At 68.1% G+C, this 55603-nt stretch carries 53 protein-coding genes; 27 read left to right on the top strand and 26 right to left on the bottom strand.

Going from position 1 to position 55603, the window contains the following annotated elements; all coding sequences use genetic code 11:
• The first annotated feature begins 39 nt into the window (after nucleotides 1–39).
• From ACFOLC_RS13615 to ACFOLC_RS13605, 3 genes are read left to right on the top strand one after another with little or no spacing between them, the layout of a single operon-like run.
• Complete coding sequence (locus ACFOLC_RS13615) at nucleotides 40–612, top strand: RNA polymerase sigma factor (RefSeq protein WP_386759903.1); 573 nt, start codon at nucleotides 40–42, stop codon at nucleotides 610–612.
• The gene (locus ACFOLC_RS13610) at nucleotides 609–1010 is read left to right on the top strand and encodes a hypothetical protein (RefSeq protein ID WP_386759809.1); all 402 of its coding nucleotides are present in this window, start codon (nucleotides 609–611) and stop codon (nucleotides 1008–1010) included. Before ACFOLC_RS13615 ends, ACFOLC_RS13610 begins: the two co-directional genes overlap by 4 nt.
• Before the next feature lie 2 nt (nucleotides 1011–1012).
• On the top strand, nucleotides 1013–1495 hold the full coding sequence (locus ACFOLC_RS13605; RefSeq protein ID WP_386759808.1) for a DUF3106 domain-containing protein: 483 nt from the start codon (nucleotides 1013–1015) through the stop codon (nucleotides 1493–1495).
• A gap of 145 nt (nucleotides 1496–1640) precedes the next feature.
• Here the strand turns inward: ACFOLC_RS13605 and ACFOLC_RS13600 are convergent, their stop codons facing one another.
• From ACFOLC_RS13600 to ACFOLC_RS13585, 4 genes are all read right to left on the bottom strand, one after another.
• Nucleotides 1641–2249 carry a hypothetical protein gene (locus ACFOLC_RS13600; RefSeq protein ID WP_386759807.1) on the bottom strand — a complete coding sequence of 203 codons (609 nt, stop codon included), beginning with the start codon at nucleotides 2247–2249 and terminating at the stop codon, nucleotides 1641–1643.
• Nucleotides 2250–2337: 88 nt separating this feature from the next.
• A complete protein-coding gene (locus tag ACFOLC_RS13595; protein ID WP_386759806.1) occupies nucleotides 2338–2517 on the bottom strand; it encodes a hypothetical protein in 180 nt (59 codons plus the stop codon).
• A 20-nt stretch (nucleotides 2518–2537) separates the two neighbouring features.
• Complete coding sequence (locus ACFOLC_RS13590) at nucleotides 2538–3656, bottom strand: NAD(P) transhydrogenase subunit alpha (protein WP_386759805.1); 1119 nt, start codon at nucleotides 3654–3656, stop codon at nucleotides 2538–2540.
• A 75-nt stretch (nucleotides 3657–3731) separates the two neighbouring features.
• Nucleotides 3732–6020, bottom strand: coding sequence for a DUF1631 family protein (locus tag ACFOLC_RS13585; protein WP_386759804.1), 2289 nt, complete (start codon nucleotides 6018–6020; stop codon nucleotides 3732–3734).
• 113 nt (nucleotides 6021–6133) lie between these two features.
• On the opposite strand from ACFOLC_RS13585, the gene ACFOLC_RS13580 reads away from it, so the two are divergent.
• The 3 genes from ACFOLC_RS13580 to ACFOLC_RS13570 all read left to right on the top strand — a co-directional run bounded on the left by ACFOLC_RS13580 (nucleotide 6134) and on the right by ACFOLC_RS13570 (nucleotide 8291).
• On the top strand, nucleotides 6134–6739 hold the full coding sequence (locus tag ACFOLC_RS13580; RefSeq protein WP_386759803.1) for a nitroreductase family protein: 606 nt from the start codon (nucleotides 6134–6136) through the stop codon (nucleotides 6737–6739).
• Entirely contained in the window at nucleotides 6724–7656 is a 933-nt protein-coding gene (locus tag ACFOLC_RS13575) for a 5'-3' exonuclease (protein ID WP_386759802.1), read from the top strand. Before ACFOLC_RS13580 ends, ACFOLC_RS13575 begins: the two co-directional genes overlap by 16 nt.
• Before the next feature lie 77 nt (nucleotides 7657–7733).
• The gene (locus tag ACFOLC_RS13570; RefSeq protein ID WP_386759801.1) at nucleotides 7734–8291 is read left to right on the top strand and encodes an NUDIX hydrolase; all 558 of its coding nucleotides are present in this window, start codon (nucleotides 7734–7736) and stop codon (nucleotides 8289–8291) included.
• A gap of 55 nt (nucleotides 8292–8346) precedes the next feature.
• Here the strand turns inward: ACFOLC_RS13570 and pip are convergent, their stop codons facing one another.
• Complete coding sequence (gene pip / locus ACFOLC_RS13565; protein WP_386759800.1) at nucleotides 8347–9288, bottom strand: prolyl aminopeptidase; 942 nt, start codon at nucleotides 9286–9288, stop codon at nucleotides 8347–8349.
• A gap of 59 nt (nucleotides 9289–9347) precedes the next feature.
• Nucleotides 9348–10208, bottom strand: coding sequence for a peptide chain release factor N(5)-glutamine methyltransferase (gene prmC / locus ACFOLC_RS13560; RefSeq protein WP_386759799.1), 861 nt, complete (start codon nucleotides 10206–10208; stop codon nucleotides 9348–9350).
• Between the two features lie 206 nt (nucleotides 10209–10414).
• On the opposite strand from prmC, the gene ahpC reads away from it, so the two are divergent.
• From ahpC to ACFOLC_RS13545, 3 genes are all read left to right on the top strand, one after another.
• On the top strand, nucleotides 10415–10978 hold the full coding sequence (ahpC, locus tag ACFOLC_RS13555; protein ID WP_386759798.1) for an alkyl hydroperoxide reductase subunit C: 564 nt from the start codon (nucleotides 10415–10417) through the stop codon (nucleotides 10976–10978).
• A 263-nt stretch (nucleotides 10979–11241) separates the two neighbouring features.
• On the top strand, nucleotides 11242–12831 hold the full coding sequence (gene ahpF / locus ACFOLC_RS13550) for an alkyl hydroperoxide reductase subunit F (RefSeq protein WP_386759797.1): 1590 nt from the start codon (nucleotides 11242–11244) through the stop codon (nucleotides 12829–12831).
• A gap of 117 nt (nucleotides 12832–12948) precedes the next feature.
• On the top strand, nucleotides 12949–13893 hold the full coding sequence (locus tag ACFOLC_RS13545) for a LysR substrate-binding domain-containing protein (protein ID WP_386759796.1): 945 nt from the start codon (nucleotides 12949–12951) through the stop codon (nucleotides 13891–13893).
• A gap of 4 nt (nucleotides 13894–13897) precedes the next feature.
• Here ACFOLC_RS13545 and msrA read toward each other — a convergent pair whose 3' ends face one another.
• From msrA to ACFOLC_RS13530, 3 genes are all read right to left on the bottom strand, one after another.
• Nucleotides 13898–14548 (bottom strand): peptide-methionine (S)-S-oxide reductase MsrA, encoded by a 651-nt coding sequence (gene msrA / locus ACFOLC_RS13540; protein WP_386759795.1) that lies wholly within the window; start codon nucleotides 14546–14548, stop codon nucleotides 13898–13900.
• Nucleotides 14549–14646: 98 nt separating this feature from the next.
• Nucleotides 14647–15168: an adenine phosphoribosyltransferase gene (locus ACFOLC_RS13535; RefSeq protein ID WP_386759794.1), complete on the bottom strand. Its 522-nt coding sequence runs from the start codon at nucleotides 15166–15168 to the stop codon at nucleotides 14647–14649.
• Between the two features lie 38 nt (nucleotides 15169–15206).
• Nucleotides 15207–15470 carry a putative signal transducing protein gene (locus tag ACFOLC_RS13530; RefSeq protein ID WP_386759793.1) on the bottom strand — a complete coding sequence of 88 codons (264 nt, stop codon included), beginning with the start codon at nucleotides 15468–15470 and terminating at the stop codon, nucleotides 15207–15209.
• A gap of 145 nt (nucleotides 15471–15615) precedes the next feature.
• Between ACFOLC_RS13530 and ACFOLC_RS13525 the strand changes: the two genes are divergently transcribed.
• The 4 genes from ACFOLC_RS13525 to rlmM are packed head-to-tail and all read left to right on the top strand — an operon-like array spanning nucleotide 15616 to nucleotide 19532.
• On the top strand, nucleotides 15616–17391 hold the full coding sequence (locus ACFOLC_RS13525) for a glutamine--tRNA ligase/YqeY domain fusion protein (RefSeq protein WP_386759792.1): 1776 nt from the start codon (nucleotides 15616–15618) through the stop codon (nucleotides 17389–17391).
• An 11-nt stretch (nucleotides 17392–17402) separates the two neighbouring features.
• Entirely contained in the window at nucleotides 17403–17861 is a 459-nt protein-coding gene (locus ACFOLC_RS13520) for a hypothetical protein (RefSeq protein WP_386759791.1), read from the top strand.
• Complete coding sequence (locus ACFOLC_RS13515; protein ID WP_386759790.1) at nucleotides 17861–18436, top strand: nucleoside deaminase; 576 nt, start codon at nucleotides 17861–17863, stop codon at nucleotides 18434–18436. Before ACFOLC_RS13520 ends, ACFOLC_RS13515 begins: the two co-directional genes overlap by 1 nt.
• 25 nt (nucleotides 18437–18461) lie before the next feature.
• Nucleotides 18462–19532 carry a 23S rRNA (cytidine(2498)-2'-O)-methyltransferase RlmM gene (rlmM, locus tag ACFOLC_RS13510; protein ID WP_386759789.1) on the top strand — a complete coding sequence of 357 codons (1071 nt, stop codon included), beginning with the start codon at nucleotides 18462–18464 and terminating at the stop codon, nucleotides 19530–19532.
• Between the two features lie 71 nt (nucleotides 19533–19603).
• On the opposite strand, the gene ACFOLC_RS13505 is transcribed toward rlmM, so the two are convergent.
• Together ACFOLC_RS13505 and ubiH are read right to left on the bottom strand one after the other, a co-directional pair.
• Nucleotides 19604–20821 carry an FAD-dependent oxidoreductase gene (locus ACFOLC_RS13505; protein ID WP_386759788.1) on the bottom strand — a complete coding sequence of 406 codons (1218 nt, stop codon included), beginning with the start codon at nucleotides 20819–20821 and terminating at the stop codon, nucleotides 19604–19606.
• Nucleotides 20818–22092 (bottom strand): 2-octaprenyl-6-methoxyphenyl hydroxylase, encoded by a 1275-nt coding sequence (gene ubiH, locus ACFOLC_RS13500; RefSeq protein ID WP_386759787.1) that lies wholly within the window; start codon nucleotides 22090–22092, stop codon nucleotides 20818–20820. Before ubiH ends, ACFOLC_RS13505 begins: the two co-directional genes overlap by 4 nt.
• A 43-nt stretch (nucleotides 22093–22135) precedes the next feature.
• Between ubiH and ACFOLC_RS13495 the strand changes: the two genes are divergently transcribed.
• The 3 genes from ACFOLC_RS13495 (at nucleotide 22136) to ACFOLC_RS13485 (ending at nucleotide 24330) form a co-directional block, all read left to right on the top strand.
• Nucleotides 22136–22729 (top strand): DUF6580 family putative transport protein, encoded by a 594-nt coding sequence (locus ACFOLC_RS13495; RefSeq protein ID WP_386759786.1) that lies wholly within the window; start codon nucleotides 22136–22138, stop codon nucleotides 22727–22729.
• Between the two features lie 8 nt (nucleotides 22730–22737).
• Entirely contained in the window at nucleotides 22738–23307 is a 570-nt protein-coding gene (locus ACFOLC_RS13490; protein WP_386759785.1) for a cob(I)yrinic acid a,c-diamide adenosyltransferase, read from the top strand.
• A 102-nt stretch (nucleotides 23308–23409) separates the two neighbouring features.
• Nucleotides 23410–24330 (top strand): histone deacetylase family protein, encoded by a 921-nt coding sequence (locus ACFOLC_RS13485; protein WP_386759784.1) that lies wholly within the window; start codon nucleotides 23410–23412, stop codon nucleotides 24328–24330.
• Between the two features lie 26 nt (nucleotides 24331–24356).
• Here the strand turns inward: ACFOLC_RS13485 and msrB are convergent, their stop codons facing one another.
• A complete protein-coding gene (gene msrB, locus ACFOLC_RS13480; RefSeq protein WP_386759783.1) occupies nucleotides 24357–24779 on the bottom strand; it encodes a peptide-methionine (R)-S-oxide reductase MsrB in 423 nt (140 codons plus the stop codon).
• A gap of 126 nt (nucleotides 24780–24905) precedes the next feature.
• Here msrB and lptD point away from each other — a divergent pair, with 126 nt between their 5' ends.
• From lptD to ACFOLC_RS13450, 6 genes are all read left to right on the top strand, one after another.
• The gene (gene lptD / locus ACFOLC_RS13475; protein WP_386759782.1) at nucleotides 24906–27395 is read left to right on the top strand and encodes an LPS assembly protein LptD; all 2490 of its coding nucleotides are present in this window, start codon (nucleotides 24906–24908) and stop codon (nucleotides 27393–27395) included.
• Nucleotides 27392–28753, top strand: coding sequence for a peptidylprolyl isomerase (locus tag ACFOLC_RS13470; protein WP_386759781.1), 1362 nt, complete (start codon nucleotides 27392–27394; stop codon nucleotides 28751–28753). The genes lptD and ACFOLC_RS13470 overlap by 4 nt, the downstream gene beginning before the upstream one ends.
• A 1-nt stretch (nucleotide 28754) precedes the next feature.
• Nucleotides 28755–29747 carry a 4-hydroxythreonine-4-phosphate dehydrogenase PdxA gene (gene pdxA, locus ACFOLC_RS13465; RefSeq protein ID WP_386759780.1) on the top strand — a complete coding sequence of 331 codons (993 nt, stop codon included), beginning with the start codon at nucleotides 28755–28757 and terminating at the stop codon, nucleotides 29745–29747.
• On the top strand, nucleotides 29744–30580 hold the full coding sequence (rsmA, locus tag ACFOLC_RS13460) for a 16S rRNA (adenine(1518)-N(6)/adenine(1519)-N(6))-dimethyltransferase RsmA (protein WP_386759779.1): 837 nt from the start codon (nucleotides 29744–29746) through the stop codon (nucleotides 30578–30580). Before pdxA ends, rsmA begins: the two co-directional genes overlap by 4 nt.
• Before the next feature lie 92 nt (nucleotides 30581–30672).
• On the top strand, nucleotides 30673–31056 hold the full coding sequence (apaG, locus tag ACFOLC_RS13455) for a Co2+/Mg2+ efflux protein ApaG (RefSeq protein WP_386759778.1): 384 nt from the start codon (nucleotides 30673–30675) through the stop codon (nucleotides 31054–31056).
• A 10-nt stretch (nucleotides 31057–31066) separates the two neighbouring features.
• Nucleotides 31067–32029, top strand: coding sequence for a symmetrical bis(5'-nucleosyl)-tetraphosphatase (locus tag ACFOLC_RS13450; RefSeq protein WP_386759777.1), 963 nt, complete (start codon nucleotides 31067–31069; stop codon nucleotides 32027–32029).
• 71 nt (nucleotides 32030–32100) lie between these two features.
• On the opposite strand, the gene ACFOLC_RS13445 is transcribed toward ACFOLC_RS13450, so the two are convergent.
• From ACFOLC_RS13445 to ACFOLC_RS13410, 8 genes are all read right to left on the bottom strand, one after another.
• Entirely contained in the window at nucleotides 32101–32592 is a 492-nt protein-coding gene (locus ACFOLC_RS13445; protein WP_386759776.1) for a dihydrofolate reductase, read from the bottom strand.
• A 2-nt stretch (nucleotides 32593–32594) separates the two neighbouring features.
• Nucleotides 32595–33389: a thymidylate synthase gene (locus ACFOLC_RS13440; protein WP_386759775.1), complete on the bottom strand. Its 795-nt coding sequence runs from the start codon at nucleotides 33387–33389 to the stop codon at nucleotides 32595–32597.
• Nucleotides 33390–33408: 19 nt separating this feature from the next.
• Nucleotides 33409–34287 carry a prolipoprotein diacylglyceryl transferase gene (lgt, locus tag ACFOLC_RS13435; RefSeq protein WP_386759774.1) on the bottom strand — a complete coding sequence of 293 codons (879 nt, stop codon included), beginning with the start codon at nucleotides 34285–34287 and terminating at the stop codon, nucleotides 33409–33411.
• 93 nt (nucleotides 34288–34380) lie between these two features.
• Entirely contained in the window at nucleotides 34381–34869 is a 489-nt protein-coding gene (locus ACFOLC_RS13430) for a TPM domain-containing protein (protein ID WP_386759773.1), read from the bottom strand.
• A gap of 10 nt (nucleotides 34870–34879) precedes the next feature.
• The gene (locus ACFOLC_RS13425; protein WP_386759902.1) at nucleotides 34880–35785 is read right to left on the bottom strand and encodes a TPM domain-containing protein; all 906 of its coding nucleotides are present in this window, start codon (nucleotides 35783–35785) and stop codon (nucleotides 34880–34882) included.
• 24 nt (nucleotides 35786–35809) lie between these two features.
• Nucleotides 35810–36460, bottom strand: coding sequence for a LemA family protein (locus tag ACFOLC_RS13420; protein ID WP_386759772.1), 651 nt, complete (start codon nucleotides 36458–36460; stop codon nucleotides 35810–35812).
• 193 nt (nucleotides 36461–36653) lie between these two features.
• Nucleotides 36654–37391: a TerC family protein gene (locus tag ACFOLC_RS13415; RefSeq protein ID WP_386759771.1), complete on the bottom strand. Its 738-nt coding sequence runs from the start codon at nucleotides 37389–37391 to the stop codon at nucleotides 36654–36656.
• A gap of 69 nt (nucleotides 37392–37460) precedes the next feature.
• A complete protein-coding gene (locus tag ACFOLC_RS13410; protein ID WP_386759770.1) occupies nucleotides 37461–37841 on the bottom strand; it encodes a diacylglycerol kinase in 381 nt (126 codons plus the stop codon).
• Nucleotides 37842–38172: 331 nt separating this feature from the next.
• Between ACFOLC_RS13410 and ACFOLC_RS13405 the strand changes: the two genes are divergently transcribed.
• Nucleotides 38173–38475: a putative quinol monooxygenase gene (locus ACFOLC_RS13405; RefSeq protein WP_386759769.1), complete on the top strand. Its 303-nt coding sequence runs from the start codon at nucleotides 38173–38175 to the stop codon at nucleotides 38473–38475.
• Between the two features lie 33 nt (nucleotides 38476–38508).
• Nucleotides 38509–38994 (top strand): VOC family protein, encoded by a 486-nt coding sequence (locus tag ACFOLC_RS13400; protein WP_386759768.1) that lies wholly within the window; start codon nucleotides 38509–38511, stop codon nucleotides 38992–38994.
• A gap of 97 nt (nucleotides 38995–39091) precedes the next feature.
• On the opposite strand, the gene ACFOLC_RS13395 is transcribed toward ACFOLC_RS13400, so the two are convergent.
• A complete protein-coding gene (locus ACFOLC_RS13395) occupies nucleotides 39092–40141 on the bottom strand; it encodes an isoaspartyl peptidase/L-asparaginase family protein (RefSeq protein WP_386759767.1) in 1050 nt (349 codons plus the stop codon).
• A gap of 169 nt (nucleotides 40142–40310) precedes the next feature.
• On the opposite strand from ACFOLC_RS13395, the gene ACFOLC_RS13390 reads away from it, so the two are divergent.
• Both ACFOLC_RS13390 and ACFOLC_RS13385 read left to right on the top strand, forming a co-directional pair.
• On the top strand, nucleotides 40311–41363 hold the full coding sequence (locus ACFOLC_RS13390; RefSeq protein WP_386759766.1) for a LacI family DNA-binding transcriptional regulator: 1053 nt from the start codon (nucleotides 40311–40313) through the stop codon (nucleotides 41361–41363).
• Nucleotides 41364–41525: 162 nt separating this feature from the next.
• On the top strand, nucleotides 41526–42764 hold the full coding sequence (locus ACFOLC_RS13385) for an AGE family epimerase/isomerase (protein WP_386759765.1): 1239 nt from the start codon (nucleotides 41526–41528) through the stop codon (nucleotides 42762–42764).
• Nucleotides 42765–42816: 52 nt separating this feature from the next.
• On the opposite strand, the gene ACFOLC_RS13380 is transcribed toward ACFOLC_RS13385, so the two are convergent.
• From ACFOLC_RS13380 to ACFOLC_RS13365, 4 genes are all read right to left on the bottom strand, one after another.
• Nucleotides 42817–43740 (bottom strand): carbohydrate kinase family protein, encoded by a 924-nt coding sequence (locus ACFOLC_RS13380; RefSeq protein WP_386759764.1) that lies wholly within the window; start codon nucleotides 43738–43740, stop codon nucleotides 42817–42819.
• Between the two features lie 137 nt (nucleotides 43741–43877).
• Entirely contained in the window at nucleotides 43878–46859 is a 2982-nt protein-coding gene (locus ACFOLC_RS13375) for a TonB-dependent receptor (protein WP_386759763.1), read from the bottom strand.
• A gap of 122 nt (nucleotides 46860–46981) precedes the next feature.
• Nucleotides 46982–48307, bottom strand: a complete 1326-nt coding sequence (locus ACFOLC_RS13370; protein ID WP_386759762.1) for a sugar MFS transporter — start codon at nucleotides 48305–48307, stop codon at nucleotides 46982–46984.
• 120 nt (nucleotides 48308–48427) lie between these two features.
• Nucleotides 48428–51877, bottom strand: a complete 3450-nt coding sequence (locus ACFOLC_RS13365; protein WP_386759761.1) for a glycosyl hydrolase 2 galactose-binding domain-containing protein — start codon at nucleotides 51875–51877, stop codon at nucleotides 48428–48430.
• A gap of 160 nt (nucleotides 51878–52037) precedes the next feature.
• On the opposite strand from ACFOLC_RS13365, the gene ACFOLC_RS13360 reads away from it, so the two are divergent.
• Nucleotides 52038–54005 carry a glycoside hydrolase family 97 protein gene (locus ACFOLC_RS13360; protein WP_386759760.1) on the top strand — a complete coding sequence of 656 codons (1968 nt, stop codon included), beginning with the start codon at nucleotides 52038–52040 and terminating at the stop codon, nucleotides 54003–54005.
• A 256-nt stretch (nucleotides 54006–54261) separates the two neighbouring features.
• Here ACFOLC_RS13360 and ACFOLC_RS13355 read toward each other — a convergent pair whose 3' ends face one another.
• Entirely contained in the window at nucleotides 54262–55497 is a 1236-nt protein-coding gene (locus tag ACFOLC_RS13355) for an ABC transporter permease (protein ID WP_386759759.1), read from the bottom strand.
• Nucleotides 55498–55603 lie beyond the last annotated feature (106 nt).

Here is a 55603-nt window from a genome sequence, read left to right as displayed (position 1 = left end):
CGTATGCTGCGACGCGTGAACCACGATGTCGACGACGAGCTGCTGGCCGCCTCCACGGCTGATGCCCACGCACGTGCCGCCTCGACCGAGGTGGCGCCGCGGCTGCCTGCGTCACTGGAGGAGTTCCTGGCCAGCCTCGGCACCCGCGCATTCCGCTTCGCCGAACTCGGCCTGCGCCAGCGCGACGACGCACTCGACGCGGTACAGGACGCGATGATGAAGATGCTGGCCTACCGCGAGCGCCCGGCAGCGGAATGGACGCCGCTGTTCTGGAGCATCCTGCGCAGCCGCATTATCGACTTGCAACGCCGGCGCACGTTCCGCCTGCGTTGGTTGCAGCCGACGCCGGATCGTGACGACAGCACGCTGGACTGGGCCGCCGACGGTCCCGATCCGGCCCGTGTCTTTGATGGCCGCGAGGCCTACGGAAAACTCGCCGGCGCGCTGGCCACGCTGCCGCGCCGGCAGCGCGAGGCCTTCAGCCTGCGCATCCTGGAAGAACTCGACGTCGCCACGACCGCGCGGGCGATGGGCTGCAGCGAAGGCGCGGTGAAAACCCATCTGTCGCGCGCGCGTGAGGCGCTGCAGCGGCAACTGGAGGATTGGCGATGAACATGCACGACAACGACAACCACGATCGGGACCAGGCCTTCGACCAGGCCATGCGCCGCCTGCATGCGCAAGCCGTCGAACAGGTTTCCCCTGCCACGCGCGCGCGCCTGCGCGCCGCCCGCCACGTCGGCGCCGAGGCTGCACGCGCACCGCGCCGCGGCTTCGGCTGGGTGCTGGCCAGCGGCTGCGCGGCGGTGTTCGCGCTGGCGATCGCGATGCAGCTGCAGCCGCGACCGGCATCCACGCCGGCAACGGCATCGTTCGCCACAACCAGCACGCCCGACACCGGCACGCTGTACGAGGTCGGCACCGCCGTCGCCGCACTCGACGAGAACCCCGACCTCTACCTGTGGCTGGCGTCCAATGACGACGCTATGCCGGCCACCATGGAGCAATGACCATGCGCATCACCCCAACCCGCTCGCTCCTCCACGCCGCGCCCCACGCGTTGATGCTTGCGTTTGTCCCATTCGTGTTGCTGCTGGCGACGGCACCGAGCTTTGCCGCCGACCCGGTCACACCCGCCTTGCCAGGCTGGGACCAGCTCGCTCCAGCGCAACGCGAACTGCTGATCGCACCGATACGCGAACGCTGGAACAGCCAGCCGGAAGACCGCCAGCGCATGCTCGACCACGCCAAGCGCTGGCAGCAGATGACACCGGAACAACGCCAACGCGCCCGCCACGGCATGAAGCGCTGGGAACACATGGACCCGGAACAGCGCGAACAGATGCGCGCGTTGTTCGCCAAGATGCGCACGCTCGACGAGCCGGGCCGCAAGGCACTGAAGGCGCAGTGGCGGGCGATGACGCCGGAGCAGCGCGCCGCTTGGGTCAAGGCCAATCCGGCACCACGCGGGGAGCCTGGGACGCCGTTGAATTAAGCGGACCTTGGAAACGACGGCTCATCAAACAGAGCCAGCTTCACTTGCGTGGACTGCGAGGCAGGACGCAAATGACATTGCGCCGGATCGCCTATCAGCAAAGCCGACATGGCGCATTACACCTTTTGCTAATGCGCTCTCCAGACTACCGCGAAGCGGCTTCGGATTGAATGAATTGTGGCCGCGCCAGCCACAGTGCAAAACCGCCAAGAATAAGGATAAGGGGCCAAATGATCAGGGTGCTGACGAGCGCGCCCCAAAACACGACCGTGAGCTGCCAGGTAGATGAAGCCTTATGGCCCGGAAGTGCGAGGAGGAGTCGCGGGGTCACACCGCGCAGCTCGGGCGCGATCGCTCCAAGCACTTCAGCCTTGAATAGGTAGGTGCCCACAGGCACTTTCGGGGACGCTATGTGCATATAAACGGAGTCTTGCGACCAGCCGGACACCTGCAAGTTTTTCTCGACTCCAGAGGCTATTACGCGACCACTTCGCACATCCGTGAGCGACCAGCTGACCGGAATGACCGTATCTCCGACTGGCCAATGACGCTTGAAATAACCTCGGCCATACAGGTAGTCACGAATATCCTCGCCTTCCCATCGGCGTACAAAAGAAAAGGACAGCTCATAAGGCTCACGGAGCGGCACATGGACAGTGCAAGCAACCGTAGTGGGAGAGCCGAGAGGAACAGGTTCGTCGATAAGCGTTCGGGTCAGCCATTTGCTCCATGGCCAGAACAGCAGCTGACTCACCAGCAACAAGCCGATCGCTATGAACACGACACCGAAACGGCTTCGACTTGAATGAATTGTTAGCCGCATTGTTACTTAGTTGACTTCTTCAAGCTTTCCATCGCGCATCGACAGCCTGGTAATTTGCTCGAAGCGCCCCCCTTGTCTTCATACATGCTTCTATCAGGGCAAAAGGCGGGCCATCTGTTTTGGCATCTGACATATACCAGCATGAATCAGTGTAGGAGCGCTCGTCGCGACGCGGATCAAAGTCGTCAAAATTGTCCATGACCGTTCTCTTAAGACTAACTAGGCGTTAATCGTCCGCTCCGGCCACACCGTCCTGGCCAGCAACTCGTCATCCCAGTCGAACGACAACGCACCGGCCTCGACTGCCTTCTCGTCGAGAAACAAATTGACGAAGTTCAGCACATTGCGTGCGTACATCTCGCTGGCGTGCACCGCACCTTGACTGGCAAGGTTGAGTGGGCCGGCGACGGTGACGCCGCCGCTGTCAATGGTTTCGCCCGGCTGGGTCAGTTCGCAGTTGCCACCGGTTTCGGCGGCGAGGTCGACGATCACGCTGCCGGGTTTCATGCCGGCGACCATCGCCGCGCTGATGATCTTCGGCGCCGGACGGCCCGGCACCGCGGCGGTGCAGACGATCACATCGATGCTCTTCAGGTGCTCGCCGAGCCGGCGTTGCTGCTCGGCGCGCTCCTCGTCGGTGAGTGCACGGGCATAGCCGCCCTCGCCGGCGGCGCTGACGCCGAGATCGAGAAAGCGGCCACCAAGCGACTCAATCTGCTCGCGTGTCTCCGGACGTACGTCGAAGCCTTCGACCTGCGCGCCCAGGCGCTTGGCGGTGGCGATCGCCTGCAGGCCAGCGACACCGGCGCCGACGATCAGCACCTTCGACGGCCGGATCGTGCCGGCGGCGGTGGTCAGCATCGGGAAGAAGCGCGGCGCCAGTTGCGCGGCGATCAGCACCGCCTTGTAGCCGGCCATGCCGGCCTGCGAGCTGAGCACGTCCATCGCCTGCGCGCGCGTGGTGCGCGGCAGGCGCTCCAACGGAAACGCGATCAGCTTGCGTTGCGCGATCGCCTCGCCGCGCGCGGCGTCGGCCTGCGGCGCGAGCAGACCGACGAGGGCGGTGCCTTCGCGCAAGCCCGATAGCGTCGTGGACGGTGGCGGCTGCACGCACAGCACCAGGTCGGCGCCATCCAGCGCCGTGGCGGCATCATCGGCCAGTTCGGCACCGGCCTGCGCGTAGGCGTCGTCGCTGAAACTGGCGCCGTGGCCGGCGCCGCGCTGCACGCGGATGCGCGCGCCGCGCGCGGTCAGCTTCTTGCAGGTTTCCGGAGTGAGGGCGACGCGGCGTTCGCCGGTCGCGGTTTCGCTTGCAATGCCTATCGTGATGCCCGCCATGCGCCGCTCCCCGCCCGATTGCAGGCATCGTAGCGGAAGCCGCGGCGCCGGTGCGCGGACCGGCGGACGATCCCGTCAGCGCGCGCCGACGGCGCGATCGAGGTGGCGCCGTACCTGGCGCATTGCCTCATCGAATGCGGTGCGTTCGGCACCGACCGTCAACCGCCCCTCACCGGCAAGCGCAGCCAGTTCCTCGGCCGATGCGATCAGCACACGCAGGCCACGTCGGTTGACCAGCAGCATGCGCGAGGTCAACGGGCTGATCCAGGCGATCTTGGCCGCGGCGGCTTCGCCGTTGGCATCGGTGAGGCGCACCCAGTCGCCGATCTCGAGGTTGCGCATGCGCTCGGCGAGGATCGGATCGTGGGCGATGGTGTCGGTGCCGCCGACCAGCCACAGCGTGCGCTCGCTGCTGCCGCCGTCGTCCTCGGGCATCGGCAGCGGCGAGGCCGGGCGGGCGCGGCGCGGCGTATCCGGCGTCGCCAGCGCGCGCACCAGTCCGGCCATGCCGTGCTGCGCGGCGCTGTCGTCGAGGCCGGAGCTGGCCAGGCACTGCACGATCACCGGTTGCAGAGCGAGCAACTGATCGGCGAGCTCATGGCCACGGTGTTCGGCGGCCAGACGGTCGGCCATCACCAGCGCGTCGCCGAGGGCCAGGGCTTCGGCGTGGCGACGCGCATCGACGCCTTCGCGCAGCAGCGTCTGCACCAGATGATGGCGCCACGGCATCGCCAGGAAGTCAGCCACGGCCTGGGTCAGCGGCGGCTCATCCAGCCGTTCCTGCAGGGCGCCATCGGCCTGGGCGCGCGCGGCGCCGAGGCGCTCGCGGCCGTAGGCGGCCTTGGCGGCACGCTGCTCCTGCAGCTCGATGCGGCGGCGCTGCTGCGCCAGCAACGCGTCGAGTTCGGCATGGGCCATCTCGAACACCGCCAGGTCCTCGTTGTACTCGGCGACGATGCGCTGCGAGATCTCGGTGGCGCGGTCGAGCAGCTCGCGGTCCTGCGGCGTCTCGGCGTCGTTGCCCTCGCAGGCTTCGGTGATCGCGTCGAGCAGGCGCCGCGCCGGATGCTCGCGCTTCACGAACACGCCGGTATCGGTCAGCGCCACCTTGACGTAAGGCAGCACCAGCCGCGCGTACAGCCGACGCGCACGGTCGAGCAAGGCGTTGTTGCGGAACAGCGAGTCGAACAGCAGCGCGACCAGGTCGATCGCGTCCTCTTCCTCGGGGCTGAAGCAGGTCTGGTCGGGATTCAATCCAAGCCGACGCGCGCCGTCGTGGAGGTGGTCACGAATGGTCTCGCCGAGCCGGCCGGAGACCGCCAAGGCACGCGCGAACGCATCCGGTGGATCGGCCTGCAGCAGCGAGGCGACACTGACCACTTCGTCGACGCGCAATTCGCGGCGCGGGGCCAGGGACCGTTGTGGCGCCAATGCGCCGGGGGTGGAATCGGACTTGGGCATTCCTTCGCGCCAGGCGTGCAATTGACCGCGCAGCTCGGCCAGCTCCTTGGCCATGGCCATGATGTCGTCGTGCGAGACACGCGCCTGCGTGGCCTGGCTGGCGTAGCCACCGCCGGCAGAAGGCGCGAACGATGCGCCGACGCCGCCCCCTGAGCCATAACCGCCGCCGTGGCCGCCAAAGCCGGGGTCAGCGAAACCGGCGCCGTAACCGTGCGGCCGCGACTCCTCGTGGGCCGGTGACGGCGCACGCGTCGCCGCAATGGCGCCGCCGTAGCCGGCCGAGGCCAACAGGTTGTTGATTCGGGCGTACAGGTCGCCCAGCAACCGCGCCAGCTCCTGCTCGTAGTGGCGGAACATGCGCCCGCGCAGCGCGTCCGGGATCTGCGCCTCGATGAACGTCTGGATGAACGCCGCCACCAGCCGTTCCGGGCCGATCGGGTTGGCGCCCAGGGGCAGCTTCAGTGCATCGGCCAGGCCCTGCATGCGGGTCTGCAAGGTGTCGAGCGGGCGCGCATAGCGCGAACCGAGCGCTTCGGTCAGGCGCTCGCCGGCCAGGTCGAGTTCGAGCTGGTGCTCGTCGACCAGGCGCAGCGTCACGTCGCCGCCGCTGCGGATGCGCAGCGCGCGGAAGTCGTCGAACCCCTGCGCCACCTGCTGCCGGTAGCGCATGACATGCGCCGCCTGCTGCTGGCGCAGCACCCACAGCGCCGCCTGCTCTTCGTAATAATTCTGCTTGCCATCGCTCTTGAGCGATGCAACCTTCAGGGCATCCTCGATCGGCCCGTACAGCGTGCCCGGCAGGCCGCCAAGCACTTCCAGGGCCTGACGCTTGATTTCCTCGAGCACGCGCAAGGGATCAGTACGCGTGGCATGAGCGACGGCGCCGTGCAGATGAGCAGACACTGCGAGTTCCCCAAGGTTGCGTGGATCGAACCTGCCACTCCCCGGCAGTTCACTGCGGCATAGTGGCAAGATACGACCCCGCGCTGCACGGCTTTTTTGGACTTTTGTGACTGATGTCCCGAAACACCTCTGACCCGCTTCCAGATTCCGACCTCGCCCTGGCCGCCCTCGACGCGCGGCGCTCGGTCCCGCCCAAGCAACTGGGCGAGCCCGGCCCGGACGAGGCTACCCTGCTGCGCCTGCTGCGCTCGGCAGTGCGCGTGCCCGACCACGGCAAGCGCGTGCCGTTCCGCTTCCTGAGCTTCCGCGGCGACGCCCGCCACGCCTTTGGCGAACGCCTGGCCGCGCGCAGCCTGCAGCGCGACCCCAACGCCAGCGAGGCGGTGATCGAGAAGGACCGTTCGCGCTTCTCGCACGCGCCGCTGGTGGTGGCGGTGATCGCCACGCTCGGCCCGGACAAGGAGATTCCGGAATCGGAACGTTTTTCCACCGCCTCCTGCGTCTGCTTCGCGCTGCTGCAGGCGGCGCAGGCATTGGGCTATGGCGCGATCTGGCTGACCGGCTGGCTGGCCTACGACCCCGAGGTCGGGACCTGGCTGGACCTGGACGCACACGAGCGCGTGGTCGGCTTCGTCCACATCGGCACGCCCAAGCTGGACGCGCCCGAGCGCGAGCGCCCGGACCCGCACGCACTGCTGCGCGAATGGACACCGACGTGAGCACGGCTCCGCAGGTACCGGCCGGGCCGACCTTATATCTGGTCGACGCCAGCCTGTACGTGTTCCGCGCCTGGCATTCGATGCCGGACGAGTTCCAGGACCGCGAAGGCTGGCCGACCAATGCCGTGCATGGCTTCGCCCGCTTCCTGCTGGAACTGCTCGACCGCACGCGCCCGCAGCACATCGCCATCGCCTTCGACGAGGCGCTCGACAGCTGCTTCCGCAACGCGCTGTACCCGGCCTACAAGGCCAACCGCGAGCCGGCGCCGGAGGGACTCAAGCGCCAGTTCGGGCACTGCAAGGCGCTGTGCAGCGCGCTCGGCCTGGCCACCCTGGCGCATGTCGAGTACGAGGCCGACGACCTGATCGGCAGCGCCGTGCACGCGCTGCGCCCGCACGGGTTCCGCTCGGTCATCGTCTCCGCCGACAAGGACCTGTCGCAGCTGCTGGGCGACTTCGACGAGCAGTGGGACTTCGCCCGCGGCCAGCGCTGGGGCGCGGCCGGCGTGCCCGAGCGCCACGGCGTGCAGGCGCGGCAGATCGCCGACTACCTGGCGCTGACCGGCGACGCGGTGGACAACATCCCCGGCGTGCCCGGCATCGGCGCCAAGACCGCAGCCGCCCTGCTCGGCCACTTCGACACGCTCGACGCCCTGCTGGCGCGGGTCGAGGAAGTGCCGTTCCTGCGCCTGCGCGGTGCCGCCAGCGCCGCCGCCAAGCTGCGCCAGCACCGCGAGCAGGCGCTGCTGTGCCGGCAGTTGACCACGATCGCGCTGGACGCCCCGCTCGGCGACGCGTCGCCGCGGTTCGTGCGCGGCAACCCCGACGCCCGCGGCCTGGGTGCGCTGTGCGAGGCCCTGCGCTTCGGCCCGATGACGCGGCGGCGGCTGCACGAGGCAGCCGGCCTGGCCGTCTGACCGGAGCTCGTGACGCGGACTTCGCTGCGTCATGGCTTCCGTCGTAGCATCGTTGCGACCGACCTGCAGGGGACACGATGAACGACCACCACGCCGACGACCGCCTCGAGACGCTCTACGACGGCCAATGGCTGCGCCTGGTCCGCCGCGGTCGCTGGGAATACGCCGAGCGCACCCACGGCAACGGCATGGCGGTGATCATCATCGCGGTCACACCCGACGACGACGTGCTGTTCGTCGAGCAGTTCCGCGTGCCGCTCAACGCACGCACCATCGAGATGCCGGCCGGGCTGGTCGGTGACGACCACGCCCACGACACGCTCGAAGCCGCCGCCCGCCGCGAACTGATCGAGGAAACCGGCTGGCAGCCGGGCCGCGTCGAGGTGCTGCTGATCGGCCCGACGTCGTCGGGGATGAGCAACGAGCGCATCGCCTTCGTGCGCGCACGCGAGCTGATCAAGGTCGGCGCAGGCGGTGGCGTCGACAACGAGGACATCACCGTGCACGCGGTGCCGCGCGCGCAGGCACCGGCTTGGCTGATGCAGAAGCAACGCGAGGGTTTCGAACTCGACCTCAAGCTCTGGGCCGGGTTGTGGATGATCGAGCACAACCCGGACGGTTCGGCGGCGGACTGACGTCCGCCTCCTTCCTATTGCCCTGAATGCCCATGCATCAGGGAATCACCCTCGTTCAGGCGAAGCGGTCGGTCGCCTGCACCAGCGCGTCGATGTTCTCGGCCTCGAACGCCGAATGGCCCGAGGCCGGAGTGATGTGCAGCTCGCCCTTCGGCCAGGCCTGTTTCAGCTCCCACGCGTTCTGCACCGGGCAGACCACGTCATAGCGGCCGTGCACGATCACGCCGGGGATGTCGGCGATGCGGTGCGCGTCGCGCAACAGTTGGTCTTCGACCTCGAAGAAGCCGCCGTTGACGAAGTAATGGTTCTCGATGCGGGCGAAGGCCAGGGCGAACTGCGGGTCCTCGTGGCTGGCGGCGAAATCCGGATCGATGTGCAGGAAGCTGGTCGCGCCTTCCCAGACGCTCCAGGCCTTGGCTGCGGCCAGACGCGTGGTCTCGTCGCTGGAGGTGAGGCGGCGGTGGAAGGCGCTGATCAGATCGTGGCGCTCGACCGGCGGGATCGCGTTGACGTAATGCTCCCAGGCGTCCGGGAACAGGCGGTTGGCGCCTTCCTGATAGAACCACTCCAGCTCCCAGCGACGCAGCATGAAGATGCCGCGCAGCACCAGCTCGGTCACGCGCTGCGGGTGCGACTGCGCATAGGCCAGCGCCAGGGTCGAACCCCAGGAGCCGCCGAACACCTGCCACTGCTCGATGCCGAGCTTGACCCGCAGCGTCTCGATGTCGGCGACCAGGTCCCAGGTGGTGTTGTTCACCAGATCCGCATGCGGTGTCGAGCGGCCGCTGCCGCGCTGGTCGAACAGCACGATGCGGTACTTGGCCGGGTCGTGGAAGCGCCGCATCTTGTCGCTGCAACCGCCGCCGGGACCGCCGTGCAGCATCACCACCGGCTTGCCGTCCGGGTTGCCGCACTGCTCGTAATACAGCGTGTGGCGGTCGTCGACCTTCAGCGTGCCGGTGTCGAAGGGTTCGATCTCGGGATAGAGCGTGCGCATCGCGGAACCTGGCGGTGGGGAGGCGACGAGTCTACCGGCGCCCGTCCACGGTCGCAGCCTCAGCGCGGCGTGCGGCCAAGGCTGACGCGGTCGCGTTGTTCGAGATCGCGCACGGTTTCGATCGCCTCGAAACCCGCCGCTGCAAGCAGGCCACGCACCGCCGCGCCCTGCTCCCAGCCGTGCTCGAGCAGCAGCCAGCCACCGGGCTGCAGGTGCGCGGGCGCATCGCGCACGATCGTGCGGATCGCATCGAGGCCGTCAGCGCCGGAGGCGAGCGCCGAGCGCGGCTCATGGCGCAGGTCGCCGGTCTCCAGATGGGCATCGTCGTCGGCGATGTACGGCGGATTGCTGGCGATCAGGGCGAAATGTTCCCCGGCCAAAGGCACCAGCCAGTCGCCTTCGCGGAACTCGACATTGCCCAGCCCGTGCGCCCGCGCGTTGCCGCGCGCGACCGCCAGCGCCGCGCTGCTGGCGTCGGTGGCGAGCACGCGCATGCGCGGCCGCTCCAGCGCCAGCGCCAGCGCGATCGCCCCGCTGCCGGTGCCGAGGTCGGCGACGGACAGCGGCTGGTCGTCCGGCAGGCGCGCCAGCGCGAGTTCGACCAGCAGCTCGGTCTCCGGACGCGGGATCAGCGTCGCCGGCGTGACCTGCAGGTCGAGCCGCCAGAAGCCACGGTGACCCAGCAGGTAAGCCACCGGCTCGCCGGCGAGGCGGCGTTGCAGCAGGGCGGTGAAGGCCGCGACCCGATCGGCTTCGAGCGCATCGTCGCGATGCACGTACAGCCAGGTCTGGGAGACGCCCAGGGCATGGGCGAGCAGGCGCTCGGCCTCGACGCGGGCTTCCTCGCCCGGCAAGCGGCGGACGGCCTCGGCCAGCAGCGCGCCGACGGCGACAGGCGCGGGAATCGAAGGGTGGGTCATCGGGGCATTGTCGCGTGACCGGCTGCGACGCGCGAGCGGACCGCCTTGAGACTCCCGGCAACAGTCGCATCTCAGAGAGGGACGCAACGAAAGCAAGGCAATAGATAAAATCTATCAATGCAATACCATTAATCAACTTGATAGATTGAATGGCCGCTTTTAATCTACGCAGGCTTTCAATCACCCCCAACCACAGGATCTTGCTGATGTCGTTGATCAACACCGAAGTGAAGCCCTTCAAGGCCACCGCCTACCTGAATGGCGAGTTCGTCGCAGTCACCGAGGCCAACCTGAAGGGCAAGTGGTCCGTGCTGATCTTCATGCCGGCCGCCTTCACCTTCAATTGCCCGACCGAAATCGAAGACGCCGCCAACAACTACGCCGAGTTCCAGAAGGCCGGTGCCGAGGTCTACATCGTCACCACCGACACGCACTTCTCGCACAAGGTGTGGCACGACACCTCGCCGGCGGTCGGCAAGGCCCAGTTCCCGCTGGTCGGCGACCCGACCCACCAGCTGACCAACGCCTTCGGCGTGCACATCCCGGAAGAAGGCCTGGCCCTGCGCGGCACCTTCGTCATCAATCCGGAAGGCGTGATCAAGACGCTGGAGATCCACAGCAACGAGATCGCCCGCGACGTGTCCGAGACGCTGCGCAAGCTCAAGGCCGCCCAGTTCACCGCCGCCAACCCCGGCCAGGTGTGCCCGGCCAAGTGGAAGGAAGGCGAGAAGACCCTGGCGCCGTCGCTGGACCTGGTCGGCAAGATCTAAGTTTCCAAACCGCGTGTTGCGGTTCGCTCTCACGAGCACGCGGTCCGTCGCTCGGGCCGCACCCACCGGGCCCGCCCTCGCGGGTCCGGTAGCGGGATCCCGGCGTCACGCCGGGTCCCGCCCCTTTCATTGAATGTCGCGACGCCCGGGTCTCTCTCTCCTCCAGCCCGGGTGCTCGCGGCGTTCATCGCGAACAAAATGCGTTTGCACGCCACGCAGTCGCATCGAACGCTCGCCCCCATTCCACGCACGGAGCCGCCACCATGTTGGACGCCGGTCTTAAGACCCAGTTGAAGGCCTACCTCGAGAAGGTCACGCAGCCGATCGAACTCGTCGCCAGCCTCGACGACGGCGAGAAGTCGCGCGAGCTCGAAGCCCTGCTGCGCGAGATCGCCGAGCTGTCCGACCAGCTCAGCTACGTGCGTGACGACGCCGATGCGCGCAAGCCGTCCTTCGCGATCAACCGCGTCGGCACCGACATCGGTGTCCGCTTCGCCGGCTTGCCGATGGGCCACGAGTTCACCTCGCTGGTGCTGGCGCTGCTGCAGGTCGGCGGCCATCCGTCGAAGGCCACGCAGGACGTGATCGAGCAGGTGCGCAACCTCGACGGCGAATACACGTTCGAAACCTACTTCTCGCTCTCCTGCCAGAACTGCCCAGACGTGGTGCAGGCGCTGAACCTGATGAGCGTGCTCAACCCCAACATCCAGCACGTCGCCATCGACGGCGCCCTGTTCCAGGACGAAGTCGAGCAGCGCGAAGTGATGGCCGTGCCGACCGTGTTCCTCAACGGTGAAGTGTTCGAGCAGGGCCGCGTGAGCCTGGAGCAGATCATCGCCAAGCTCGACACCAACGCCGGTGCGCGCGAGGCCGACAAGCTCCGCGGCAAGGCACCGTTCGAGGTGCTGGTGGTCGGTGGCGGCCCGGCCGGCGCGGCCGCGGCGATCTACGCCGCGCGCAAGGGCATCCGCACCGGCGTCGCCGCCGAGCGTTTCGGCGGCCAGGTGCTGGACACGATGGCCATCGAGAACTTCATCTCGGTCGAGCACACCGAAGGCCCGAAGCTGGCCACCGCGCTCGAACAGCACGTGCGCCACTACGACGTCGACATCATGAACCTGCAGCGTGCGACCAAGCTGGTGCCGGCGACCGAGCCGGGCGGCCTGATCGAAGTGCAGCTGGCCAACGGCGCATCGCTGAAGTCGCGCAGCGTGGTGCTCTCCACCGGTGCGCGCTGGCGGCAGATGAACGTGCCCGGTGAGGACCAGTACCGCAACAAGGGCGTGGCCTATTGCCCGCACTGCGACGGCCCGCTGTTCAAGGGCAAGCGCGTGGCGGTGATCGGCGGCGGCAACTCAGGCGTCGAGGCCGCGATCGACCTGGCCGGCATCGTCTCGCACGTCACGCTGATCGAGTTCGACACGCAGATGCGCGCCGACGAAGTGCTGCAGCGCAAGCTGCGCAGCCTGCTCAACGTCACCGTCATCACCAGCGGCCAGACCACGCAAGTGCTCGGCGACGGCAGCAAGGTGATCGGCTTGACCTACAAGGACCGGATCGGCGGCGACACGCACCGCATCGAGCTGGAAGGCATCTTCGTCCAGATCGGCCTGCTGCCGAACACCGAGTGGCTGAAGGGCGCCGTCGAGCTGTCGTCGCGCGGCGAGATCGTCATCGACGAGCGCGGCCAGACCTCGGTGCCGGGCGTGTTCGCCGCCGGCGATGCCACGACCGTGCCGTACAAGCAGATCGTGATCGCGATGGGGGCCGGTTCGACCGCCGCGCTGAGCGCGTTCGACCATCTGATCCGCACCAGCGCGCCGGTCGAAGCCGCCGAGGCCGTCTCAGCCTGAAGCCTCGGCCCGTCATCCCCGCCGTCGCGGGAATGACGGCACTTGGACGGGAAGGCTCGTTTAAGATCGAAACACCGAGTTACCGGCTTCGGCTGCCGCTCTGAGTGGAGACCCCGCTTGAACCTGCGCGACCTCAAATACCTGGTAGCCCTGGCCGACCACAAGCATTTCGGTCGCGCCGCCGCGGCCAGCTTCGTCAGCCAGCCGACGCTGTCGACCCAGATCAAGAAGCTCGAGGACGAGCTTGGCGTCTCGCTGGTCGAGCGCGCGCCGCGACGGGTGATGCTGACCCCGGTCGGTCGTGACATCGCCGAGCGCGCGCGCAAGATCATCGCCGACGTCGAGCAGATGAGCGAGATCGCGCGGCGCAGCCAGGACCCGGAAGCCGGCACGGTGCGACTGGGCCTGTTCCCGACGCTCGGGCCTTACCTGCTGCCGCATGTCGTGCCCAACCTGCGCAAGCGCTTTCCGCGCCTGGAGCTGCTGCTGGTCGAGGAGAAGACCGACCAGATCCTCGCGCGCCTGCGCGACGGCCGCCTCGATGCCGCCCTGCTGGCCCTGCCGATCCACGACGACCAGCTGCACGTCGAAGTACTGTTTGACGAGCCGTTCCTGCTGGCCGTGCCGCAGCAGCACGCGATGGCCGGCCAGGACACGCTCGACCTGCACGAGCTCGACGACCAACACCTGCTGCTGCTCGAGGAAGGCCACTGCCTGCGCGAGCAGGCATTGGACGTGTGCCGCCTGGCCGGCGCCGACGAGCGCGACGGTTTCCGCGCCACCAGCCTGGAAACGCTGCGACAGATGGTCGCCGCCGGCGTCGGCATCACCCTGCTGCCGATGCTGGCGGTGCAGCCACCGGTGCCGGTCTCGCCTGACATCCACCTGCTGCGCTTCCGCGGCGACGCGCCGCACCGTCAGATCGGCATGCTGTGGCGGCGCAGCTCGGCGATGGGCGATTTCCTGATGCAACTGGCCGATGAGTTCCGCAAGCTGCCGGCGCAACTGCTGCAACCTCCGCCGGCGGTCGCTGCACCGGCCTCGCGCAGCCAGTGGCCTTGAACCCTCACACCGGCACGCCCACCGGGCAACTCACGCCGGTACCGCCAAGGCCGCAGTAGCCCATCGGGTTTTTCGCCAGGTACTGCTGGTGCTCGTCTTCGGCGTAATAGAACGTCGGCGCCGGGTACACGATCTCGGTGGTGATCTCGCCGTAGCCCGCATCGCGCAGCCGCTGCTGGAACGCGTCGCGGCTGGCCAGCGCGGCCGCGTACTGGGCCTGACTCTCGCAATAGATCGCCGAACGGTACTGGGTGCCGGTGTCATTGCCCTGGCGCATGCCCTGGGTCGGGTCGTGGCTCTCCCAGAAGGTCTTGAGCAGCATCTCGAACGCCACTTCGGCTGGGGCGAACACCACCAGCACCACTTCAGCGTGCCCGGTCTGGCCGCTGCAGACCTCGCGGTAGGTCGGATGGGGCGTGTAGCCGCCGGCGTAGCCGACCGCGGTGGTGACCACGCCGGGCAGCGACCAGAACTTGCGCTCGGCGCCCCAGAAGCAGCCCATCCCGAACTGCACCCGCGCCAGACCGGCGAAGGCATCGCGCAGCGGCCGCCCATGCACGTAATGGGCGTTGTGCAACGGCATCTCGCGGTCACGGCCGGGCAGCGCGTCTTCGCGCCGCGGCATGCGTTGTTTGTAGGCGCCTATGCCGGCCATCTCGTTCTCCTGGGGTTTCCACCGGACCGCTTCGGCTCCGGAGACCCTCATGAAATGCGGCAGCGACACCACGATTCAAGCCGGGCGAAGCATTGCGCTCAGTACTGCAGCAACGAGTGCAGCGGCACCACGTCACCGCCCCAACGCACCCGCCCCTGCAGCGCCTTCAGCTCGATCAGCACGCTGGCGCCGACCAGCTCGGCACCGAGCATCCCGACCAGCTGTCGCGCCGCGGCCAGGGTGCCGCCGGTGGCGAGCACGTCGTCGACGATCAGGGTGCGCTCGCCCGGCTTGAGCGCATCGCTGCGCGCCTGCAGGCGGTCGCTGCCGTATTCGAGCTGGTAGTCGACCTCGACCAGCGGCGGCGGCAGCTTGCCGGGCTTGCGCAGCGGCACGAAACCGGCGTGCAGCTTCTGCGCCAACGCCGCGCCAAAGATGAAGCCGCGCGATTCGATGCCGCACACCGCCTGCACCTGGCTGCCCTGCCAGGGCTCGGCCAGGGCGTCGATGCAGCGGGCGAAGCCGCCGGCATCGGCCAGCAATGGGGTGACGTCGCGGAAGGTCACGCCGGGCTTGGGAAAATCCGGCACGGCCCGGATCAGGGCTTCAAACGGGTTCATGGCACGGCGGGCCTGCGCAAAGGGCCGGGCACGATACCTCAGGCCGGCAGGCCGTCGGGCAGATCGTCCACGGCATCGGCCGCCGCGGGCGGCTGGTTGAGCGGCAGTGCGGCCACGATATCGCGCGCTTCCGGCCAGACCACGTCGGGCACGCAGACCAGGATGGTGCCGAACAGCGGCAACTCGCCCATCCCGCCCAGCAGCGCCTCGCCCTGGAGAAACACCGGGATCTCCTCGGCTTCCAGCGCATGGCGGACCAGGTGCGCGTCGATCAGGTTGGCGGCTTCGTAGACGACTTTCATCGTGGCATTCCTCGCGTGCGTTCCTGGCGCGACTGGTGCGACCCGGTCGGGACGGCTCCAGCATACGCCCGCTCCGCTTGCCGGCAACGGCGTCGGCACGCGCCAGCGGCTAAACTGCGCGTTCTCCATCGCCTGTGCCCTTCGCATGTCCGCAACGCCCCACCCCGCCGCTCCCGCCGCCTCGCCGGAAACCCACGCTTCGGATGCCGCGGCATCGACCAAGCAGGATTTCATCCGGCAAATCGTTCGCGAGGACGTCGCCAACGGCAAGCACAGCGCGATCAAGACCCGCTTCCCGCCCGAGCCCAACGGCTACCTGCACATCGGCCACGCCAAGGCGATCTGCCTGGACTTCGGCATCGCCGCCGAGTTCGGCGGCAGCTGCAACCTGCGCCTGGACGACACCAACCCGGCCAAGGAAGACCCCGAGTACGTGCGCGCGATCCAGGAGGACGTGCACTGGCTCGGCTTCGACTGGCACGACCTGCGCCACGCCTCGGACTACTTCGAGGTGCTGTACCTGGCCGCCGAGAAGCTGGTCCGCCAGGGCGATGCCTTCGTCTGCGACCTGTCGGCCAACGAGGTGCGCGCCTACCGCGGCACGCTGACCGAACCAGGCCGCAACTCGCCCTACCGCGACCGCAGCGTCGAGGACAACCTCGACCTGCTGCGCCGCATGCGCGCCGGCGAGTTCGCCGACGGCGCGCGCACCCTGCGCGCCAAGATCGACATGGCCAGCGGCAACATGAACCTGCGCGACCCGGCGCTGTACCGCATCAAGCACGTCGAGCACCAGAACACCGGCAACGACTGGCCGATCTACCCGATGTACGACTTCGCCCACTCGCTCAGCGACGCGGTCGAAGGCATCACCCACTCGTTGTGCACGCTCGAGTTCGAGGACCATCGCCCGCTGTACGACTGGTGCGTGGATCAGGTCGACCTGGCGCATTCACCGGAGCTGATCCAGCCGCTGCTCGACAAGGGCCTGCCGTTCGAGGCGAGCAAGCCGCGCCAGATCGAGTTCTCGCGCCTGAACTTCAACTACCTGGTGATGAGCAAGCGCAAGCTGATGGCGCTGGTCAACGACGGCCTCGTCGACGGCTGGGACGACCCGCGCATGCCGAGCCTGCAGGGCATCCGCCGCCGCGGCTACACGCCCTCGAGCCTGCGGCTGATGGTCGACCGCGTCGGCATCAGCAAGCAGAACTCGCTGCTCGACCTCTCGATCCTCGAAGGTGCGCTGCGCGACGACCTCGACGCGGCGGCACCGCGGCGCATGGCGGTGATCGACCCGCTCAAGCTCACCATCACCAACCTGTCGACCGGCCACGAGGAAGCGCTGACCTTCCCGAACCATCCCAAGGACGAGAGCTTCGGCACCCGCACCGTGCCGTTCTCCAACGAACTGTGGATCGAGCGCGAGGACTTCGAGGAAGTGCCGCCGAAGGGCTTCAAGCGCCTGATCCCGGGCGGCGAAGTGCGCCTGCGCGGTGCCGGCATCTTCCGTTGTGACGAGGTCATCAAGGACGGCGACACGGTCGTGGAGATCCGCGGCGAACTCGACCCCGAGTCGCGCCCGGGCATGGCCGGTGCCGACCGCAAGATCAAGGGCACGATCCACTGGGTCAGCGCCCACCACGCGATCAAGGCCGAGATCCGCCTGTACGACCGCCTCTTCATGGTCGCCGACCCCGACAACGACGAGGGCGGCAAGACCTACCAGGACTATCTGAACCCGGATTCGCGCCGCACCGTCAGCGGCTACGTCGAGCCGGCCGCGGCCGCAGCCGCGCCGGAGCAGTCGTTCCAGTTCGAGCGCATCGGCTACTTCGTGGCCGACCGTCACGACCACCGCCACGACGCGCCGGTGTTCAACCGCAGCGTCACCCTGCGCGACACCTGGGCCAGCAAGGCCTGAGGAGAACCGTCATGCGTCTGCTCCCCTCGCTGATGTTGCTGGCTGCGTTGCTGCTCACCGCCTGTGCGGTGCCGGCGCCGCAAGCCAGTCGCGACACCGCCGCAGCTTCCATCGGCCATGACGTGCCATCGTCAGCCACCGTGGCGGTGCCGCCACCGAGTTCGGTGCAACCCGAACAAGCGTCGCCCGCCGGTACGCCGGCCGCGCCGGAGCCCACCGCGCAGGCCAAGCCGGTGCAGCTGATCACCAGTTGCAGGACCGATGCCGATTGCACCGTCAAGGATGTCGGCAATTGCTGCGGCAGCTTCCCCAGTTGCGTCAACGTCAACAGCCCGACCGACCCCAAGGGCGTGCAGGCGCAATGCGCCAAACGCGGGATGATGTCGGTCTGCGGCTTCAAGGCGATCGAAGGCTGCCAGTGCGTCAAGGGCGAGTGCCAGAACCGGATCATGGAAGTCGAGGCGCAGTGATGCTCTACGCACAGGTGCACCTGACCCTGCCGGCTTGGGTGCACGAGGCCGTCGACACCGACCGAAGCTACCCCGGCGACGGCGCCAAGGTCGCCCTCGCCATCTCGCTGTCGCGGCACAACATCGAAGCCCACAGCGGCGGTCCGTTTGGCGCGGCGGTGTTCGACGCCGCCGACCGCATCATCGCCGTCGGCGTCAACCGCGTGCTGCCGCACAGCTGCTCGCTGGCCCACGCCGAAACCATGGCCTATATGCTGGCCCAGCAGCGCACCCAGCGCGCGCGCCTCAATGAGGACGCCGACGGCCAGCGCATCGGCCCGATCACCCTGGCGACCTCGTCGCAGCCGTGCTGCCAGTGCTACGGCGCGACGGTCTGGGCCGGCATCGACCGGTTGCTGATCGGCGCGCGCAGCGAGGACGTCGAGCAACTCACCGAGTTCGACGAAGGCCCGCTGCCGGCCGACTGGGTCGGTGAACTCGAACGCCGCGGGATAGCGGTGGTCCGCGACCTGCATCGCGACGACGCGCGCGCCGTGCTGCGCGCCTACGGCGAACTCGGCGGCGCACGCTATTGAACCGCACCATGCCCCCGCGCACGCCATGACCGCCGACGCCCTGCTCTGCTATTGCCGCGCCGGCTTCGAGCCCGAACTCGCCGCCGAACTGTCCGAGCGTGCCGCACTCGCCAACCTGCCCGGCTACGCGCGTACCGAACGCGACAGCGGCTACGTCGAGTTCCTCGGCGCCGATGCGACCGCGCTGTCGCGCGCCGTGCCCTTTGCGTCGCTGATCTTCGCCCGGCAAAAGCTGTTGCGCCTGGCCGACCTGCGCGGCCTCGACCCGCGCGACCGGATCACCCCGATCCTGGCGGCACTGGAGGCCACCGCGACGGCCGACACCGCGCGCGCCAGCTACGGCGAGCTGTGGGTAGAGCACCCCGATTCGGAAGCCGGCAAGCCGCTCGCCGGTCTCGCGCGCAGCTTCGGCAACGCGCTGCGGCCGGCACTGCGCAAGGCCGGCTGGCTGGCGCGCAGCGACGACCCCACCCGGCCGCGCCTGCACGTGGTGTTTCTGGCCGGCGATCACGCCGTACTCGCGCGCGGCGACACCCGCGACAGCGCGCCCTGGCCACTGGGCATCCCGCGCCTGCGCATGCACGCCGACGCACCGAGCCGTTCCGCGCTCAAGCTCGAAGAAGCGCTGATCACCCTGCTCGACGACGACGAGCGTCAACGACTGCTGCGAGAGGACATGCGCGCGGCCGACCTCGGCGCCGCCCCCGGCGGCTGGAGCTGGGTGCTGATGCGCGAAGGCCTGCGCGTGGTGTCGATCGACAACGGCCCACTGCGCCCGCATCTGCTCGACAGCGGCCGCGTCGAGCACCTGCGCGCCGACGGCTTCCACTGGCAGCCGAAAGCGCCGCTGGACTGGATGGTCTGCGACATGGTCGAGCAGCCGCGCCGTGTGGCCGAGCGCATGGCGACCTGGCTGCGCGAGGGCTGGTGCAAGCACACGATCTTCAACCTCAAGCTGCCGATGAAGAAGCGCTGGGACGAAACCCGGCTGTGCCTCGACCTGTTCACGCAGCAGACGCAACGGCCCGTGCGCATCCGCGCGCGCCAGCTCTATCACGACCGCGAAGAAATCACGGTGTTTGCCAGCACGCGCTGACGCGGCGGCGCCGTGTCCATCTGCGCGGGGCGCCGCGCGCCGTGCGGCAATTCCCTTCGACGACCGGGAGGTTACAGCCCCGCGGCGTGACGCCAGAAGGCGTGGGTGAGCGGTGGCAGCTTGCCCACCAAGCCAAGCAGCGGCCCACGCAGCAATGTCGCCGCCAGCGCCTCGGTCGAGAACAGGCGATTGATGCCGTCGAAGGCGTAAGCGGCCACCGCATTCTCGCTGCGTTGCTGCCGCGCCCAGCGCGACAACAGCGTCGTTGCGCCAGGATCGGCCCCGCGCCGCTGCGCTCCTCGCAGCGCGGCGCGCAATGCCGTGACATCGCGCAAGCCGAGATTGACGCCCTGCCCGGCCAGCGGATGCACCACGTGCGCGGCATCGCCGACGATCGCCACCCGCCCGGCGGCCTGCGTCCGCGCCAACTGGCGTCGCAAAGGGAACGCCGCACGCTTCGACACCGAGGTCAGCGCGCCAAGCCGCCCGGCAAACGCGGCGTCGAGTTCGCGCAGGAACTCGGCGTCGCCGACCTGCAGCAGGCGCGCCGCTTCGGCCTCGGGCAGGCTCCAGACGATCGAACTGGTATGGCCGCTGCGCGACGCTTCACCGGTGGCGTCGGCGGTCGCGTTGATGAACGGCAGGAACGCCAGCGGCCCGCCGGGCAGGAAGCGTTGCCAGCAAGTCGCCTGGTGAGCGTGCCCGTGTTCGACAAAGGCCACCAGACCGCGCTGGCCGTAGTCGTGACCTGCGGTTGCGACGCCGGCCAAGGTACGCAATTTCGATTCGGCACCATCGGCGGCCAGCACCAGCCGCGCGCGCAGGCGCAAGCCACTGTCGAGTTGCAACGTGGCACCGGCATCGTCCTGATCGAGCCCAACCACCGTGTCCGGACAATGCAGGTGTACGCCGGCCGCAGGCAGTGCGGCCCACAGGCGATCGACCAGCAGGCCGTGCTCGACGATCCAACCCAGTTCGCTGCGACCGAAGGCATCGGCCTCGAACACCAGTTCGCCGCCGCCGGCCGCATCCCATATCCGCATCGCGCGATACGGCTGCACGCGCGCCTCGCGCACCCCACGCCAGACCGCCAGGTCGTCAAGCAGGGCGGCGTTGTCCGGTGCAAACGCGTACACACGCAAGTCCGGCACGTCGCTGCGCCAGGGCGCGGGCTCGCGCGCCTCGACCAGGGCAACCTGGTAGCCGTCCCGCGCGAAGGCCAGTGCCGCCGCCGCGCCGACCACGCCGGCGCCGACCACGATCACATCGAGTGCGCCACGCCGGCTCATGCCTGTACCTGCCGGCACAGCGCCGGCACATCGCCGCGGTAGCCCATGGCACCGCCGACCAGGTAGGCCTGTGCCGAGGGCAGGCGATCGGTCGCGAACAACCCCAGGCTGCGCAACGGTCGCAACAACGGGGCGTCGTTGGCGGTCAGGCGGGCCAGGCCATCGGAAAACGCGAGCGTGCGTTCGCGGTCGTCGCGGCGACGCTCCACATAGGCCGCCAGCAAGGCTGGATCGCCGCAGTCGGCGGTCGGGTCGGCACGACGCGCGTGTTCGATCAGTTCGGCCAGGGTCAGCGCATCGCGCAGGCCCAGATTGAAGCCCTGCGCCCCGATCGGATGAATGGTCTGGGCGGCGTTGCCGACCAGCAGCGCACGCGCGGCGGTGGTGCGCTGTGCGAGCACGCGGATCGCCGGGTGCGCGCTGCGAGCGCCGCAACCGAGGAAGCGACCGGCGCGCCAGCCGAACACCTCCTGGGCGCGGGCGAGGAAAGCGTTGTCGTCGAGTGCAGCCACGGCGTCGGCGTCTTCGCGGGCGACGGCATGGATCAAGCCGTAATGGCGATCGCCGCGCGGCAACAGCGCGGTCGGGCCGTGCTCGCCGAGGCGCTCGTAAGCGGTGCCGTCGGGCCCGCGCGAGGTGCGCAGGCGGGTCACGAACAGGGTCTGCCGGTAATCGTGCTCGTCGCTGCCGATACCCAGCGCCGCGCGCACGCCGCTGCGGGTGCCGTCGGCGGCGACCAGCAGACGGGCGCGCAGCACGCGCTCGCCGTCACCGTCTGAGACACACACCGCGCGCTGCACCGCGTCGTCGGTTGCCAGACCGAGGAAACGCGCCGGCCGGTAACGCCGCAGGCGCGGCAGCTCCGCCAGCCGCGCTTCCAGCGCTTCACCGAAGTCGCGCGCGACCACCACCCGGCCGAACTCGCGGCGCCCGTACTTGCCGGCGTCGAGCAGGCTGCGGCCGAAGTCGCCGCGCCGGCTGATGTGGATGCGCTCGATGGCGCCACTGGGCGCGCTCAGCTTCTGCAGCACGCCCAGCGCGCTCAAGGCATTGACCGTGGCCTCGGCAAAGCTGAGGTTGCGCTCGTCGAACACCGCCGGCAACGCGCCTGGCGGGGCGGCTTCGATCAGGCCGACCTCGAGGCCGAGGCGCTCCAGTGCAATCGCCAGGCTGGCACCGACCAGACCGCCGCCGACAATCAGCACGTCGTGCAGCGTGGCGTCGGTCAATCCATCGATGGAAGGGGAAAATGAAGGGTCCGCGACAGGCATTGCGTTATGCTAACGGTTCCTGCCGGTCAGTAACGTGCACGCCATGAACCGCACTCTTCCCACCGCCGCCCGCGGCACGTCCTTCGCCCCCGGTCCGCTGGTGCTCGCCGGCCTGATCGTGATCGCCGCACTGACCCGCCTGCTCCCGCACCCGCCAAACTTCTCGCCAGTCGAGGCGATCGCGCTGTTCGGCGGCGCTTACTTCGCCTCCAGGCGCTGGGCGTTCATCGTGCCGCTGGTCGGCCTGCTCGTCTCCGACCTGGCGCTGGCCGCGATCAACGGTGGCGATTACGCCTCCTGGTTCGGCAGCGGCGGCATCTGGCTGGTGTACCTGTGCATCGCCCTCACCACCGCCCTCGCCCTGAACCTGCGCGGTCGCGTCAGCGGTGGCCGCGTGCTGGGCTATTCGCTGCTCGGTTCGGTGCTGTTCTTCGTGGTGACCAACTTCGGCGCCTGGGCCTTCCAGGCGGTGCCGCTGTACCCGATGACGGCCTCCGGCCTGGCCGCGGCTTACGTCGCCGGCATCCCGTTCTTCCAGTGGACGGTACTGGGCACGCTGTTCTACTCGGCGCTGCTGTTCGGTGGCTTCGCGCTGCTGCGCCAGCGCCTGCCGGTGCTGCGCGCGCAGACGGTGTAAGGCGGCCCGTGGGCAACCGCCTTTCCAAGATCTACACCAGGACCGGCGACGACGGCACCACCGGTCTGGGCGACGGCAGTCGCGTCGCCAAGGACTCGGCCCGCGTCGGCGCCTACGGCACGGTCGACGAGGCCAACTCCTGCATCGGCCTGATCCTCGCCTGCGACAGCAGGGCGAGCGAGGTACCGGATGACATCCGCAACCTGCTGACCACGGTCCAGCACCAGCTGTTCGATCTCGGCGGCGAGCTGTGCATCCCCGGCCACGCCGCCATCGTCGATGCCGACGTCGAGCGCCTGGAGCAGCAACTCGACGCCTTCAACGAAGACCTGCCGCCGCTCAAGGATTTCATCCTGCCCGGCGGCGGCGAAGCCGCGGCGCGCTGCCACATCGCCCGCACGGTGGTGCGCCGCGCCGAGCGCGAGACGGTGGCGCTGTCGCGCCTGGAAGCCGTGCGGCCGGAAGCGGTGCGCTACCTCAACCGCCTGTCCGACCTGCTGTTCGTGCTGGCCCGCGTGCTCGCCCGCGCCAGCGGTCACGGCGAAGTGCTGTGGCAGCACGAGCGCCGCAAGGGCTGAGCATGGGCGCCCGCATCCGCTCCGATGCCGGCTGCAAGCTCGATCCGATGCCCCCAGCGGCACGCTCGCACCACATCGGGCCTGCCTGACCCGCCGCGCGCCGTGCACGTCTACAGCCACCCCGCCTGCACCCGCCACGACCCCGGCCCCGGCCATGCCGAGCGGCCCTTGCGCCTGGTCGCGGTCACGGAAGCCCTGCGCGAGCACTTCACCGCGCTCGACTGGCACGAGGCGCCGCGCGCCAGCCGCGGCCAGTTGCTGCGCGTGCACGACGACGCCCTGCTGGCACTGGTGCTGGACACGCCGGTGGATGCGCCGACGGCCCTCGACCCCGACACCGTGCTCGCGCCGGGCTCAGCCGAGGCAGCCCTGCGCGCAGCCGGCGCCGGCGTGGCCGCGGTCGACGCGGTGATGCACGGCGACACGCGTCGCGCGTTCTGCGCGGTGCGCCCCCCTGGCCATCACGCCACCGAATCGGCGGCGATGGGCTTCTGCCTGTTCAACAACATCGCGGTCGCCGCCGCGCATGCCTGCGACAAGCACGGCCTGGCGCGCGTGGCGGTGGTGGACTTCGACGTGCACCACGGCAACGGCACCCAGGCGATCTTCGACACCGATCCGCGCGTGATGTACCTGAGCTCGCACCAGATGCCGCTCTACCCCGACACCGGTTACGCCAACGAGCGCGGCGTCGGCAACATCGTCAACGTCCCGCTGCCGCCGGGCTCGGGCAGCGAGGCCTTCCGCAAGGCCTGGCGCGACAATTTGCTGCCCGCGCTGGAATCGTTCCGGCCGCAGCTGCTGTTTGTTTCCGCCGGTTTCGATGCACACAAGCGCGACCCGCTGGCGCAACTCGAGCTGGAGACGGACGACTACCGCTGGCTCACCGTCGAGCTGGCCCGCATCGCCACGCGTCACGCGCAGGGCCGCATCGTCTCGATGCTGGAAGGCGGCTACGACCTGGCCGCGCTGCGCGAATGCAGCGTGGCGCACGTGGCGGCACTGCTCGACAGCGGCGGCTGAGCGCCGGCCAGGATCGGGCGCAGGCGTCAGCCGGTCGCGGGCACGAAGTCCAGCGACGCCGAATTGATGCAGTAGCGCAAGCCGGTCGGCTGCGGCCCGTCAGGGAACACATGCCCCAGGTGCGACTGGCAGCGCGCGCACTTCACCTCGATCCGGTGCATGCCGTGGCTGTCGTCGGCCTGCTCGCTGACCGCCTCGGCCGCGATCGGTTGCCAATAACTGGGCCAGCCGCTGCCGGAGTCGTACTTGCTCTGCGCGGCGAACAACGGCGCGGCGCAGGCGACGCAGGTGTAGGTGCCGGCCTCCTTGTGGTTCCAGAAACGGCCGGTGAAGGCGCGCTCGGTCGCCGAGCAGCGGCAGACCGCGTATTGCTCGGGCGACAACTGCTCGCGCCACTGCGCCTCGGATTTTTCGACCGGGGCAGAGGTCTGATCGGATGGGTAAGGCATGGCTTCCCTCACTGGCAGCGAAAATGAACGAAGATGACGGCAAGATGGTGCTCGCGTTGCCCGCTTGCAAGGGATGCGGCAAGCTAGCGGCCCGTTTTCCCGACGCCTCCCGACGAAGGTCACTGCGTGCGCAAACCCCTTCGCCTGCTCCCGTTGTCGCTGTGCATCGCGCTGGCACTGCCTGCCTACGCGGCCGACGGCGATGACGAAGAGAACTGGGGGCTGTGTCCGATCATCGACGCCGTGCCCGCCTTCAACGACGCGCCGACGCCGATAGGCGGGATCGAGCAGCGCGCGTTGGAGCCGACCGATATCGACGGCGGGCAACTCGAGCGCGGCGCCAAGGACGAGGACCTCGTCGTCCAGGACAACGTCAAGCTCAACCGCGGCGACCAGTTCCTCGGCACCGACAAGCTGACCTACAACGAAGAGACCGGCAGGTACACCGCCGAAGGCAACGTGCGCTACCAGGACACCGGCATGCGCATCGTCGCCGAACGCGCCGAAGGCGACCAGATCGCCGACGTCCACCGCATCGAGGACCTGCAGTACCAGCTCACCGAGCGCCGCGGCAACGGCGGCGCCGAGCGCATCGAACTCAACGGCGCGAAAGGTGCGCTGGTCGGCTCGACCTATTCGACCTGCGCACCCTCGCAACGCGCCTGGGAACTGCGCGCGCACCGCATCGACATCGACACCGAGGAAGGCATGGGCGTGGCGCGCAACGCCACCGTGCGCATCGGCAAGGTGCCGGTGCTGTACGTGCCGTGGTTCATGTTCCCGGTCGACGACCGCCGTCGCACCGGTCTGCTCTATCCGCAGATATCCCTGTCCAACCGCAACGGCTTCGACTACCGCCAGCCGATCTACCTCAACCTGGCGCCGAACTACGACGCCACGCTGTACCCGCGCTACATGAGCGATCGCGGCGGGCTGCTCGGCGGCGAGTTCCGCTGGTTGTATCCCCAGGGTCGTGGCGAGGTGTCCGGGACCTGGATGCCCGACGACCGCCTTCCCGGGAACGAGCCGGATCGGTACCTCAATCCGGAAGTCGGCACGCCGATGTCGAGCCTGCCGGAGAAAAACCGCGGCCAGTTCCTGCTCACGGCCGCACACAATTTGAACAGCAGCTGGTATGCCAATACCAACCTGGCGTGGGTCAGCGACACCCACTACTTCGAAGACTTCAGCAGCAGCCTGTACGGCATTTCCACCTCGACCATCCGCAGCAACTTGGGCCTGTATGGCCGGGGCCGCTACTGGCAGGCCGGTCTCATGGCCGACCACAACCAATTGGCCGATTACACCTTGACCGAACGCAATCTGGCTTTCGATCGTCTGCCACGGGCCTATGTCAGCTGGGCCCAGCCTGTGGGCCAGTGGTTCGAGGCCGGTGTCGACTCGGAGGCCGTGCGTTTTGAGCACGATGTCTTCTCAGGTGGCAGCCGCTTCGATCTCAAACCCTTCATCAGCATGCCCCTGGAAGGGGCGAGTTGGTTCATCCGTCCAAAACTGGCTTGGCGCTACACCGGCTATCAGCTCGATGGCGATGGCGCCGCGCAAATTGCAACGACCCGCGCCAGGGCCTATGCCATCGAAAACGGCATTCCCTATACGCCAGATCTGGATACGCGGTTCTACGACAGAAATCCCAGCCGCAGCCTGCCAATCGCCTCGCTGGACGCGGGCCTGTACTTCGATCGCAACACGCAGATCCGTGGGGATCACTATCTGCACACATTGGAGCCGCGCATCTACTATCTGAACGCGCCATACCGCAATCAGGATGGGCTGCCGATTTTCGATACGCGCACAATGACCTTCAGCTGGGGCCAGCTGTTCCGCGACAACCGCTACACCGGTGCCGACCGCCAGGCAGACGCCAACCAGCTCACGGCCGCCCTGACCACCCGGTTGATCAGCGAAGACGATGGCCGCGAGCGGCTGGCAGCCAGCATTGGCCAGATCCAATACCTTGATGACAGCCTCGTCGTCGTGCCAGGCGAGATCCCGGTCGAACAAGGCAAGTCGGCCTGGATCGCCGACGCCAGCGTGTCGCCCAGCGACCGCTGGACCATCGGCGCCACCTACCAGTGGAACCCCAAGTTCCGCGGCGAGGACATGGCCAGCCTGCGCGCACGCTACCTGTTCCGCGACAGCGGGGTGGTCAACATCGCCTACCGCTACCGCCGCAACACCTCCTTTCGTCCTGGCATCGACCCGCCGGAGAGCAAGGACCTGCTCGAGCAGGCCGACTTCTCGTTCCTGTACCCGATCAACCAGACCTGGAGCGTGGTCGGCCGTTACTACTACTCGATCCTCGACAAGAAACCGCTCGAAACCATCGCCGGCGTGCAGTGGGAAAGCTGCTGCCTGGCGGCGCGGCTGATCGGCCGCCGCTACCTGCGCAACCGCGACGGCGAGCTGGACACCCGGATCATGTTCGAGTTCGAGCTCAAGGGGCTGGGCTCAGCCGGCCAGAACACGGAGCGCGTATTGCGCCGTGGTATCCTCGGCTACGACCGCGACGACCTCTACCTCGTGCCGCCCACCTCGACAGAGCGCCTCAACAACGGCGGCGGCCAAGTCGAACCTACTTCCGACCGGACCCTATGAAGAAACTACTCGCGTGTGTCCTCGCAGCCGCCGTGCTGTCCGGCACGGCTCCGCTGCTCAGCGCGCCCGCCATGGCCCAGGTGCAGCCCATCGACGGCATTGCCGCGGTGGTCGACGAGGGCGTGATCCTCAAGAGCGAGCTGGATCGTGCCGTCGCCATCATCCTCGCCCAGTACGCCGGCCGTGACGGTCAGCTGCCGCCGCGCGACGTGCTGGAAAAACAGGTGCTCGAGCGCCTGGTGCTGTCCAAGCTGCAGGTGGCCCGCGCCCAGGAAACCGGCGTGCGCGTCACCGACCAGGAGGTCGACCAGGCCATCGGCGGCATCGCCGCGCAGAACCGGGTCAGCGTCGAGCAACTGCGCCAGCAGCTGGCGCGAGAAGGCACCTCGTACAACGATTTCCGCACCTCGATCCGCGACGAACTGCTGATCCAGCGCCTGCGCCAGCGCTTCGCCCAGAGCCGTGTCACGGTCAGCGAGGCCGAGGTCGATGCGGCATTGGCCGCGCAGGCCAACTCCGGCGCCCAGTTCCACCTCGCCCACATCCTCGTGGCCCTGCCCGAAGGCGCCACGCCCGAGCAGATCGCCACCGCGCAGAAGAAGGCCGAGGGCGTGAAGGCCCTGATCGACAAGGGCGAGATGGACTTCGCCGCGGCCGCGGTGCGCTACTCCGACAGCCCCAACGCGCTGGAAGGCGGCGACCTGGGCTGGCGCAGCATCGACGAGATCCCGAATGCGTTCGCCGAGCTCATGCGCAACATGAGTGCAGGCCAGGTCACCGCGCCGATCCGCGGCCCCAGCGGCTTCCAGCTGCTCAAGCTGGTCGAGACCCGCGACGCCTCGCAGGCCGGCCCGAGCATGGTCACCCAGTACCAGGCCCGCCACATCCTGATCCGCGTCGATGACACCACCAGCGACGCGCAGGCCAAGGCCAAAGCCGACACCCTGCGTGCGCGCCTGGCCGGCGGCGCCGATTTCGCCGAGCTGGCCAAGGAAAGCTCGCAGGATCCGTCCTCGCGCGCCAAGGGCGGCGAACTGGGCTGGTTCACCCGCGACGAATTCGGCCCCGACTTCGGTGCCGCGGTCGCGGCGTTGCAGCCTGGCCAGGTCTCCGACTCGGTCCACACCCAGGCCGGCTACCACGTGATCAAGCTGGAAGGCACCCGCCAGGCCGACGTCGGCGACCAGAACCGCCGTGCCCAGGTCCAGGAGACCATCGGCCGCCGCAAGCTCGAGGACGAGTGGAACCGCTACCTGCGCGAAATGCGCGGCGAAGCCTTCGTCGACGTGCGCGTCGGCAAGGCCGCCGAAGCCACCGCGCCGGCGACACCGGCCCCGGCGCCCGCCAACGGCGGCTGAGATGTCCGGCGATCGGCCCGCTCGGCTCGCGCTGGTTCCGGGCGAGCCGGCCGGTGTCGGTCCGGAGTTGTGCGTGCGGCTGGCACAGCAGCCGCGCGATTATTCGCTGACCGCCTTCGCCGATCCGCACACCCTGCAGGCCGCCGCCGACGCGCTCGGCCTGCCGCTGCACCTGCGCCCGCCGGGCCAGCCCAGCCTGCAGCCGGGCGAACTGGCACTGGTGGCGGTGCCCAACCGCGTCCAGCCCGCCTTCGGCCAGCCCGACCCGCGCAACGCCACGTCCGTGATCGACGCCCTGCACGCCGCCGCCGACGGTTGCCTGCGCGGCGCATTCGACGGCGTGGTGACCGGCCCGGTCAACAAAGCCGTGATCAACGCCGGCGGCATCGCCTACACCGGCACCACCGAGCTGCTGGCGCAACAGGCCGGGCGTGAGGTGGTGATGATGCTGGCCAACGACGTGGTCCGCGTCGCCCTGGCCACCACCCACTTGCCGCTGCGCGAAGTCGCCGATGCGATCACATCGGATTCGCTGGCGCGCACGCTGCACATCACCCACGCCGCGCTGGTCGCGGACTTCGGCATCGCCGCCCCCACCCTCGCCGTGCTCGGCCTCAATCCGCACGCGGGCGAAGCCGGGCATCTCGGGCGCGAGGAGCTGGACGTGATCGAACCGGTACTGGCGCGTCTGCGCGCAGAAGGCATGCGCCTGATCGGCCCACTGCCGGCCGACACGGCGTTCCTGCCGAGCAAGCTGCGCGGTTTCGATGCGGTGGTCGCGATGTACCACGACCAGGGCCTGCCGGTGCTGAAGTACAGCGGCTTCGAGCGCGCGGTCAACCTGACCCTCGGCCTGCCTTATCCGCGCGTCGCGGTCGATCACGGCACGGCGCTCGAACTGGCCGGCAAGGGCCTGGCCGACCCGTCCAGCCTGATCGCCGCGGCGCAGGCCTGTGCGCAGATCGCCCGGCTACGCCGCACAATGACGCCATGAGCACGCGCCCCCACACCTCCAACAAGCCGGTGAAGCCCTCTTCGAAGGGGTTCACGACCGAGGCGAAAAAACACCTCGGCCAGCACTTCCTGCACGAGCGCGGGATTATCGACAAGATCGTGCTGGCGGTGAATCCGCAGCCCGGCGATCGCCTGGTCGAGATCGGGCCGGGCCAGGGTGCGATCACCTTCCCGCTGCTCGACCGCCACGGCGAACTCACCGTGATCGAGTTCGACCGCGACCTGATCTTCCCGCTGACCGAAGCCGCGCGCGCACACGGCACGCTCGAGGTGATCCACCGCGACGTGCTCACCGTCGATTTCAGCGCCATTGCCGGCGAAGGCCAGATCCGCCTGGTCGGCAACCTGCCGTACAACCTGTCCTCGCCGATCCTGTTCCATGCACTCGACCACGCCGCGGCGATCCGCGACATGGTGTTCATGCTGCAGAAGGAAGTCGTCGATCGCATGGCCGCCGGCCCCGGCAGCAAGGTCTACGGGCGCCTGGGCGTGATGCTGCAGGCCTATTGCCACGTCACGCCGCTGTTCGATGTGCCGCCGGGCGCGTTCCGGCCACCGCCGAAGGTGGACTCGGCGGTGGTGCGGCTGGTGCCGCGCGCGCCGGAGACCATCGGCATCGTCGACCCGGGCAAATTCTCCGCGGTCGTGCGCGATGCCTTCGGCCAGCGCCGCAAGACCCTGCGCAATGCCTTGTCCAACCTGTGCGATGCAGCCGCGATCGAAGCCGCCGGCGTGCGCCCGGAGGCGCGCGCCGAGCAGATCGAGGTCGCCGATTTCGTGCGCCTCGCCAATCACCTCGCCAACGCAACGTAACGGCACGCGGCGGCGGCCTGTGTTGGTCACGGCCGCACCGAACACTCACGACGCATTGACCCATTTCGCGCCCCACGCCCTACACTGTGTTCATGGAACGCCGTAACGACTACGCCTTCGACATCACCGTGGCGACCCGCTATCTCGACGATCAGTCCGAGCCTGCGCAGGATCGCTACGTGTTCGCCTACACCATCAACATCCGCAACAGCGGCCGCATGGCGGCGCGCCTGCTCGGCCGGCATTGGCTGGTCACCGACGGCAACGGCAAGGTGGAGGAAGTCGAAGGCGAAGGCGTGGTCGGCGAGCAACCGTGGCTGCGTCCGGGCGATGATTTCGAATACACCTCCGGCGCCGTGCTCGAAACGACCCACGGCACGATGGAAGGGCGCTATGCGATGCAGGCCGACGACGGCACCCGCTTCGACGCGCCGATCCCGGCATTCGCCCTGACCGTGCCGCGCACGCTGCACTGATGGTATCCGCATGAGCGTATGGGCCATCGGCGACCTGCAGGGCTGCTACGACCCGACCCAGCGTCTGCTGGAGAAGATCGGCTTCGACCCGGCGCGCGACACCCTGTGGTTCTGCGGCGACCTGGTCAATCGCGGCGGACAATCCCTGGAAACGCTGCGGCTGGTGCACTCGCTGCGCGCCAGCAGCGTCGTCGTGCTCGGCAACCACGACCTGTCCCTGCTCGCGATCGGCGAGCGCCGCGAGGACGAGCAGCGCAAGGTCAATCCGGACCTGCAGCGGATCGTGCTGGCGCCGGACCGCGACGAACTGCTGACCTGGCTGCGCACGCAGAAGCTCGTGCACACCGACCGCCAGCTCGGCTGGATGATGGTGCACGCCGGCCTGGCGCCGAAGTGGACCACGCAACTGGCCGAGCGCTACGCACGCGAGATCGAGGAACGCCTGCACGGCGACCAGTTCCGCCGCCTGCTCAAGAACATGTACGGCGACAAGCCGGCATGGGCCCCGCAGCTGACCGGCATCGACCGCCACCGCGCGATCATCAACATCTTCACCCGGCTGCGTTACTGCACGCCGCGCGGCCGCATTTCGTTCGAGGACAAGGGCAGCCCCGGCACGCAGCCGGTCGGCCTGTACCCCTGGTACGAAGTGCCGGGCCGCGCCGAGCGTGATCTCAAGATCGTCTGTGGGCACTGGTCCACGCTGGGATTGTTCATCGGCCACGGCGTGCATGCGATCGACACCGGCGCGGTCTGGGGTGGCAAGCTCACCGCGTTGCAGCTCGACACCGACGAACTGCGCCTGGTGCAGGTGCCGGGGCGCGACGTGCCGGCAACACCGCCGAAGCCGCGACCGCCACATGCCGCTGGCGAGCACCCGGCCAAGCCTCGCCACCCGCATCACAGGCGCAACAGCGGTCGCAACGGACCGCCTGGCAACCGGCCGAGCGGCTCCGGCAACGACCCGGCTTGACTGGCGCACCCTTGAGCCGAGCGGTTCCTGATGACGGTCTAGGGAATTCTTGCGCGCGTCCCCAAGGCAACTTACTGACGGGCGTAATCGACGAACTCGAACGCGAACGCGTGCTTGTCGTCGATAGCATGCGACTCGCGCCCGGTGATCCGCCACGACTTCGGATCGAGCGCCGGGAAGAACGCGTCGGCGCCGTCGACGACGGTATCGACATGGGTCAGGTGCAAGTGCGTGGCCTGCGGCAGGCACAGCGCGTAGACCTCGCCGCCGCCGATCACGCACAGCTCGACGGCGGCATCAGCCGCGAGCTGCTGCGCCTCATCGACCGAGGCGACCGCACGCATGCCGTCGAACGGCACCTGCCCCGAGCGCGTCAGCACCAGGTTGAGCCGCCCCGGCAGCGCGCGCCCCAGCGATTGCGCGGTCTTGCGCCCCATCAGCACCGGCTTGCCCAAGGTCAGTGCCTTGAAGCGTTTGAGATCATCCGGCAACCGCCACGGCAACTCGTTGCCGCGGCCGATGGCGAGGTGGTGATCCAGCGCGGCGATCAGCACCAGATCCATCGTCAGACCGCCACCGGCGCCTTGATCGCCGGTAGCGGATCGTAGTGCTCGATGGCGATGTCATCAAAACGGAAGCCGAAGATGTCGCGCACGTCGGGGTTGAGTCGCAACGTCGGCAAGGCGCGCGGCGTGCGCGACAGCTGCTCGCGTGCCTGCTCGAAGTGATTCGAGTACAGGTGCGCGTCGCCCAGCGTGTGCACGAAGTCGCCGACGCCCAGCCCGCACAACTGCGCCACCATGTGGGTGAGCAGCGCGTAGCTGGCGATGTTGAACGGCACGCCGAGGAAGATGTCGCCGCTGCGCTGGTAGAGCTGGCAGCTGAGCTTTCCGTTCGCGACGTAGAACTGGAACATCGTGTGGCACGGCATCAGCGCCATGCGCGGCAGGTCGGCGACGTTCCAGGCGCTGACGATCAGCCGGCGTGAGTCGGGATTGCGCTTGATCTCCTCGACCACCCACTTGATCTGGTCGATCTCGATGCCGTCGCCTCCGGCCCAGCGCCGCCACTGCTTGCCGTAGACCGGGCCGAGCTCGCCGGCTTCGTCGGCCCACTCGTCCCAGATCCTGACCTTGTTCTCTTTCAGGTAGGCGATGTTGGTCTCGCCCTGCAGAAACCACAGCAGCTCGTGCACGATCGAGCGCAGGTGCAGCTTCTTGGTGGTGACCAGCGGGAAGCCTTCGTTCAAATCGAAGCGCATCTGCCAGCCGAACACGCTGCGCGTACCGGTGCCGGTGCGATCGGCCTTGTCGGTGCCGTGTTCGAGGACGTGGCGCAGCAGCTCGAGGTATTGCTTCATGCGATCAGCCTTGATCCGATCAATTCTTGGCCGGTACCAGCGGTTGCGGCCGCAGCGTCGGCTGGCGCCGCGACCACGCCAGCCAGAACAGGCCGAGCGCGATCAACGGCAGGCTCAGCACCTGACCCATGGTCAGCCAGCCGAAGGCGAGGTAGCCGAGCTGCGCATCGGGCACGCGCACGAACTCGACCAGGAAGCGGAAGCAGCCGTACAGCAGCGCGAACAGCCCCGACACCGCGTAGCGCGGGCGCGGCTTGCTGGAGAACCACCACAGCGCGGCGAACATCACCAGGCCTTCGAGAACCGCCTGGTACAGCTGCGACGGGTGGCGCGCATAACGCTCCAGCGCGCCGGCGGCGAACTGGCTGTGGATCTGCTGCGAGGTCCAGCCGGCGAACTCCGGCGCGCGCGGGAACACCACGCCCCAGCCGGCCTCGGTGAACTTGCCCCACAACTCGCCACCGACGTAATTGCCGAGGCGACCGAACCCCAACCCCGGCGGCACCAGCGGCGCCACGAAATCGATCGTGTCGAACAGGTGCAGACGGTGGCGACGCGACCACCACCAGGCGGCGGCGACGACGCCAAGCAGGCCGCCGTGAAAGCTCATGCCGCCTTCCCAGATACGCAGCAGCATCAACGGATCCTTCAGCAGGTCGCCGAAGGAATAGAACAGCACGTAGCCCAGGCGGCCGCCGAGCACGACGCCAAGCATCGCGTAGAACAGCAGGTCGCCATAAGCCTGCTCGGTGACGCCCGGCAGACGGCCGGCGCGCACGCGCCGCAGCCCCAGCCACCAGGCCAGGCCGAAGCCGAGCAGGTACATGATCCCGTACCAGTGGACTTGCAACGGGCCGAAGCCGAAGGCGATCGGGTCGATCTGGTGCAGGACGGTCATGCGGCGCTACGGCTCCGGCGAACGGCGTTGTCTCTATTGTGCCCGAGCCGGCCGACGCACGGAGTCCGCTCGGCCGTCGCCGATTCGGCCGCGCTACAGGATGTAGGGCAGATCCGGCAACTCGTTGGCATCGTGATCGCCGTCGCCGCGCGGGAAGTGCTGCGTCAACAACGCCGACAGCGCCTCGACCCCACGCAGCACGGCCGCTTCCGGCTCGCCCGCCTTGAGGCCGGTTTCGATGAGATGACAGACCTCGCGCCATTGTTCGGCACTGACGCGACCGTCGAAGCCGCGGTCGGCGACGATCTCGATGCGGTGATCGGCCAGCAGCAGGTACAGCAGCACGCCGTTGTTGGCCTGGGTGTCCCACACCCGCAGTTGCGCGAACGCCTCCAGCGCGCGATCGCGTGCCTGCCCGCCGGACCAGACCGCACGCGGGTGCAGCGCCGGCTCGACCGCGAAACAGATCTCGCCGCTGTGGCGCAGTTCGCTGTCGGCGATCGCCGCGGCGATGCGTTGCAGGCTGTCGGCCGGGAACAGGCGCTTGGCCGACGGCGCGAACAGGTGCTTGAACAGGCGCATCAGCAGATCCTCACCAGCTGCCGGAGGCGCCACCGCCTCCGCTCATGCCGCCACCACCGCCCCAGCCGCCTCCGCCGCCGAAGCCGCCACCTCCACCGCTGCCCCAACCGCCTCCGCCGTAGCCACCCCAGCCACGGTCACGGGCATAGCGTCCACTTGGCAGGCTGGCCAGGCCCATGAAGAACCCGATCGCCGCACCGATGCCGCCGACCACGAACAGCGACGAGATCAACCAGGCGATGCCGCCTGCCGCGCCGGCGCCGAGCAGGCCGCGCAGCAACGACGGCGCCTTGCCGAAGATGCCGCGCGCGACCTGGGCCACGATGAAGGCAACGAACAGCGCAAAGATCCAGCCGCCACCGCCATCACCGCGCGCGCCGCGGTGGTCGGCCATCGGCTCGGGCAGCGGCTCGCCGTCGATGATCTTCACCAACGCCGCGGTGGCATCGGTGATGCCGCCGACGTAGTCACCGCTGCGGAACTTCGGCACCAGGTACTCCTGGATCACCCGCGCCGAGGTCGCATCCGGAATCGCGCCCTCCAGCCCGTAGCCGACCTCGATGCGCACGCGCCGGTCGTCCTTGGCCACCACCAGCAGCACGCCGTCGTCGACACCCTTGCGACCGATCTTCCATTGCTCGAACGCCCGCACCGCGTACTGGGCGATGTCCTCCGGCATCGTGGTCGGCACCACCAGCACCTGCAGCTGGCTGCCTTTGCGCTGCTGCAACGCCAGCGCCTGCGACTCAAGCTGCTGCCGGGTCGCCGCGTCGAGGGTGCCGGTGGTGTCGATGACCGGCGAGGTGAGCGGCGGGATTGCCACCAGCTGTTGCGCCTGTACGAGCGCGCAGGCGAGCAACAACACGATGGCGACGATCAACGCCGCCACGCGTGGCGCAGGGATGCGCCTGAGGATCACGGTCCGTGCGTCCGTCGGTGCTTAGCCGTTGGCCGGTGCCGGCTGCGTCGGCGGCTGTTGCTGGGCCGGCGGCTGGCCGAAGTCGACCTTCGGGGCCTCCTGGATCTGCGCCTCGTTCTCGACCGTGAAGTTCGGCTTGGGCTTGTAGCCAAACACCATCGCGGTGAGGTTGGTCGGGAACTGGCGGATGTAGGTGTTGTAGTCCTGCACCGACTGGATGTAGCGCTGGCGCTCGACGGTGATGCGGTTCTCGGTGCCTTCCAGCTGCGCCTGCAGCTGCAGGAAGTTCTGGTCGGCCTTGAGCTGCGGGTAGTTCTCGCTGACCACCAGCAGGCGCCCGATCGCGCTCTGCAACTCGCCCTGGGCCTGCTGGTACTGCGCCAGCGAGGCCGGGTCGTCGGCGTTGACGTTGATGCTGCCGACCCTGGAACGCGCCTCGGTGACCTGCGTGAACACCTGCTGCTCGTGACTGGCGTAGCCCTTCACCGTCGCCACCAGGTTCGGCACCAGGTCGGCGCGGCGCTTGTAGACGTTGAGCACTTGCGACCACGAGGCCTTCACCGCCTCGTCCTTCTGCTGGATGGTGTTGTAGCCGCAACCACTGAGCATCACGACCAGGGACGCGACCAGCAACCACTTGGCGACCATCCACGACTTGGCAACGCTACGCATGACGCGACTCCTTCCGTGACATTGCCCAGCATTCCACCACCGGCCGTGGCCCAGCGCAATGGACGGCGCCCTCTCCCTGGCCACCTTCGGCGGCCTGTCCCTCTCCCACAAGGGGAGAGGGAGCCCGCAGCACCGCCTTACCTCTCCCCTCGCGGGAGAGGTCGACGCGCAAAGCGCGTCGGGAGAGGGGCGCTTAGTCCGGCAGCAGACGGCGCTGCGCGCGTCGCTTGGCCCACAGGTTGAGGCACTCGACCAGGGCCGAGAAGCCCATCGCGCCGTAGATGTAGCCCTTCGGGATGTGCAGCTCGAAGCCATCGGCGATCAGGTACACGCCGACCAGGACGATGAAGGCCAGCGCCAGCATCTTGATGGTCGGGTTGGTGTCGATGAAGTGGCCCAGCGGCTTGGCCGCCAGCAGCATCACCGCCACTGCGAGCAGGATCGCCGTCACCATCACCGGGGTGTGGTTGGCCATGCCGACCGCGGCGATCACCGAGTCGAGCGAGAACACGATGTCGATCACCGCGATCTGCGCGATCACCGCCATGAACGAGGCGGCCGGCTTGGTGTGGATGTCCTCGGACTCGCCCTCGCCGATGATCAGATCCTTGATCTCCATCGTGCCCTTCACCAGCAGGAAGGCACCGCCGAGGATCAGCACCAGGTCACGCACCGAGATGCCCTGGCCCAGGATCGTGAACAGGTCGGTGGTCAGCCCGGCCAGCCAGGCCAGGGTCAGTAGCAGGGCGATGCGGCTGATGCAGGCCACGGCGATGCCGAACTTGCGCGCCTTTTCGCGCTGCGCGTACGGCAGCTTGCTGACTGCGATCGAAATGAAGACGAGGTTGTCGATACCGAGCACGATCTCGATGGCGCTCAAGGTAACCAGGGTAATCCACACCTGCGGATCGGTCAGCATTTCAACTATCACTTGCGGGTTTCCTGCATTTGGATTGGGTTCGTTCTCACCCGACGCAGCCGGCCGGGCTCGCGAAAGGGGTTACAGCCAGCGGGGGACGACGATCAGACCCCAGGTCAGCAGCACGTTCATCATCAGTACGAACACCGCCGCCGAGCCCATGTCCTTGGCGCGGCCGGCCAGCTCGTGGAACTCCGGACCATAACGTTCGATCACCGCCTCGACCGCCGAGTTCAGCAGCTCGATGCTCAGCACCAGCAGCATCGAGCCGATCAACAGCACCCGCTCGATCGGTGTCTGCCCCAGCCAGGCGCCCAGCGGCGCCAGGACGACGAACAGGTAGACCTCGAGCCGGAACGAGGATTCGTGCAGCCAGGCAGCACGCAACCCCTGCATCGACCAGACCGTCGCCTTGAGGATGCGCGCCGGGCCCCGCGGCCGATGACCGAATTCGTCCGCCATGCCGACGCGTCAGGCTGCCGACGCGGATGCGGCGCCGGGTCTGCGCCCGGCAAGGGCCGGCACCGGAACACACCCCGGAGACAGGCTTGATGCACCTCGTGTCGCCGGCGTCGCGCACGCGGGCTGGGACTGCGCAAGGGTCAACATGGGCTCGGCGTCTCTGGGGCGAATGCGGTCGCGGCCGCTCACAAGCCGCCGATTTTGCCACAAGCCCCGTCTGGCCGCCCCGGCCATGGCCCTGACCGGCCAGGGCGTCATTCATTCCTAGCACGATCTTCGCGCCACGTTAGCGAGCCCGGCCCTAGCCTGACGGCCCGCTTGGGAGAGCGTCATGCCCCGCTGCGCGCTGCTGGCCCGGCTCGAGGCCAAACCCGGCCAGGAGGAGGCCGTCGAGCAGTTCCTGAAAAGCGCCCTGCCGCTGGCCGAGGCCGAGCCCGGCACCCGCACCTGGTTCGCCCTGCGCTTCGGACCGACCAGTTTCGGCATCTACGACAGCTTCGATACCGAGGCCGGCCGCCAGGCCCACCTCGACGGCCCGATCGCGACCGCCCTGCTGGCCCGTGCCGGCGAACTGTTCGCGCAGCCGCCGCGGATCGACAAGGTCGACCTGCTCGCCAGCAAGCTGCCGCACTGACTCCACCCGCCCGTGTTCAACGGAGAACCGACCATGCCCGTGAAAGCCATCCCCGAGGGTTACCACAGCGTCACCCCCTACATGATCGTCGACAACGCCAAGGCCGCGCTCGACTTCTACCGCGACGCACTCGGCGCCGAGGAGCTTTATCGCTTGCCCATGCCCGATGGCAGCGGTGGCGAAAAGATCGGCCACGCCGAGATCCGCGTCGGTGACTCGCAGATCATGCTGTCCGACGAGTGGCCGGACATGGACGCGCTCGGCCCCAAGTCACGCGGCGGGGCCACCGCCACCTTCATGATTTACGTCGAGGACGCCGACCGGGCCTTCGACCGCGCCGTCAAGGCCGGTGCCAAGGTCGACAAACCGGTCGAGAACCAGATCTGGGGCGACCGCATGGGCTCGGTGATCGATCCCTTCGGCCACAAGTGGAGCTTCGGCACCCACGTCGAGGACGTGCCGCCCGAGGAAATCCAGAAACGCATGGAAGCCTGGATGAAAGAGCAGAAGGCTTGTTGAGCCGAGGCGCATTCGCTGGCTGTCCGTGGCAATACGCCGCGCTTCGGACAGCCCTGACCCCATGGCCGACGGCACCGATGCGCGCGGCGATGCCTGGCTAGCGCATCGGCTCGTCCTCGTGGATGGCGGTGCCGCGGCTGCCGTCGAGCTTGATCCAGCCGCGGAACATACTGCCGCTGTTGAACGGCATGGCGATGTTGCCGTCGCTGTCGAGTGCGATCGCGCCGCCGTCGCCGCCAGCTGCGGGCACGATCTTGTTGACGACTTCATCGGCCGCGGCCTGCAGCGAATCGCCGCGATAGGCCACGCGCGCGCAGATGTCGTGTGCGACCGCGTTGCGGATGTAGAACTCGCCCCAGCCAGTGCCGGATACGCCGCAGCGCGCATCGGCCCAGGTGCCGGCGCCGATGATTGGCGAGTCGCCGACGCGGCCCCATTTCTTGTTGGTCATGCCGCCGGTGCTGGTGGCCGCGGCGATATGGCCCCGGGCATCGAGCGCCACCGCGCCGACGGTGCCGAAGTAGGTCGGCGCATCGCCGTCGCCGGTGCGCGCCTCACGCTTGTCCTTGGCCGCTTCCTCGCGCTGCGCCTTTTCCAGCTGCTGACGGCGCTTGTCGGTGTCGAAGTAACTGTTGGGCACGCGCTCGATCTCTGGGCGGGTATCGGCAAACGCCTCCGCACCGGCGCCGGCCAGCATCACGTGCGGGCTTTGCTCCATGACCGTGCGCGCCAGCTTGATCGGGTTCTTGACCGTGGTGACGCCGGCCACCGCACCGGCGCGACGGCCGTGGCCCTCCATGATCGATGCGTCGAGTTCGTGCCCTCCCTTGGCGTTGAACACCGCGCCCTTGCCGGCGTTGAACTGCGGCGCGTCCTCGAGCACGACCACCGCAGCAGTCACCGCGTCGAGCGCGCTGCCGCCGCTGCTGAGCACCTTGTTGCCGGCATCGAGTGCGCGGTTGAGGGCGGCGTGGTAGGCGCGGCGATCGGCGTCGTTGATCGAGTCCCTGGGCACGAAACCGGCGCCGCCGTGGATGACCAGCGCGGTCTTCGGGGCGGCGGGCAGATCGGCGGCGTGGGTGTTCGAGGTCATTGCGGCCAGGGCGAGCAGGACAAATGCAGGCAATCGGATGGCTGGATGTGGCATGGCAATATCCCGGTGACGGGCTCCGAGCATAGCGCGCAGGCCCCGGCCGCGATGTGCGCCTGCGTAAACCGCCGCCGTATCGCACCGGCGGCTACTCATCCGGCCGCGACGCTTGTCATAATTCCTCAGCCACTCCGGCGTTTCCGCACATCACCCAGGAGCAGCGAGGATGCCAAAACGCAAGGAACGTGGCGCCGCCACCGTGACCATCCTGGACGTGGCCCGGCACGCCGGCGTTTCGCCGATGACCGTCTCGCGCGTGATCAACGGCCACTCCTACGTGGGCGAGGAAATGCGCCAGCGCGTCGAAGCTTCGGTCAAGGCGCTGCGGTACACCCCCAACCTTGCCGGGCGCTCGCTGCGCAGCTCCGGCAGTGCGCGCATCGGCGTGCTGTACAGCAACCCCAGCGCGGCGTACCTCAACCAGTTCATGCTCGGCGTGCTCGAACAGGGCAGCCAGAGCGGCAGCCAGCTGCTGATCGAGAAATGCAGCGGCATCCGCAGCCAGCGCGCCGCCACCGAGCGCCTGCTCGCCGCCGGCGTCGATGGCGTGATCCTGCCTCCGCCATTGTGCGACTCGCGCAGCGCGGTGGAGGAACTGGAAAGCGCCGGCGTGCCGGTGGTCGCCGTGGCTACCGGCTCGCCGATGGATGGCGTCGCGTCGGTCCGCATCGACGACTACCAGGGCGCGCGCGCGATGACGCGCTACCTGTTGGAACTGGGCCACCGCGACATCGGTTTCATCAAGGGCGACCCCCAGCACACGCCGGCCGCGCTGCGCGCCGCCGCGTTCTTCGACACGATGAAGGAAGCCGGGCTGGCCGTGCCGCCCGGGCGCATCGCGCAGGGACTGTTCACCTATCGCTCCGGCCTGGCTGCTGCAGAGCAGCTGCTGAAGGCGCCGAACCGACCCACCGCGATCTTCTCCAGCAACGACGACATGGCCGCCGCGGTCGTGTCGGTCGCGCACGGCCTCGGCTTGCATGTGCCGGAGGAACTGACCGTGACCGGCTTCGACGACACGCCGGTCGCGACGACGGTGTGGCCTGAACTGACCACCATCCACCAACCGGTGGCCGCGATGGCGCGCGCGGCGATGGTGTTGATACAGGACGAGATCCGCCGCAAGCGCAGCGGACGGCCCAAAGCCGCGACCCATCAGGTGATGAAATTCACCCTGGTCAAGCGGCAATCCTCGGCATCACCGGCGACGAGCGCGTAGCGCGCTCGCATCACGCGCAGACCACTTGCTTCCACCGGTGACGGCGCAGGAATGCGTCGGCGCGGATGCGTTTCCGCACTCGTGTGGTAAGGTTACCATACGAGTGCGTCAGCATCGGAGCCGGCTGAAGAATCCGGCCGCAACCACCCAGGAGACAAACGAATGACGGAATCCGCGACCCATGACCACGGTGGCGGACAGGCCCCGGCCGACACGCTGACGCCATGGTTCCGCTCGCCGGATTTCCTGCTCGATCACGTGCGCGACACGATGGCCTTCTACCATCCGCGCTGCATCGACCCGGCAGGCGGCTTCTTCCACTTCTTCCGCGACGACGGCAGTGTTTACGACCACGCCACGCGCCATCTGGTCAGCAGCACGCGCTTCGTCTTCAACTACGCGATGGCCTACCGCACCTTCGGCCAGGCCGACTACCTCGACGCCGTGCGGCACGGCGTGGAATACCTGCGCCGCGTGCACCGCGATCCGGCCAGCGGCGGATACGCCTGGTTGCTGCATGACGGCAAACCGGTCGATGCGACCAATCACTGCTACGGGCTGGCCTTCGTCGCGCTGGCCTACGCCAAGGCGCTGGAGGCCGGCATCGCCGAAGCCGCCGACTGGCTCGACGAGACCTGGGAGTTGATGGAACACCGCTTCTGGGAACCGCGACATGGCCTCTACGCCGATGAAGCCAGCGCCGACTGGCAGGTTTCGCCCTATCGCGGCCAGAACGCCAACATGCACACCTGCGAGGCCTGGCTCGCCGCCTACGAGGCCACCGGCCAACGCCGTTACCTCGATCGCGCCGAGCTGCTCGCGCACAACATGTGCAACCGCCAGGCCGCGCTCGCCGACGGCTTCGTGTGGGAGCACTACCGCAGCGACTGGAGCGTCGACTGGGACTACAACCACGGCGACCGCAGCAACATCTTCCGTCCCTGGGGCTACCAGCCCGGCCACCAGACCGAGTGGGCCAAGCTGCTGCTGATCCTCGACCGGCACCTGCCGCGTGGCTGGCATAGGCCACGTGCGCGCGAACTGTTCGACCGCGCGATGACGCTGTCGTGGGACGACGTGTACGGCGGCATGGTCTACGGCGTCGACCGCGAAGGCCATTTCTACGACGACGACAAATACTTCTGGGTGCAGGCCGAATCGCTGGCCACCGCCGCCCTGCTCGCCGTCGCCACCGGCGAGGACGGCTACTGGTCGTGGTACGACCGCCTGTGGGACTACAGCTGGAAGCACTTCGTCGACCATCGCCACGGTGCGTGGTACCGCATCCTCGCCCGTGACAACCGCAAGTACAGCGACGAGAAGAGTCCGGCCGGCAAGACCGACTACCACACCATGGGCGCGTGCTACGAAGTGCTGCGCGCGTTGCAGGGCGGGTCCTGACCCGCCACCGATACAACTACCGCCGATACGTCGGTGACGGGTCGAGACCGGCCTACGCTTCGGCCCGGTCCGCCAGCAGGGCTTCGACCTGCGCACGCGTTGGCGCATGCGCGCCGGCCTGCGTGCACGCGAGCGCGGCGGTGGCGGCGGCGAAACGCAGGTGCGCCGGCCACGACCGTTCCGGCCTGAGCAGCCAGCTGGCGACGAAGCCGCCGACGCAGGCGTCGCCGGCGCCAACCGTATCGACCACGTCCACAGCGAATGCCGCCTGGTCGATGCGCCGCTCCGGCATGTGCAGGTTCATGCCGCGCGCACCGTGCGTGTACATCAGCAATGCCTGCGGCGCCAGCCGGCGCAGATGCGCCAGGGCCTGCGTCGTGTCGAGGACCGGATAGATCCGCGCCAGATCCTCGTCCGACACCTTCAGCAGGCTCGCCAGCCGCGCCATCCGCTCGAACAAGGCCGGATAGTCCGGCCCCATCAGGTCGCGGTAGTTGGGATCAAAGACAATGCGCACACCTTGGGCATGCAGGCGCTCGGCGATACCGATCAGGCGCTCGCCCAGCCCCGGCCGCACCAGGCTGATGCCGCCGAAATGCGCCAGCGCGCAGGCCTGTTCCCAGTCGGCCGGCAGCTTCGACTCATCGAAGCACAGATCGGCCGCGCCCTCGCCCAGGAAGAAGTAACGCGGCGGGTCGAGCTGATGGACCATCGCCAGCAGCGGCGGCGCCGTCACCGTCTGCACGAAGCGCATGTCGAGTCCGACCGAGCGCGAGCGTTCGACGATGTCGCGGCCGAACACATCCTCGCTGACCGCCCCGGCCCAGCCGGTCGGCACGCCGAGCTTGGCCGCGACGCGGGCGACGTTCCAGCAGGCGCCGCCGGCGATGCTGCGCCAGTCGTGCTCGCCGATGCGAACGAAGTCGGTCAGGGCCTCGCCGAAGACGATGAATGTGGGAAGGGGAGCAGGTGTCATCGTGGGCGGATTGGAACCGGAAGGGTGTTTGTCATCCTGACGACCAGGATGACGCAAGTTTGTCTTCGTCATTCCCGCGCGGGCGGGAATGACGGCAGTGCGGACTCCCCTCACTCGAGAGGAGTCCGCGTTCAGCCTCAGAACCTCACGCGCACGCCAACGTAGTAACGACGATCGAAGATGCTTTGATCGTAGTAGTGGTTGCTCCATTGCGCATAGCGCTTCTCGTGCTCGTCGGTGAGGTTGGTGCCCTGCACGTAGACGGTGAAGTTCTGTGTGATGTCGTAGCTGACCGAGGCATCCAGGTAACCGACATCCTCGTTCCAGATCGCCAGCTGGTCGCCCCACGCGGCAGTGTTCATCTGCGCGAAGCGCTCGCTGCGCCAGTTGTAGGCCAGGCGCGCCTGCAGCTTGTCCTTCTGGTACCAGAGGATGGCGTTGTATTGGTGCTTGGAGTTGTCGCCCACCGGCAAGGTGTTGCCGTCGATGTCCTCGCCCGTGGTGTCGGCGTCGGAGTAGGTGTAGTTGAGGTTGGCGCCGAAGCCGCTCAGCCAGCCCGGCAGGAAGTCGAAGGCCTGCTGGTAGCCGACCTCGAAGCCCTTGATCGTGCCCGGGCCACCGTTGACGATGCGCTCCACCGGGCCGCCCGCGCGCACCACGCCGTCGGCATCGGGTATCGGCTCGACCTGGGTCACGCTGGCCGGCGAGTTCTTCACGTCGATCAGGAACACCCCGACGTTGAACAGCGCCGCATCAGCGAAGTACCACTCCCACGAACCGTTGTAGTAATTGGCCTCGTAGGGCTCCAGGTCCGGATTGCCGGAACGGCCGCTGAGGAACAGCGCCGCATCCGCCGGCAGGTCCGGGTTACGCGGTGGCGTGCCATTGACCGCGTAGAAGGACACCATGCCACGGCCCAGGTCCGGCAGGCTCTGCCGCGCGACCGCCTTGTTGTAGCCGAAGCGCAGCTTCTGCTCGTCGGACAGGTCGAAGCTCAGGTTGAGCGCCGGCAGTATGTCGGTGCGCGTCTTCTCGATCCGGTTGACGCCCTGCGCCGGATTGACGCCGTTCCAGCTGTGGCTGCCAATGAAGACGCTGCCGTCAATCTGGTACTGGTCGATGTAGGTCTGGGTCTGCACGATGCGCACGCCGAGGTTGGCGTACCACGGGATGCCGTTACTGCCGGTGCGGCCCTCCAGATTGGCGAGGAAGTAGCCGGACAGCGTTTCTTCCTCGACCTTGTACGACTCCGGCGCATTCGTGTAGGCAACGTTGCCCGGATACAGGCTGTTGAGGTAGGCGACCGGGTCCTCCATCACGTCCGGATTGACCGCCGGCAGGCCGTTCGCGCCGAGGCCGTTGATCTTCACCGGGTCGAAGTTGTTGAAGTACGTCCAGTAACCCGGCACCGAGGTGTACGGCAGGATCCGCGCCTCGGCATTGCCGGTGCAGGCGTCGGTGACCATCGGGTCCTTGAAGTAATACAACGCCAGGTTCGGGTCGGAGCACGGCCCCGGCGAAACCGGCGACAGGTAGCGGTACGCGTCGTACTCGAAGTCGCGCTCGCCGTAGCGCGCGCCGAACTGCACCGACTTGAGCACGCTGTCGTCCATGAACTCCCACGTCGCGTCGGCGCGGTAGGCATCGAGCCCGGCGTCCATCTTGTTGCCCTGCGCCCAGGTCGACATGAGCTGCCAGTTCTGCGGGTTGCTGACGTCGGTGAGCATGGTCAGCTGCGGGAACTCGCCGCGGAAGTCGATCGCCGCGTCCACCGCTTCCAGGCCGTTGGCATTCGCCCACTGCGTGGTGCCGTCGGGCAGCGTGATCATGTTGCCGCGCGAGACCAGCGAGTCGGCGCGCGCCTCGTCGTAGTCGCGGCTGGAATCGCCGTGCACCCAGCGCAGCGTGCCGTGCAGCGGGCCGCCATTGTCGAAGCGCAGTTCCAGGTTGGTGTTGAGCGATTTCGACGTACTCGGCGCGGCGAACGAATGCGCCTGGAAGCGGTTGTAGTGGAACACGCCGTACTCGAGCACGCCGTTGCCGTCGACGACCGAGCCCGGCTGCAGCTGGTCGGTGGCCCAGCCGGAATGCAACTGCGCCGCCACCGACTTGTCGGTGTTGTCCATCTTGGTATAGGCCACGTCGCCCACCAGCGTCAGCGAATCGTTGACGTTGAACTGGAACGCACCGTTGATTCCGGCGCGCTCGCGCTCGCTGATGCGGTTCTCCAGTTCGGTCGCGACCCAGTTGTAGAAGTAATCGCGCGGCTTGTTGGCGGAGTCGAAGTTGCAACCGATCGCGCCATCGCCGTTGAAGTCGAAGCCGACGTTGCCCTCGCACGACTTCTGCGCGCCATTGCTCCACACGCTCGGGCGCTTGTTCTCAAGCGTCGCCTCGGAGTACGACACCGTAAGCAATGCGCCCCAGCGCTCGTCGCGGTAGCTCATCAGGCCCGAATACAGCTGGTTCCACTCCTCGCTGCGGTCGCCGTAGGAGCCTTCGGCCTGGCCGCTGAAGGTCCAGCCGGCCGGCAGGTCGAACGGCCGCCGCGTCCGGAACGACACCGTGCCGCTGATTCCGCCCTCCAGATCGGCCGCGGTCTGCGACTTGATCACGTCCACGCCGCTGAACAGCGTCGGCGGCACGTCGACGAAGTCGGGCTGGGCGGTGCCGAGGTTCGGCTGGCCGTACTGGTCGCCACCACCGGCGCTGAGGAACAGCTCGCCGTTCATCGTGGTCTGCACCTGCGGCATGCCGCGGATGTTGATCTGCGCGCCTTCGCCCGCCGAGCGGCGGATCTGCACGCCGGTCACGCGCTGCAGCGAATCGGCGATGGTGACGTCGGGCAGCTTGCCGATGTCCTCGGCCGAGATCGAATCGAGGATCTGCGCCGCGTCGTGCTTGGTGCCGATCGCCTGGGTCTGCGCGCCACGCACGCCGAGCACGATGACCTGGTCCAGTTCAGTCACTTCGTCCTGCGCCGGCGCGGCGGCCTGCGTCGACGACACCTGTTCTGCCTGCGGTGCCTGCTGCGCCCACGCCGCGTTCGCGGCCAGCAGCGTGACGGCGATCGCGGCGGCAAGCGGCGCGATGCGGGTTGCGGTTACCTGCTTGTTCATTGCTCTCCCTCCCGGTGGGTTCATGCCCGTGTCGTATGCGGCGTCGCCGCTTGTTATGTGGTAACGATACCTTTGAAGCGCAAAAAACAGGCCGACTTGCGCCGGCCACTTGCTGCGATGGTTCAATGCAAGGGGCTGGACACCACGGCAACCCCATCCTCACGCCGGTCGCGCAACGACCCTTTGCGCACCAGCAGCCCGTACACCGCGATCCACACGTAGCAGGCCGCTGGCACCAGCAACGCCAGCGCCAGGCCGATGCGGTCGGCAGTGAAGCCCGCCAGCAGCGGCACGATCGCGCCGCCGACGATCGCCTGGCACAGCAGGCCGGAACCGCCCGCGGTGTCCTCGCCGAGGCCGTCGATCGACAGCGCGAAGATGGTCGGGAACATCACCGAGTTGAACAGGCCGATCGCGAGGATCGCCACCGCCGCGGTCATGCCTCCCGACAGCGCGGCGGTCACCGCGAGCAGCGCCGCCATCACCGCGCACACCGTCAGCACCACGCCCGGCGCGAGGAAGCGCAGCACGTACGAGCCGATGAAGCGGCCGACCATCGCCAGCCCCCAGTAGATGCTGATCATGACGCCGGCCGCCTTCGCGCTGGCGTGCAGTGTGTCCTCCTGCATCAGGAAGTTGGCCATCAAGCTGCCGACCGTCACCTCGGCGCCGACGTAGAGGAAGATCGCCAGCGCGCCCAGGCTCAGGCGCGGATGCCTGAGCAGGCGCAGGTAATCGCCGCCGCGCGGCACGTGCACGGCCGGCACCTGTGCGCGACGGACGATCCAGCACATCAGCGCAAGCGCGGCGAGCACCGCGGCGATGATCATGAACGGCAGCCGCAGGTCGTGCGCCTCCTCGCGGCGGAAAGCCTCGAGCGCGGCGCCGCTGAGCTGCGACGGAGCCGTCGCCTCGGCGCCGCCGGACAGGATCAGCGCCGCACCGAACATCGGCCCGAGCATCGTGCCGACCGAATTGAACGCCTGCGCCAGCGTCAACCGGCTGTGCGAACGCGCCGGATCACCCAGGCCCGCCGCCAGCGGATTGGCCGCGACCTGCACGACGGTGATGCCGCAGGCGAGGATGAACAGTGCGCCGAGGAAGGCCGGATACCAGCCCATCGCCGCGGCCGGCGTGAACAGCAGGCAGCCGCCGGCCATCACCACCAGGCCGACAACGATGCCGCGCAGGTAGCCGATGCGGCCGATCAGCTGCCCGGCCGGAATCGAAGCGACGAAGTAGGCGAGGAAGAAGCAGAACTGGGTCAGCATCGCCTCGGTGTAGTTGAGCGAGAACACCGCCTTGAGCTTGGGGATCAGGGTATCGACCAATACCGTGCAGAAACCCCATGCAAAGAACAGCAGGATCACCAACGGCAGCAACCACGCCGATGCGGCGGCGGTCGACCCCGTCGCACGGCCCTGTAAAGCACCGGTTCCTTCGTACATCACGCCCCTCCGCGTCATGCGGGCGCTGTTGCGCCCTGTCGTGTTGTCGTAAGCGCCCATCGGCGCATCTGATATCGTTACCTGACAGCCGCCCGCACTGTCAATTTGCACCGCATCAAATCAGCGCGCCGCCAGCGGCAGCGACGTCTCCGCCACATTCCAGCCGCGCAGCATCACCGCGCCGCCCTGCAGCGCGGCAACCCGGTCGCAGGCGATCGTGACATCGCGAGACTCGCCGGGCAGCAGGTTCACGTAGTTGTCGTCGGCGAAGGCCGGCAGGATGCGCTTGCCCTCGGCATCGACCAGGGTCAGCTTGGCAACCAGTGCGACCGTCTGCGACGAATTGCGCAGGCGCACGCGCACCGTGTTGCCGTCGGCCTGCGCCTGCGCCTGCGCGTCCAGGGTCACCTGTGGTAGCGCAGCCAGGCGCTGGCGCGATGCCGCCGCATCGTGCGCGACCCAATAGAAGTTCTCCGACAGCGTTCCACCGCCGTGGATGGCGCGCAGTTTCACGTAGACCACGCCTTCCTGCGCCAATACGCCGGCGAGGTCGAGCCCTTCCGCGCCGGCCACCGCACCCGCCGCCGCATCGACCCGCCGGCGACTTTGCTGCAATACGCGGCCATCGGCAGCGTGCACGGAGGCTTCGACTTCGACCCCGCGCAGCGCCTGGCGCGTGTTGTTCACCAGCGCGAGGCCGTGCTCCGGAAGGTTCATCTGCACATGCACCGGCTCGGCCGCCTTCTTCACCGCGTAGTAGGCGGCGTGCGTGTCGTAGTCGTGGCTGTAGATCTGCCACATGTTGCTGGGCCAGGCCGGGTGGCTCATCCACAGCAGGCGGCCGCTGTTCTTCGACCACAGGTGCGCGTTCATCCCTTCGAAGATCGCGCGGTGGCTGTCGTAGTTGAGCAGTTGCGCCTTGCGCTCGAAGTCGGCGAAGTCCTTCGCCTCGCCTAGCCTGTCGGCCATCGCGCGCATGAAGGTGGCAGTGTCGCCGTTACCGGACTGGTGCCAGTCGTGGTAGGCCCAAGCGTCGCCGATCGGCCACAGGTCGGCCGGCTCGACCATCGCCGCGAACGCCTCGCGCGTGGCGAAGGAAGGCGTGCCGACCTCGACCGAGAAACCGCGCGCGTGTTCGGTGAAATAGGTTTCCGGCTCGCGGTAGTTGTACGGGCCGCTGCCGGCCAGGTTCACGCTGTTGGAGCTGCCGGAGTAGTAGCGGGTGCCGTCCAGTTCCGCGACGATGCGGTCCAGCTCCTCGTTGAGCCAGGGTTGCGGCACGCCCTCGTTGCGGCCGAACCACAGCACGATCGAAGGATGGTGGCGGTAGCGGCGGATCACGTCGCTGGCATTGGCGACGAACAGCGCCTCGTCCTGCGGTTCGAGCTGGAAATCCTGGGTGGAGGCCCAGAAGTCGTTGAGCACCATCAGGCCGTGCTCGTCGGCGAGGTCGAAGAAGACCTCCTCGGTGTTCTGCCCGACCCAGTTGCGCACGACGTTCATGTGCGCGGCGCGCTGCAGGCGGAAGTACGGCTCCAACCGCTCGCGCGAAACGCGCTTGCGCCAGTCGTCGGTGCCCCAGTTTCCACCCTTGGCGGCGATGCGCACGCCGTTGACGCGGATCACCAGATGCGGCGCGAGGCGCTCGTCGGACAGTTCATGCACTGCCGGCGACTCCAGCGCACCGGGCTGCAGCGACGCTGCCCAGCCACCTGGCGTCTTGCGGATCGCCTCGTGGCGTACGTCGACGACGCGTTCGCCGCGTTCGCGCGCCTTGGCCAGGTCCACTTCGACGCGACGAAGCCGGCCGTCATCGTCGAACAACGACAGCTCGTAGGTGACGGTGCGGATGCCGAAGCGCAGGCTGCGCCGATCGGAAACCGCGCCGTCGACGACGAACTGCAGGTCGAGCTCGTGCAACGCCGCCTCGCCGTAGCCGTTGGGCCACCACAGGCGCGGGTCGCGCAGCGACAGTTGTGCGAATTCGGCCGGGGTCAGCTTCACCGTCTTGGTTTCGCCCGGCGCGATCGCGACATGCCGGCTCACGCGCACGTCGTCGAACGCGGCCACGACCTCGCCCTCGATCGCGTCATCGCCACGGTTCGTCACCGGCACTTCGATCTCGATGTCGGCGCGGCGGTGGTCCGCGCTCAGCTTGGCGGTGACCACGTGCGCATCGCCGAGGGTCGCCGCACCGCTGGCCGTCAGGCGCACGCCCTGCCACAGACCGGTGTTGCGATCGCGCACGGCCGGGATCCAGTCCCAGCCTTCGCTGGCGATGAAAGTCGGGCCGTCGAGCGCCTGCATGCCGCCGTTGTCGCCGACGCCAGCGGTCATCGACTGTTCGTGCGGAATGCCCGGATGCTGCGGCGGTGACACCTGCACCGCCAGTGCGTTGCGCGCGCCGGGACGCAGCTTGCTGGTCACGTCGAACACGCCGCGGATGAAGGCGCCGCGGGTTTCGCCGAGGTATTCGCCGTTGAGCCAGATCTTCGCGACGTAGTTGATGCCGTCGAAATTCAGCTGCAGGCGCTTGCCGTCGAGCGCGGCCGGCGCGTCGAACTCACTGCGGTACCACCAGTCATGCTGGTTCAGTGATTCCGGGATGGCCATGTTGTTCAGGCCAAAGTCCGGATCGGGATAGACGCCGCGGTCGACCAGCGTGGTCAACACGGTGCCGGGCACGGTGGCCGTGTACCAGGTCTTGCCCTGCGCATAACCGGTGCGCGACAACGCGGCGCCGTCGGCCTCACCCAGTTCCGACGCCGAGGCGAGCCACCAGCGATCGAGGTTCCACTCGGCGTCGCCCTGCGGCGCAAGCCCCTGCGTCTTCGGCTCCGGCTTCGCTTGCGGCGTGGACAACGGTGCGCGGCTCTTCGGCAACGTCCACGCATCCTGCGGCCGGGTCATGCCATACATCTGCCGCACCTGCACCGGCCACTGCGGCGAGGCGGCTTCGAAGCGGGTCAGTGCCTCGTCCGGCGGCTGCTTCGCCCACTGCTGCAACGCGGTTTCATCGCGCACTGCGCCGTCCAGGGTGAAGCCGGCGATCAATCCGCCGAAATGCCGCGCCTGTGGCCACGCCTGCGCTTGCGGGCCGAACACCAGCTTCGGCGCGAGTGCTTCCGCCAGCAGATCGCCCTGTGCGACGCGGCGACCGTCGAGGTACAGGTCGAGCCGGCCGCCGCGAGTGACCGCGGCCAGCGCCTGCCACCGTCCCACGCGCAGCTTCGCGGAGGAATGCAGCCAACGCTCGCCACCCGACCAGAATGCAAGGCGACCGCGATCGATCGCGAAGTAGCGCGCCGGGCCGTGCACATCGCCGACGCCGGCTATCAGCACGCGACCGTCGCCCGCTTCGAGCGGCTTGATCCAGCCGCGCAGGGTCCAGTCCGCGCCTGCGCGCAGCGGCGCGGCATCGGCAGGCAAGGCCTTTTCCAGTCCGGTCCCGCCCTGGAGAAGTTCGACGTCATACGGCCCATGGACCGTCTGTGACCATGCCGTGGCGGACATCATGACGGCCACGGCAGCAAGCAGGCCGCGCGCGGCCCGGACGATGCGATGCAACATTCTTCACCCCTCCTGCGTCGTGCGTGTCGGCGCTCTTTGCGGCGCCGTTCACGGTTTTCCCGCGCTATAACGTTCCGACGCGGGCCGTACTGAGGTAACGTTACCTGCCCGCCGGGTCGGATGCAACTTGGCGGGAGCCACAGAGAGAAAGGAGGGGACGATGCGCAAACTCACGTGGGCCGCCACCGCACTGGCAGCTCTTCTTCCGGTCGCACATGCGGCGGCACAGACGTTGCCGTTGCGCTCGCCCGACGGCCGCATCGAGGTCGAATTCGCGCTCGACGACCGGGGCACGCCTGGCTATCGCATCGCCTTCGACGGCCGCGAAGTGATCGCACTGTCCGCACTGGGACTCGACCTCGGCGCCAACGGCAAGCTAGCCGAAGGGTTTCATCTCGAAGGCGAGCAGCGCCGCAGCGTCGACCAGCGTTACACGCTGCCCGCCGGCAAGACGCGCCAGGCGCGCGACCACTTCAACGAAGTGCACGCCGCGCTCGAGCACAGCGACGGTCGCCGCCTCGGCGTGATCCTGCGCGCCTACGACGACGGCGTCGCGCTGCGCTACGTCCTGCCGGCCACGCTGCGCCGGTCCGGGCTGGGGATCCGCGAGGAGCTGACCCGCTTCGCCTTTCCGCGTGACTACGCCTGCTGGGCGTTGAACCTCGGCCGCTTCGGCACCAGCCACGAGGGCGAGTTCGACCCGTTGTCCTCGGCGATGATCCGCCCGCACGCGCTGCTCGATCTGCCATTGGTGTGCCATACCGGCGCGGGCGACACCACGTTCGCGCTGGCCGAAGCCGATCTGACCGATTACGCCGGCCTGTACCTGAGCGGCCGCGGCGACGGCGAACACGGCGTGGAGGCGAAATTGTCGCCGCGCCTGGACCAGCCCGGCGTCGCCGTGCGCGTGCCGGCCGGCGAAGACGACTTCCACACGCCGTGGCGCGTGGTGATGCTGGGTGAGCATCCGGGCCGGCTGATCGAGTCAACGCTGCTGCTCAACCTCAATCCGCCCTCGCGCATCGACGACACCAGCTGGATCCGGCCCGGCAAGTCGGCCTGGGACTGGTGGTCGGGCGGCGTCGCCCCCGACGTGCCGGACGCCGGCATGAACGACGCGACCATGCGCCGTTACATCGATCACGCCGCCGCCCTGCGGCTCGACTACATGCTGATCGACGACGGCTGGTACGTCGGCAGCAGTGGCGACGGCCGCTACCACGAGACCGCCGACATCACCCGCGCGATCCCGCAGATCGACCTGCCGGCACTGGTGCGCTATGCCGGTGACCGCCGGGTCGGGCTATGGCTGTGGGCGCACTGGAAGGCGCTGGATACGCGCATGGACGAGGCCTTCGCCTACTACGCCAAGCTCGGCATCAAAGGCGTCAAGGTCGACTTCATGGATCGCGACGACCAGGTGATGGTCGAGTTCTACCACCGCCTGCTGCGCAAGGCCGCCGAGCACAAGCTGCTGATCGACCTGCACGGCGCCTACCATCCCACCGGCCTCAACCGCACCTGGCCGAACTTCCTCACCCAGGAAGGCGTGCTAGGCGCCGAGTACAACAAGTGGAGCCGACGCATCACCGCGACCCACAACGTCACCCTGCCGTTCACGCGCATGCTGCTCGGACCGATGGACTACACACCCGGCGGTTTCCGCAACGTTACGCCGGAGCAGTTCACTGCGCAGCATTTCTCGCCGCAAGTGATGACCACGCGCGCGCAGCAGCTGGCGATGTTCGTGGTCTACGAAAGCGCGCTCGCGGTGGTGGCCGACAGCCCCGACGCCTACACGGGTGCCGACGGCGCTGACTTCCTGCGCCACGTGCCGGCGAGTTGGGACGAGACGCGCGTTATCGCCGGTGCGATCGGCGAATACATCGTCGTCGCCCGCCGTCACGGCCGCGAGTGGTATGTCGGCGCGATGGGCAACGAGCAGGCACGCGAACTGCGCGTGCCGCTGGATTTCCTCGACCACGGATCATGGCAGGCGACGCTGTACCAGGACGGCGTTACGCCGACCAAACTGCGCATGCAGACACGCACATTGAAAAGCGACGATTCGATCACGCTGAAGCTGGCGCCGGGTGGGGGCGCGGCGGTGCGACTGGTCGCGGAATAAGTGCCGCCACCGTTAATGCCGTCATCCCCGCGAGGCGGGGGCGATGCGCCGCCGCTTGCGAGCCACTGGCTCGCGCGGCGCTGAGCGCCATCGGGCTATGTCCGGTGGCAGGGGATTGAAGATCCAAGGGCGTCAACTCTTTGGACAACAATGCCCCTGGATAGTGCCGCCGAACGGCGCCCCAAAAGACCCCGCCTTCGCGGGACGAGCAAGAGCGTTTTCCTCAACGTCGTCTTAACCGGCGCTCGGCACAAAACTACTGCTGCCGCAACGCCTCGATCGGATCCAGCTGCGACGCCTTGCGCGCCGGGTAATACCCGAAGAACAGCCCCGTCATGATCGAGAATGCCGCCGCCAGCGCCACCACCTGGCCGTTCAATACCACCGGCAGCGAGCCGAACTTGCCGACCAGCAAGGCGCCGACCACGCCGATCGCGATGCCGAGCACGCCGCCGATCAGGGCGATCAGCATCGCCTCGGCCAGGAACTGGCGGCGCACATCGGAAGGCCCGGCCCCCACCGCCATGCGCAAACCGATCTCGCGAATGCGCTCGGTCACCGACACCAGCATGATGTTCATGATGCCGATACCGCCGATCACCAGGCAGATGGTGGCCACCGCGCCGAGCATCTTCGACATCAGGTTGGTGGTCGCCGTGCGCGTGGCCACGATCTCGGAGATGTTGCGCACGTTGAAGTCGTCCTCGTCGCCCGGGCTGATGCGGTGGCGCTGGCGCAGCAGGGCCTCGACCTCGCCCTGCACGTAGGTCAGGTCCTTGGCATCGGCGACCGTCAGCGCGACCTGCATCACCGCACCGGCCGGCAGCCCCATCGCGCCCATCAGGCGGCGGCGCGCGGTTTCCAGCGGCGCCATCACCACGTCGTCCTGGTCCTGGCCGAAACCGCCCTGCCCCTTCGGCTTGAGCGTGCCGACCACGGTGAACGGCACGCGGCCGAGGCGGATGGTCTGGCCGATGCCGGGGTCGTCGCCGAACAGCGTGCGCCGCACCGTCTCGCCCAGGATCACCACCTTGTCGGCACTGGTGTAGTCCTGCGCGTCGAAGCCCTCGCCGCTGGCGATCTGCCAGCCGTTGATATCGAAGAAATCCGCCTGCACGCCCTGCCAACTGGTCGAGGCGTTGTTCTCGGCGTACACCACCTGGGTGCTGCCGCGCAGCGCGCCGGCCACGTACTGCACTTCCGGCACCTCGTTGCGGATGGCTTCGACATCGCCCTCGTTGAGGGTGAAGAAACTCGACGCGCTCATCCGCGCGCCACCGCCGCCGCGGCCGGCGCCGGGGCTGATGTCCAGGCGCTGCGAGCCCAGGCCCGACACCATCTTGTCGATCTCGGCCTGGGTGCCCTGCCCGACCGAGACCATCACGATCACCGCGGCAATGCCGATGATCACACCCAGCGAGGTCAGCGCGCTGCGCAGCCAGTTGCCGCGCAGGGCGAAGATGGCGGTGCGCAGGATGTCGGAGAAGTTCATGGCATTCGCTCGTGATTCGTGATTCGTGATTCGTGATTCGTGATTCGTGATTCGTGATTCGTGATTCGTGATTCGTGATTCGTGATTCGTGATTCGTGATTCGTGA

Source organism: Lysobacter cavernae, assembly GCF_042648505.1.
GTDB lineage: Bacteria > Pseudomonadota > Gammaproteobacteria > Xanthomonadales > Xanthomonadaceae > Lysobacter_L > Lysobacter_L cavernae.
This window is presented reverse-complemented; position numbering and strand designations above follow the sequence as displayed.

Coding starts and splice junctions, on each gene's coding strand:
- ACFOLC_RS13610 (WP_386759809.1), top strand. CDS start 609: ATGAACATGCACGACAACGACAACCACGATCGGGACCAGGCCTTCGAC.
- ACFOLC_RS13605 (WP_386759808.1), top strand. CDS start 1,013: ATGCGCATCACCCCAACCCGCTCGCTCCTCCACGCCGCGCCCCACGCG.
- ACFOLC_RS13595 (WP_386759806.1), bottom strand. CDS start 2,517: ATGGACAATTTTGACGACTTTGATCCGCGTCGCGACGAGCGCTCCTAC.
- ACFOLC_RS13590 (WP_386759805.1), bottom strand. CDS start 3,656: ATGGCGGGCATCACGATAGGCATTGCAAGCGAAACCGCGACCGGCGAA.
- ACFOLC_RS13580 (WP_386759803.1), top strand. CDS start 6,134: ATGTCCCGAAACACCTCTGACCCGCTTCCAGATTCCGACCTCGCCCTG.
- ACFOLC_RS13575 (WP_386759802.1), top strand. CDS start 6,724: ATGGACACCGACGTGAGCACGGCTCCGCAGGTACCGGCCGGGCCGACC.
- ACFOLC_RS13570 (WP_386759801.1), top strand. CDS start 7,734: ATGAACGACCACCACGCCGACGACCGCCTCGAGACGCTCTACGACGGC.
- pip (WP_386759800.1), bottom strand. CDS start 9,288: ATGCGCACGCTCTATCCCGAGATCGAACCCTTCGACACCGGCACGCTG.
- prmC (WP_386759799.1), bottom strand. CDS start 10,208: ATGACCCACCCTTCGATTCCCGCGCCTGTCGCCGTCGGCGCGCTGCTG.
- ahpC (WP_386759798.1), top strand. CDS start 10,415: ATGTCGTTGATCAACACCGAAGTGAAGCCCTTCAAGGCCACCGCCTAC.
- ahpF (WP_386759797.1), top strand. CDS start 11,242: ATGTTGGACGCCGGTCTTAAGACCCAGTTGAAGGCCTACCTCGAGAAG.
- msrA (WP_386759795.1), bottom strand. CDS start 14,548: ATGGCCGGCATAGGCGCCTACAAACAACGCATGCCGCGGCGCGAAGAC.
- ACFOLC_RS13535 (WP_386759794.1), bottom strand. CDS start 15,168: ATGAACCCGTTTGAAGCCCTGATCCGGGCCGTGCCGGATTTTCCCAAG.
- ACFOLC_RS13530 (WP_386759793.1), bottom strand. CDS start 15,470: ATGAAAGTCGTCTACGAAGCCGCCAACCTGATCGACGCGCACCTGGTC.
- ACFOLC_RS13525 (WP_386759792.1), top strand. CDS start 15,616: ATGTCCGCAACGCCCCACCCCGCCGCTCCCGCCGCCTCGCCGGAAACC.
- ACFOLC_RS13520 (WP_386759791.1), top strand. CDS start 17,403: ATGCGTCTGCTCCCCTCGCTGATGTTGCTGGCTGCGTTGCTGCTCACC.
- ACFOLC_RS13515 (WP_386759790.1), top strand. CDS start 17,861: ATGCTCTACGCACAGGTGCACCTGACCCTGCCGGCTTGGGTGCACGAG.
- rlmM (WP_386759789.1), top strand. CDS start 18,462: ATGACCGCCGACGCCCTGCTCTGCTATTGCCGCGCCGGCTTCGAGCCC.
- ACFOLC_RS13505 (WP_386759788.1), bottom strand. CDS start 20,821: ATGAGCCGGCGTGGCGCACTCGATGTGATCGTGGTCGGCGCCGGCGTG.
- ubiH (WP_386759787.1), bottom strand. CDS start 22,092: ATGCCTGTCGCGGACCCTTCATTTTCCCCTTCCATCGATGGATTGACC.
- ACFOLC_RS13495 (WP_386759786.1), top strand. CDS start 22,136: ATGAACCGCACTCTTCCCACCGCCGCCCGCGGCACGTCCTTCGCCCCC.
- msrB (WP_386759783.1), bottom strand. CDS start 24,779: ATGCCTTACCCATCCGATCAGACCTCTGCCCCGGTCGAAAAATCCGAG.
- ACFOLC_RS13470 (WP_386759781.1), top strand. CDS start 27,392: ATGAAGAAACTACTCGCGTGTGTCCTCGCAGCCGCCGTGCTGTCCGGC.
- pdxA (WP_386759780.1), top strand. CDS start 28,755: ATGTCCGGCGATCGGCCCGCTCGGCTCGCGCTGGTTCCGGGCGAGCCG.
- rsmA (WP_386759779.1), top strand. CDS start 29,744: ATGAGCACGCGCCCCCACACCTCCAACAAGCCGGTGAAGCCCTCTTCG.
- apaG (WP_386759778.1), top strand. CDS start 30,673: ATGGAACGCCGTAACGACTACGCCTTCGACATCACCGTGGCGACCCGC.
- ACFOLC_RS13450 (WP_386759777.1), top strand. CDS start 31,067: ATGAGCGTATGGGCCATCGGCGACCTGCAGGGCTGCTACGACCCGACC.
- ACFOLC_RS13445 (WP_386759776.1), bottom strand. CDS start 32,592: ATGGATCTGGTGCTGATCGCCGCGCTGGATCACCACCTCGCCATCGGC.
- ACFOLC_RS13440 (WP_386759775.1), bottom strand. CDS start 33,389: ATGAAGCAATACCTCGAGCTGCTGCGCCACGTCCTCGAACACGGCACC.
- lgt (WP_386759774.1), bottom strand. CDS start 34,287: ATGACCGTCCTGCACCAGATCGACCCGATCGCCTTCGGCTTCGGCCCG.
- ACFOLC_RS13430 (WP_386759773.1), bottom strand. CDS start 34,869: ATGCGCCTGTTCAAGCACCTGTTCGCGCCGTCGGCCAAGCGCCTGTTC.
- ACFOLC_RS13420 (WP_386759772.1), bottom strand. CDS start 36,460: ATGCGTAGCGTTGCCAAGTCGTGGATGGTCGCCAAGTGGTTGCTGGTC.
- ACFOLC_RS13410 (WP_386759770.1), bottom strand. CDS start 37,841: ATGGCGGACGAATTCGGTCATCGGCCGCGGGGCCCGGCGCGCATCCTC.
- ACFOLC_RS13405 (WP_386759769.1), top strand. CDS start 38,173: ATGCCCCGCTGCGCGCTGCTGGCCCGGCTCGAGGCCAAACCCGGCCAG.
- ACFOLC_RS13400 (WP_386759768.1), top strand. CDS start 38,509: ATGCCCGTGAAAGCCATCCCCGAGGGTTACCACAGCGTCACCCCCTAC.
- ACFOLC_RS13395 (WP_386759767.1), bottom strand. CDS start 40,141: ATGCCACATCCAGCCATCCGATTGCCTGCATTTGTCCTGCTCGCCCTG.
- ACFOLC_RS13390 (WP_386759766.1), top strand. CDS start 40,311: ATGCCAAAACGCAAGGAACGTGGCGCCGCCACCGTGACCATCCTGGAC.
- ACFOLC_RS13385 (WP_386759765.1), top strand. CDS start 41,526: ATGACGGAATCCGCGACCCATGACCACGGTGGCGGACAGGCCCCGGCC.
- ACFOLC_RS13380 (WP_386759764.1), bottom strand. CDS start 43,740: ATGACACCTGCTCCCCTTCCCACATTCATCGTCTTCGGCGAGGCCCTG.
- ACFOLC_RS13375 (WP_386759763.1), bottom strand. CDS start 46,859: ATGAACAAGCAGGTAACCGCAACCCGCATCGCGCCGCTTGCCGCCGCG.
- ACFOLC_RS13370 (WP_386759762.1), bottom strand. CDS start 48,307: ATGTACGAAGGAACCGGTGCTTTACAGGGCCGTGCGACGGGGTCGACC.
- ACFOLC_RS13365 (WP_386759761.1), bottom strand. CDS start 51,877: ATGTTGCATCGCATCGTCCGGGCCGCGCGCGGCCTGCTTGCTGCCGTG.
- ACFOLC_RS13360 (WP_386759760.1), top strand. CDS start 52,038: ATGCGCAAACTCACGTGGGCCGCCACCGCACTGGCAGCTCTTCTTCCG.
- ACFOLC_RS13355 (WP_386759759.1), bottom strand. CDS start 55,497: ATGAACTTCTCCGACATCCTGCGCACCGCCATCTTCGCCCTGCGCGGC.